Here is a 56,812-nt window from a genome sequence, read left to right on the forward strand (position 1 = left end):
ACGAGCATCACGTCGGTCTGGAAGCGCTGATAACCGTAGCGGATCGCCAGGTCGCCGAGCCCGCCGGCGCCGACCACCCCCGCCATCGCGGTGAAGGAGACCAGCGCCACCGCGGTGACGGTCGCGCCCGAGACGAGCCCGGGCAGCGCCTCGGGCAGCAGCGCGCGCGTGACGATCTGCCAGCGCGTCGCGCCCATCGCCTGCGCCGCCTCGATCGTGGCACGCGGGATCTCGCGCAGCGCCTGCTCGACCAGCCGCGCGTAGAAGGGCGCCGCCCCCACCACCAGCGGCGGGATCGCGCCGGCGATGCCGAGCGACGTGCCGACCAGCAGCAAGGTCAACGGGATCATCACGATCAGCAGGATGACGAAAGGGATCGAGCGCAGCACGTTGACCACCACCCCGGCGGCGCGGTTGAGCCAGCGCCGCTCGGCGAGCTGGCCGCGATCGGTGAGGAACAGCAGCACGCCGAGCGGCACGCCCAGCACGATCGTCAGCGCGAGCGAGGCGCCGAGCATCACCAGCGTGTCGCGTGTCGCGACCGCGATGTCGCCCCACACCACGTTGCCGAACCAGCCGCTCACGCCGCCTCACCCAGCAGCGCCAGCGTGGCGGCGTGGCGCGCGTCGCCGAGCACCGCGTCGGTCGCGCCGCTCTCCACCACGCGCCCGCGATCGATCACCGCGACATGGTCGCAGATCGCGCGCACGACCGAGAGTTCGTGCGTGATCAGCACGATCGTCAGGCCCAGCTCGCGGTTGAGCTCGCCCAGCAGCGCCAGCACCGAGCGAGTCGTCTCGGGATCGAGCGCGCTGGTCGCCTCGTCGCACAGCAGGATGTCGGGCCGGGTGGCGAGCGCGCGCGCGATGCCGACGCGCTGGCGCTGCCCGCCCGAGAGCCGCGACGGGTACACGCCGGCCTTGTCCGCCAGCCCGACGCGCGCGAGCAGCGCGGCGACGCGCGCGTCCTGCTCGGCGCGAGGAATGCCGGCGAGCGCGAGCGGCAGCGCGACGTTGCCCGCGACGGTGCGGTTGGCGAGCAGCCCGAACGACTGGAAGATCATGCCCACCCGCCGCCGCAGCGCGCGCAGTCCCGCGGCGTCGAGCGTCGACAAAGCGGCGCCGTCGACGCGCACCTCGCCCGCGCTCGCGCGCTCCAGCCCGTTGAGCAGCCGCAGCAGCGTCGACTTGCCCGCGCCCGAACGCCCGATCACCCCGAAGACCGACCCGCGCGGCACCGCGAGCGTCACCTCGTCGAGCGCGCGCGTGCCGTCGGGGAAGGTCTTGGAAACGCGCTCGAGCGCGATCATGCCGTCCCCATCACCTGCGCGGCGAAGCGCTCCATCTCCTCCGCCTGCGGGCTCATCTGGAGCAGGAGCAGGTCGAGCCCGACCGCCTCATATTCCGCGACCCGCTCCTTCAGCTGCTCGGGCGTACCGATCAGGTTCGGCCGCAGCCCGCGGTTGGAGACGGCATATTCCTGCAACTTCAGCTCGCGCTCGAGCTGCGTGCCCGACAGCCATTGGTCGAAGTTCGCGTAGCCCGCGGGCAGCTCGGCGACGGTGGTGATCCGCTCGAGCTCGCGCCTCGCCTCGGCCTCGCTGTCGCGCACGATCGCATAGGCCGCCATGCCATAGTGCATCGGCGCGCCGCCCGCGGCGTCGCGGCGCGCGCGCATGTCCGCGATCTTGGGCGCGATCGCGACGGCGGGGTCGCCGTGCATCACGTACGCGTCGCACTGCGCCGCGATCATGGCCTTGGCCTTCTCGCTCTCGCCGCCGGCGTACACGGTCGGGCGCTTGACCGGCTTGGGCGCGCAGATCGCCTCCTCGGTGCGGTAGAAGTCGCCCGCGAAGCTGAAGCGCTCCTCGGTCCACAGCCCGTCGACCACGCGCAGCCACTCGCTGGTGCGCGCGTAGCGGTCGTCGTGCTGGTCGAACTGGAGGCCGTACTGGCGCGCCTCGTCGGCCCACCAGCTCGAGACGACGTTGAGCGCGAGGCGCCCGCCCGCGATCCGGTCGATGTTGGCCGCCGCCTTGGCGAACAGCGCCGGGTGGTGGAAATTGGGGCGCACCGCGACCATCAGCTCGATCGTCTCGGTCACGGCGGCGAGCGCGGCGGCAGTCGACCAGGCGTCGAGCGCGGGCTGGTCGATCCCCTTGATGTCGTTGAGGTTGAGCTCGGCGATCAGGGTGAGGTCATAGCCCCAGCGCTCCGCGTTCCGCGTGAGATCGCGCGTGTACTCCCAGGTCGCGGCCATGCCCTCGTCGGGGACGTTGCGCAGCCAGCCGCCGAAGACGGGGGTCCAATAGCCGTATCTCACGCGCGGGCCTCTAGCAGCCGCTCGGCCAGCCAGTCGACCAGCCGCTCGTGCGGGTCCCAGCCCAGCACGGTGAGCGGGTCGGCGACGAAGTTGGAGAGCGCGTTGATATCATAGAAGCGCGGCGTCCCGTCGCGGTCGTCGACCAGCAGCTCGACCCCGCCGACGTCGATGCCCGCGCGCTGCACGATCGCCTCGGCGGCGGCGATCGTGGCGGGGTCGGGTTCGACCCGCGTCATCGTCACGCTCGGCCGGCCCGGGACGGCGCAGGCGTCGGCGGGGCACAGGTCGAAGCTGCCGCCGCCGTCGACCGCGATGGCGTAGAGGTAGCGCCCGCCGAGCGTCTCGACGCGCGTGATCGTGCCGCCGCGCGTCGGTGCATATTCCTGCGCCAGCAGCACGCGGTCGATGCTGTCGGGCACGCTGCCGTCCGCCACCGCCGCGGCGAGGGCGGCGGCGTCGTCGTAGCGCGCGATGCCCGCACCCGAGCCGCCGATGTTCGCCTTGACCACGATCGGGAAGCGCAGCGCCGCCGCGGCGGCGGGCAGGTCGGCGGCGCGGTGGACGACGCGCGTGGCGGGAATGGCGAGCCCGAGCCCGGCGATCAGCGAGAGCTGGCGCGCCTTGGACGAGTCGATCGCCAGCGCGGCGGCGCCGTTGAGCACGCGCGCGCCGCGCGCCTCCCAGTGTGCCAGCGCCGCGGCGGCATGGAAGATCGGGTGCTCGGTCGCGCGCAGGAAGCTCGACATCGCGATGCGGTTGAACACCAAAGGCGAGGGCGCCGCGCCGGCGGGGTCGAAGGCGAGCCCGTCTTCGTGCACCGCGTCATAGCCGATGCCGCGACGGTCGAGCGCGGCGAAGAGCGGGCGGAACCACTGCGGGTGCTCGTAGAGGATGGTGAGATCGGTCATACGGTCCTGGTCACACGGGGCGCGTGGGCTAGCGCGCTGGACGAGCGCTGGCGGCATAGATCGGCTTGCCGCCGAGATAGCTCGACTTGGGCCGGAGCGCCACGCTGCATGAATCGCCCAGACCAGCCGGTATTGTTCCATGCGCGTCACGAAACAGAGCGGCAGAGGTTTACGCTCATTTACCAGTAATATCTACTTAACCGCTTTCGGTGACAAAGATTTCGAAGCCTATGTCGTAACAGCCGCTCCATCAGATCATCTCTGGATTGGGCGACGACAATGCAGAACTCCGTTTATATCGACAACAGCATGAACTCGGTCACGCAGAACGCGACGTGGCTGAACAGCCATCTCGACGCGATCCAGCTGGTCGGCGGATTCGGCAGCTGGTGGGACTTCAACGAGTCGCCGAAGTGGATCGCGCAGCAGGTCGCCGGTGCCGACGTCGACATCAAATGGTCGATCGGCCTGATCCCCTGGGGCGCGACCCTGGAGAATGCCGCCAAAGGCCAGTACAACAACAACTATCTCGCGCTCGCCAAGGACATGGTGGCGAACGCCGGCGGCGACGACAAGATCTACATCCGGCTCGGCTGGGAGATGAACGGCAACGGCTGGTTCCCCTGGTCCGCCAACGGCCATGAGAAGGCCTATGTCGGCGCGTTCCAGCAGTTCGTGGACACCTTCCGCTCGGTGTCGGACAAATTCGTGTTCGAGTGGACGCCCAATATCGGCAGCCAGGGCATGGACGTCGCCTCGGTCTACCCGGGCGACAAGTACGTCGACGTGATCGGGCTCGACTTCTACTACAACACGCAGTGGGATCCCAAGGACCCCGTCGCGGCATTCAACTATTTCGTCAACCAGCCCTACGGCCTCCAGTGGCAGCAGGACTTCGCCGACGCGCACGGCAAGCCCACCGCGATCGGCGAGTGGGGCGTCAACTCGGACACCTCGGGCGCCTTCATCGAGATGGCGGCGCAGTGGTTCGAGGACCACAACATTACGTACCAGAATTACTGGAACTCGAACGCCGACTTCAAGGGTCGCCTCTCCGACGGGCAGTACCCCAACGCGGGCAAGGTGTTCCAGGCGATCTTCGGGCAAGGGATCGATCCGTTTGCCAACGACACGACGGTGGTGAACCGCAGCGGCGGCGGTGGCGTCGACATGCTGATCGGCCATGCCGGCAACGACACGCTCTCGGGCGGCGCGGGCAACGATTTCCTGCACGGCCGCGCCGGCGATGACGTGCTCAACGGCGGCGCGGGCAACGACCTGCTCGACGGCGGCACCGGCGCCGACAAGATGACCGGCGGCACCGGCGACGACACCTACCGCGTCGACAATGTCGGCGACAAGGTGATCGAGAAAGCCGGCGAGGGCTATGACACCGTCGAGGCGTCGATCGACTTCGACATGGCGGGGCTCAACGTCGAGGCGCTGCGCCTCACCGGCAGCGCCGACCTCAAGGCCTTCGGTAGCGCGAGCGCGGACAAGATCACCGGCAATGACGGCAACAACGTGATCGACGGGCGCGGCGGCGTTGACACGATGGCGGGCGGTCTCGGCGACGACACCTATTACGTCGACAACGTCGGCGACAAGGTGATCGAGGCGCAGTATGAGGGCAACGACACGATCTACGCCTCGGTGAGCTATAGCCTCGCCGGCACCTTCGTCGAGGCGCTGCACCTCACCGGCACCGCCGACCTCGCCGCGACCGGCAACAGCCAGGACAATGCGCTGTACGGCAATGCGGGCAACAACGAGCTCGACGGCAAGGCGGGTGCGGACCTGATGGTCGGCGGCCTCGGCAACGACACCTATTACGTCGATCACCTCGGCGACCGCGTCGTCGAGAACGTCGGCGAGGGCAACGACACCGTCTACGCCTCGGTCAATTTCGACCTCGCCGGCACCAACGTCGAAACGCTGCGCCTGACCGGCAAGGCCGATCTCTCGGGCTTCGGCGGCGCCGGCGCCGACTCGCTGCTCGGCAACGCGGGCAAAAACGTGCTCGACGGACGCGGCGGCGCCGACGTGATGACCGGCGGCGCGGGCGACGACACCTACTATGTCGACAATATCGGCGACAAGGTGATCGAGCTGCAGGGCAAGGCGCAGGGCATCGATACCGTCTACGCCACGGTGAGCTACAGCCTGGCGGGCACGTTCGTCGAGACGCTGGCGCTGACCGGCACCGCCAACATCAACGCCACCGGCAACAGCCAGGCCAATACGCTGATCGGCAACAGCGGCAACAACGTGCTCAACGGCATGGGCGGCGACGACATCCTCACCGGCGGCGGCGGGAGCGACACGTTCGTCTTCGCCAAGGCCGGCCACGCCACGATCACCGACTTCGGCGCGGGCGACACGCTCGACCTCGCCGGCCTGCTCAAGGGCGGCAAGGCCGCGACGGTGACGCAGGATCACGACGGCGTGATGGTGACGATCGACTCGGGCAGCTCGGTGCTGCTGGAGGGGCTCGACATGGCGCACCTGCTCAAGACCGACACCGGCTTCCACTACGTGTGAGGCAGAGACCGAGGGATACGGGTCGGCTCCCGCCGGCCCGGCCCTTTCTCAGGAGGCCCGCTCGCCTGGGCAATTGCGATCCGCCCGACTATCGGTGAACGCAACAACGGGTCATGTCGGCGGGAAGAGGAACGATCATGCAGGTTCTGGTCACCGGCGTCGCCGGCTTCATCGGCAGCCATGTCGCGCGGCGGCTGCTCGCGCGCGGCGACACCGTGGTCGGCATCGACAACCTCAACGACTACAACCCGGTCCAGCTCAAGCGCGACCGGCTCGAGGCGATCGTGGCGGAGGGCGGCGCCGAGCGCTTCACCTTCCACCAGCTCGACTTCAGCGACCATGAGGCGATCGACGCCGCGCTCGGCGGCACCGAGATCGAGCGGATCGTCCATCTCGGCGCGCAGGCGGGCGTGCGCTACTCGCTGAGCAACCCGCGCGCCTATGTCGCGTCCAACCTGGCGGGCCACGTCAACATGCTCGAGCTGGCGCGCGCGCGCCGGGTCGACCAGATGGTCTACGCCTCCTCCTCCTCGGTCTACGGCACCAGCCCCGACCTGCCGTTCCGCGTCGAGCAGCGCGTCGACTTCCCGATCTCGCTCTACGCCGCCACCAAGAAGGCCGACGAGCTGATGAGCGAGACCTACGCGCATCTCTACCGCATCCCGCAGACGGGCCTGCGCTTCTTCACCGTCTACGGGCCGTGGGGTCGGCCCGACATGGCGGTGTGGGGCTTCACCGACAGGATCCTCTCCGGCCAGCCGATCGAGGTCTACAACGGCGGCAACATGCGCCGCGACTTCACCTATATCGATGACATCGTCACCGGGATCGTCGCCGCGCTCGACCACCCGCCCGCCGACGACGGTCAGGTGAAGGCCGGCGGCAGCGTCTCGCCCCACCGCATCTACAACATCGGCAACAACAAGGCCGAGGAGCTCGAGACCTTGATCGCGCTGATCGAGGAGTCGTGCGGGCGAACGGCGATCCGCGTCGACAAGGGCATGCAGCCCGGCGACGTGCCAGCGACCTACGCCGACCTCACCGCGATCCAAGACGACCTCGGCTTTCGCCCGACCACGCCGATCGCCGTCGGCATTCCCAAGTGGGTCGAGTGGTACAAGGGCTATCGCGCACGCCGCGGCTGAGCAGGGCGGCTTGCCAGCGCGGTGCCCGCGCGCGATGTTGGCGCGATGGCACGCGAGATGGATTGGCGGACCGCGCCGACGACGATGACCGGGCTGGTGCGGCGCACCACGATCGAGCTGGGTCCGCTGCGCCTCACGCGCGAGGTGGTACTGACGACGCTGCCGGCGACGCTGCCCGCGCTGATCCGCCCGCGGCTACGGCCTTTCCCCGCGCTTCTCGCCGCCGCGGCCGCGACCGGCCTCGGCGGCCTCGCCGTCGCCGCGACCAGGCTCCCGCCGCGCGCGAGCTACTCGGTGAGCGTGCCCGTCCCCGAGCGCGTCACGCTCTCGGCACCGCGCCCCACCTCGACGGCCGCGCCGCGCGCGGCGCGTCATCCGCTTCCGCGACCGGCGCCGAGCGCCTCTCCCGCCGACGATGTGGCGGCGGTGCTGCCCGGCGCGGCGACGCGCGCGGCAGCGGTCGCGGCGGCGCTGCGCAGCGGCGAGATGACCGAGTGGCAGCAACCCGGCGGCGCGCACGGCTTCGTCGTCGCGGGCGCGGCCGAGCCCGACGGCGCGCGCACCTGCCGCGCGCTGTCGGTGCTCACGCGCGGTGACGGCCGCGATCGGGTGGAGCAGCTGCGGGCCTGCCTGCCGGGAGATGGCGACGCGGGGTGAGCGGGCCGGTGTCGAAGCAAGACCGCTGCACCTGCCGTGCCCCGGCGAAGGCCAGGGCCCAGTTGGGCGAGGGCAGTGGATCCCGCGACGACCTCTGCACCTCGGCCGCGGCCTGCGCCGGGGCACAAGCCCGTGAGCACAGCATCCCCCTCACTCGTTGAGATACGACCACACCTGGGAGATCACCACCGACCCCTCGCCGACCGAGGACGCGACGCGCTTGACCGATCCCGCGCGCACGTCCCCGACGGCATACACGCCCGGGCAGGAGGTGGCATAGGAGCTCGCCCCGCCCGCCGCGCGCCCCGTCAGCACGAAGCCCTTGTCGTCGAGCGCGACCAGCCCCTCGAGCCAGCCGGTGTTCGGTGCCGCGCCCACCATCACGAAGGCGGCGCAGGTGTCCACCACGCGCTCGGCACCGTCCTGACGGATCGTCACTGCCTCCAGCACGTCGCCGCCGTGCACCGCCACCATCTCAGCGCCGTAGTCGATCGAGATCGCCGGGTCGGCCTCGAGCCGGCTGGTGAGATAATTGGACATGGAGGTGGCGAGCGAGCGCCCGCGCACCAGCAGCCGCACGTGCCGCGCCACCCGGCTGAGGTACATCGCCGCCTGCCCCGCCGAATTGCCGCCGCCGATGACGATCGCCTCCGCCTCGCGGCAGAAGCGCGCCTCGTTCTCGGTGGCGGCATAATAGATGCCACTGCCCTCGAACTCGCCGAGCCGGTCGATCGGCAGGCGACGATATTGCACCCCGGTCGCCACCACCACGGCGCGCGCGCGGACGCGTTGGCCGTTGTCGAAGCTGGCGCAGAACTGGCCGTCGTCGAGCCGGTCGAGCGCGGCGACGCGCAGCGGCATGGCGAAGCGCGTGCCGAACTTCATCGCCTGCACCTCGCCGCGCCAGACCAGGTCCGCGCCGGAGATGCCAGTGGGAAAGCCCATGTAGTTCTCGATCCGGCTCGACGTGCCCGCCTGCCCGCCGATCGCGGTGTCCTCCACCACCAAGGCGTCCAGCCCCTCGGCGCCGGCATAGACTCCCGCCGCGGTGCCCGCCGGCCCGGCGCCGACCACGAGCACGTCGACCGCCTCGTCGTCGACGAACTCGCGGCTGAGCCCGAGCAGCTTGGCGACCTTCTCCGGCGTGGGATCCGCGACCACCCGGTCGCGCCCGAAGATCACCGCCGGCCGGTCGGCGTCCACCGCGCAGCTCGTCGCCACGGTCGCCGCGTCCGCCGTGCCGAGCGCGTGGCTAGTATAAGGGATGCGGTTGCGCGCGGCGAACTCCGCGACTCGGCGCACGCCGCGGTCCTGCTCCTCGCCGAGCAGCACCAGCGAGCTGTCGTGCGACTCGAGCTGCCGCCGTCGCCGCGCCGCCAGCACGGTGATGATGATGTCCGACATCTCGGGTACCCGGGCCATCAGCTCGAGCATGCGCGCGCGCGGTACCTCGATCACGCGCGTGTCCCGCGCGGCGCGCATCGCCATCGACCAGCTGCCCCCGCTGAGAAAGGCGATCTCGGCCATGAACTGGGTCGGCCCCAGCGTGGAGGGCAGATGGCGCTCGCCGGTATAGCTGTTGACCACCTCGATCTCGCCGTCCTCGACGTAGACGAAGCTCTCCACCGGGTCCCCCGGCCTTACCAGGTAGGTTCCCGCGAGATAGCGGCGCTCGGCGCCCGCGCCACGGATCGCGTCGACATGCTCGGGGCGGAGTGGCACGCGCTGCATCTCGCGCAGGTCGCGCCCGATCGTCTCCATCGCCTCACACTCCGCCGCTGCTGCCCCGTACCGCGCATGATGGCGGCCGCGGCAAGCCGTCGCAACCGGTCGGCTGCGACAATCCCGCGACAAAGCCGCAACAAACCGCCATCCGCGCGCATCATCCGGAGGCCAGACAGGACGCTCCTCGACACGAGAGACCGACGTGCCCGCGCTTGCCCCTGCCCCTGCCCCCGCCCCGACCGACGCGCTCGCCGTGAACGCGCTGCTCGACCGCGAGCTGCGCCGCGTCCGCCGCGTGGCGGCGATGCTGCACGACCGCCGCTCGGTCGCGGAGCTCGCCGCCTATGAGCGCGAGCTGGAGGCGCAGCTGGCGCTCGCGCGGCACGGCGCCGACCTGCTCGATGCGGCGCTGCGCCCGCTGAAGTGAGCGCGCCGGGGGAGTCGCGCCGGTCGAGTGCCGGGCGGGCGATCTCCCAAAGGGCGCAGCAGCCGATCACCGCCGATGCGACCGACTGGTTCATCGACGCGCCCGCCCGCCACGCGTCGCCGTTGGCCGCTCGAGATCACGCCCGAACGGCGGCAAACCAAGCTCTTGCGCGCCGCTTCGCGCGAGCGGGTTAACCGAATCTCGACCATCGGACGCTAGCCCGGTGCATCAGGAGCAGCCCTGTGCCCGCACGCGATCTCGCCACCACCCGACGCTTCGGCCCGCGCTTCATCGCCGCGGTGGTCGCCCCCGTGCTGCTGCTCGCGCTGGGGCTGACCGGCTTCGCCGCGACCGCGCTGCGCTCGGCATCGGCGCAGGCCGATCGCGTCTCCGTCGAGCGACAGGAGCAGGAGGTGCGGCTCGCGGTCGACGCCGCGCTCGACGAACTCGCGCTGAGCCAGGCCGGGGTCGCGATCTGGACGCCGCTCGTGCTCGAGCTCCGCCGCGCGACACCGAGCTGGACGTGGGTCAACGAGAATGTCGGCGTGTGGCTCAACTATGTCTTCGCCCATGATGCCGACGCGATCCTCGGTGCCGACGACAGCCCGCGCTACGTGGTGCGCGACAGTGTCCAGCGCCCTGCCGCGGCCTATGCGCCGTTCGCCGCCGCCGCGGCGCCCTTGATCGGCGCGGTCCGCGGGCATGCCGGCGCCGTCGCCAATCGGCATGAGCGGCTGCCCGGGAAGCCGCTAGCCGTCGGCTCGACCGTGCGCACATCGCCGCGCGCGCAGCATGCCACCGATCTCGTCGTGATCGCCGGGCGCCCGGCGCTGATGAGCGTGATGCGGATCATCCCCGAGGATGGCACCGCCGCCGCGACGCCCGGTCGCGAGCCGCTGCTGGTCAGCGCGCGCTTCCTCGACACCGGCTTCGTGCAGCGACTGGCGCGAGTCCAGCTCGTCGCCGGGGCGAGGCTCGCCGCCACGCCGCGCCGGCGCGCGGAGGAACAGGCGTTGGCGCTGGTGTCGAGCCGCGGCGTTCGCGTCGGCTACCTGCTGTGGCGTCCCGATCGCCCCGGCGCGGCGGTGTGGCACACGATGGCGCCCCGCGCCGCCGCCGCGCTCTTCGCGCTGCTCGCCACGCTGGCCGCGCTGATCGCCAGCGTCGCCAAGCTGACGCGCAGCGACGCGCGCTCGCTTGCCCGGCTGCACGCCGCGCACCTCGCGCTGCAGGCCAAGGAAGCGCAGGCGCATCACCTCGCGTATCACGACACGCTGACCGGCCTGCCCAACCGTGCCGCCTTCCACCAGGCCGGTGACCAGTTGCTCGCGCACGCGCCCGCCCAGGGCGTGCGCGCGGTGCTGCTGATCGATCTCGATCGATTCAAGCAGGTCAACGACACGCTCGGTCACCTCGGCGGCGACCAGTTGATCCAACTCGTCGCGGCGCGGCTCCAGGCGCTGGTGAGCGCGGGCGACGTGGTGGCGCGACTCGGCGGCGACGAGTTCGCGGTGCTGGTCGGCGCGCGCGAGGACGAGGCCGCGGTGGGCGCGCTCGCGGGCGCGATGGTCGCGGCGCTGCGCGAGTCATTCACCGTGCTGGGCACGCAGGTCTTCATCGGCGCGAGCATCGGGATCGCCTGTCACCCGCGCTGCAGCGGCGATCGGTCCGAGCTGATGCGCATGGCCGATATCGCGATGTATCGCGCCAAGGCGGAGGGACGCGACGGCCACCGCTTCTTCACCGAGGACATGGACGAGAGCGTCAAGATGCGGCGCGCGATCGAGCACGACCTGCGCCGCGCCATCGCCACGCGGCGCGAGCTGATGGTCCACTATCAGCCGCGCATGAACGCCAGCGGCGCGCGCGTGATCGGGCTGGAGGCATTGGTGCGCTGGCACCATCCCGAGCGCGGGCTGCTCGCGCCGGACGCCTTCATCCCGATCGCGGAGGAGACCGGTCTGATCCGCGAGCTCGGCGCCTGGGTGCTGCGCGATGCCTGCGCCGTGGCGCGCGCCTGGCCGGCGCTGTCCATCGCGGTCAACCTGTCGCCGGTCCAGTTCCGCGCGCGCGGCATGGCCGCCGAGCTGATCGACATCGTGCGTCGCGCGGGCGCGCGCCCGCAACAGATCGAGCTGGAGGTGACCGAGAGTATCCTGCTCGACGACGACGAGGCCGCGCGCGACTCGCTCGCCGCGCTGCGTGGCGCAGGCTTCCGCATCGCGCTCGACGATTTCGGGACGGGCTATTCCAGCCTCGGCTATCTCAGCAAGTTCGAAGTCGACAAGATCAAGATCGACCAGAGCTTCACTCGCCGGCTGGGCGAGAGCGCCGACGCCGCCGCGATCATCCAGGCGGTGGTGCGGCTCGGCCAGGCGATGGGCCTGGCGGTCAGCGCCGAGGGGGTCGAGACGCGCGAACAGCGCGCCTTCCTCGAACACGCGGGATGCAACGAGCTCCAGGGCTTCCTGTTCTCCGCCGCCGTGCCGGCGGCCGCGCTCGCGGGGCTCCTGGGCGGTCGGGCCGAGGCAGCGGCGTAGGAAGGCTGCCCTCCTGACGACGCGGCTGCGCTGGCGCGCGATCTGTGCGGTGGTGGAACAAACCGAGTCGTCGGCGATTATTTTCCGCGAGTTCGGATCGACCGACAGAGGGGAATGCCATGAAGAAGCTCGTTACCGCCGTCGCCGCCCTCGGGCTGGTCTCGCTCGCCGCCTGCAACTCGAGCCCGCGCGAGCAGGCCGCCGACAATATCGAGGCCAATGCCGACGCGGTTGCGGACAATCTCGAAGAGATGGCGGACAACGCGACGACCGACAACGCCGAGGACGCGCTCGAGAACAAGGCCGACGCGGTGCGCGCCACCGGTGAGAACAAGGCGGACGACATGCGCACGCACGACGCTGACACCAACCTCTCCAACGGGATCTGATCGCGCCGGCGCTGCGCCGGCCGATGTCGCAGGGGCGTCCGGGGTGACCCGGGCGCCCCTCGTCACGTCAGCGACGGCATCGCCTCATCCGGCCAACCGCACCCCGCGCTTGCGCTCGATCACCTCGCGGTAATGCTCGACCAGTGCCACCGCGTGCTCGCGGTCACTGAGCACGGTCCGCGACGCCACCTCGGCGGCGCGACGCACCAGCGGCTGGTCGCGCGAGAACAGCGCCACGATCGCCTTGGCGCAGGCATAAGCGTCGCCGCTGCGATAGGTCTCGGCGAACGTCGGCCGCGCCACCGCGGAGGAGCCGCCGCGGTCGGGCACGATCATCGGCAGGCCCGATGCGAGCGCCTCGGAAGCCACCATGCCGAACGGCTCGCTGTCACCGCCGTGGATGAAGGCGTCCGCGCTGGCCATGATCGCGGCGAGCTGGCCGCGGTGGTAGATCGGCTGGAACATGCGCACGTGCGGGCTCTCGGCGATATGACGCTCGAGCGTGCGCGTGTCGGGTCCGAGCCCCAGCAGCATCAGCCCGACCGGTATCTTCGTCCCGGCGCGCCGTGCCGCATCGATCACCATCGGCCAGCGCTTCTCGGCGTGGTGACGGCCGATCCCGATCAGTAGATGCGCGTCCTCGGGCAGGCCGCATTGCGCCAGCAGCGCCGCGCGCAGTGCCGGGCTGCGCAGCTCGGGCGAGAAGTGCTCGCGCTCGATCCCGAGCGTCATCGTCGCGTCGACGCGCAGCCCGCGCGCGCGCAGCCGCTCGGTCAGCACCGGCCCGTTGGTCACCACCGTGTCGAAGGGTGCGAGGCAGCGCGCCATGTAGCGGTCGTACCAGCCGAACACGCGCTCGATCGCTCCCTCGGACGCGATCTTGGCGAACCAGCGCTTGGGATAGGCCTCCATATTGTCGTTGTGCATGAACCAGGCGCGGATCGCCGGTCCCTGCCACGAGGTGACGATCGACGCCGAGCGCCACGGCGAGCAATTCTCCACCACGTCGGGCTGGAGCTGGTCGAGCAGCGCGTGGACCGGCGCCGCGTCCCAGAACAGGCCGTAGTTGGAGTCGAACGGCATGCCCGGCGACTTGACGTAATAGAGCAGCGCCCCGCCGGGTCGCTCCTCGACACGGTCTTCCTTGCCGGGCGCGATCACGATCTGCTGGTGACCTAGCTCGGACATGATCGCCATCTTGCGATCGAGGTAGGAGCGCACCCCGCCGCCGGTGGGCGAGTAGAATTCGTTGACGTCGACGATCCGCATCGCGCCCCTCCCTCAGTCAGCGAAGCCGAAGCCGCCCAGCCCGCGCAGATATTGCAGGCGGATCGTGGCGCGCGTGACGCCGGGGCCGACGTCGATCAGCGAGTCGACCAGCTTGGGCTTGGCGCGGCCGATCTTGTGGTTGCTCGGGAAACCGGCGCCGTCGCTCCAGAAGTTGAACTTGCGCTTGCCGTCGCGGTCATGGCCGAGGAACAGCGCGTAACGCCCAGGGCGCGGCACGCGGATGCAGATCTCGGCGGTGAGGCTCGCCGGCGGCGCCACGTCGATGCGGCGGAAGGTCTTGCCGGCGGCCAGCAGCTTCTTGTCACCGGCGAGAAAATCCTCCTCGGTGGCAGGATAGAGCTCGAGCTTGAGCGTTCCCTTGCGGTCCTTGATGCCGGTGACGCTGGCGAGGATCGCCGGTCCGGGTGCGCCCGGCACGCAGGCGGCGGCGTCCTGACCCAGCACCTGCGCCGCGCCCGGGGTCGCGGCGAGCGCCGCTCCCGCCACCGCGGCGAGCGTCAGGCTCCGCCGGTATATCGCCATTGCTGCGTCCTTTCCCACACGTACACGACCCCAAATAGGAGCGTCAGCAGCAGATGCATCACCAAGGTTGACGCGCCCGTGAACGCCATGAGGTCCGACAGCGTGCGGTCATGCCCGATCACCAGGATCGCGAAATTGGCGAAAAGCAGGTCTTTGTTGGGCACGAGCGGCAGGCGCGAGACGAGCTGGCGCCCTGCCACCAGAAACAGCCACATGCCGATCGAGACGCTCGGCATCGCGTAGGACCAGGCCAGCGCGATGGTGATGCAGGTGAGCGTGATGCGCAGCCAGTCGATGCCGAAGATGAACCATAGGTCGCCGCGCGACAGCGAGAAGACGCGGCTGGAGAAAGCAACCACCCCGACCGGGACGGCGAGCGCCAGGCCGAGCGACCACAGCATGGTGCGCACCAGTTCGGGATCGATCAGCTCATAGCCGAGCGGCAGCGCCACCGCCCCGAGCAGGATCGCGGTGAGATTGCCGACGATGCCCGACACGATGCTGACGTCCTTCACCGCGCCGAACGGCGCCGCCACCATCTTCAGCCGTGCGCGCGCCCAGGCGTAGAAATAGGCGTCGCCCGAGTAGCCGATCAGGATGTCGTTCGCGATCCGCTTCTTGTTGAGCGCGAGGAAGGCGCCGGGCGGCACGCCCCACAAGCGACGGAAGATGACGAAGTCGCACACCGGCAGCGCGAGATAGGAGAGCAGGAAATAGACGTAGAAGCCGGGCGCCTCGGGCACGGTACGGCGCAGCCCGGCGAGGCCGTGATCGAGCAGCTCGTGCAGCAGGCCGACCATCATGGCCACCGTCACGATGGCACCCAGCAGCGCTGGCCAGCGGCGGCGCAGCGTCTGCACCGGGCGGAGCGCGACCAGCGGGGCGTCCGCGGGCGGGGCGGCGTCGGCGGTGCTGGCGGGGGCTCGCTCGGTCAGTGGCTCGTCGGCGCGCAATCTTCTGGTCCTGTCCCGCGCGCTGGCGGGGAACGACGGCGTCTAGCAGCGCGCCGCGGCACGCGCCAGCGAGCGCCGCGGCGCGGCTGTCCCACGCGCGATCAGCCGCCCGCTGCGCGGCTCAGGCCGAGCCGCCGGCCCCGTCGCGATCATCGTCGAGCCGCTCGGAGCGGCGTTCCATCGCGGTCTTCACCATCGCGGTCATCGGGTCGGCCAGCGCGAGCCCGAGGATGCCGAACAGCGCGCTCGCCAGGATCTGCGTGCCCAGCGTCAGCGCGGGCGGCAGGTCGACGGTGCGCTTCGCCACCATGGGGATCACGACATAGCCGTCGAAGGTCTGCACCACGACATAGACGACGATCGCCAGCACGCCGACATGCGTCCCCGCCGAGAAGCCCACCGCCACCATCAGCGCGCCCGAGATGAACGCACCGATATTGGGGATGAAGGCGAGCAGTCCGGTGAGGATGCCGAGGATCAGCGCCATCGGAACCCCGACGATCCACAGCGCGATCGCGGTGAGCACGCCCTCGAACGCCATGCCGAGCAGGCGCCCCGCCAGCAGCCGCCGCAGCGTCTGCCCCATGCGGTTGACGGTGACCGCGAACTCCGCGCGGTCCGCCTCGGGCACCATCCACTGCAGCCCGCGGTCGTAGACGCGCGGGTCCATCGCCACGAACAGCCCGATCACCATGATCATGAACAGAGTGGTGAGCGCCCCCACCGCGGTGCCGACCCAGCTCGTCACGCGCCCGACCGAGGAGAGCGCCTGGCGCGACAGGCCGCTGAGGTCGGAGGCGCCGGGCATCAGCCCCTGCGCGCTGAGCCAGCCGGTGACCCGCATCGCCTGCGTCTCGACCGTGCTGCGCAGCTGCGTCACCTGCGCGCTGATCTGCACGCCGGCGAGGTAGAAGGTGCCGAGCAGGAAGGCGATCGTCAGCAGGCAGACGATCAGCAGCCGCCAGCCACGCCCGATCGGCAGCACGCGCCCGAGCAGCCGCACGCCGCCGTCGAGCAGCGCGGCGAAGACCAGGCCAGCGAAGATGATCAGCAGCGGCTGGACCAGCAGCACCACCAGCGCGATCGCGCAGGCCATGCCGAGCCACACCGCGGCGCGGCGGATCTCGTCGCGCGTCGCGGGGTCGCGCACCTCGTGCGGGCTCGCGCCCGGTGTCACGTTCACCCGCTCGCCGCGGCGATCGAGCGGCGGGGTGGCGTCGCTCAACGGACGCGCTCGGGATGGAGCGAGGTGCCGGCGCGACCGCCGCGCAACGCGTGCGGCCAGGTCAGCGGGTTCCACGTCGCCTCGCCGTCGACCGAGAAGGTGATGAACTCGGCGCGACCGCCCAGGTTCTCATACGGCACCGGGCCGCCCAGCCCGCGCTCGAACCCGCCCAGCGCGAAGCGGCTGTCGGCCGAGCGGTCGCGGTTGTCACCCATCAGAAAGACGCGGTTGGCCGGGATCTTGATGGGCCCGTAATTGTCGCCGGGGCTGTCGGGCTCGAGGTCGACGGTGTCGTAGCGGCGGCCGTTGGGCAGCGTCTCGGTGACGATCGGCAGGCGGCAGACGATCGTGCCGTCGGCGCGGGCGACGCGCGCGCCGGGATATTGCGCCGGGTCGCAGGTGGCGTTGGCGTCCACCGGCAGCTCGCGATAGTGTTTCTCGCCGCGCTGCACCGCCACGCCGTTGAGGAAGACGACGCCGCCGCGCACCGCCAGCGTGTCGCCGGGCAGGCCGATCACGCGCTTGATATAGTCGCTGCTCTGACCGGGCGGGGTGACGATGACGACGTCGCCGCGCTCGGGTAGCTTCCCCCAGACGCGGCCGTGCAGGAAGGGCAGCTGCACCGACCAGCCGTCGACCGGGCGGTGGAAGACGAGGTCCTCGACGATCGCGACCGGGTTGGGGATCGTCGGCGAGACGAACGACCAGCCATAGGCATATTTGGAGACGACCAGCCGGTCGCCGACCATCAGCCCGGGCAGCATCGACTCGCTCGGGATGTAGAAGGGTTTGGCGATGAAGCTGTGGAAGCCGAGCACGGCGAGCACCAGGCCGACCAGCCCCTTCACCTCGCCCCACCAGTCGAAGCGCGTGCGCGGCGCCTCGGCGCGGCGCTCCAGCGGGGGCTCGCCGCTCAAGCTGATCTCATCGGCCATGGCGTCACGCCGCTCCCTTGCTCTCGACCGGCACCGCCTCGATGATCACGAAGGCCTGCGCCCAGGGGTGATCGTCGGTCAGCGTCAGATGGACGCGGGCGACGTGGCCCTCGGGTATCATCGCGTCAAGCCGTTCCTTGGCGCCGCCGGTCAGCGCCAGCGTCGGCGCGCCCGAGCGCGCGTTGACCACGCCGATGTCCTTCATGAACACGCCCGCCTTGAAGCCGGTGCCGACCGCCTTGGAGAAGGCCTCCTTGGCGGCGAAGCGCTTGGCGTAGGTGCCCGCGCGCGTCAGCGGCCGCCGCGCCGCCTTGGCGCGCTCCACGTCGGTGAAGACGCGCGCCTCGAAGCGCTCGCCGAAGCGGTCGAGCGAGGCCTGGATCCGCTCGATGTTGCACAGGTCCGAGCCGAGGCCGACGATCACGAGATCCTCCCCGGCGCGGGGAGGGGGACCGCTCGCGAAGCGAGTGGTGGAGGGGGGCACGCGGCGTCGCGCAAGCTCGAGGGAAGGGCGCAGGCGGGATCGCCGGTGAGCGAGGTCGACAGATCGATCCGCATCGCTCGCGGCGATCCCCCTCCACCACCGTGCTGCGCACGGCGGTACACCTCCCCTTGCAGGGGAGGATTTAGCGCCCACCTCATCGCGCGCTCTCCATCGCGTCGCGCATGCGGCGGACGCTCGCGTCGAGGCCGACGAAGATCGCCTCCCCGATCAGGAAGTGCCCTATGTTGAGCTCGCGCACCTGCGGGATCACCGCCACTGGCGCGACATTGTCGTAGGTCAGCCCGTGGCCGGCGTGGACCTCGATGCCGTTCTTCGCCGCCAGCGCCGCCGCGTCCGTCAGCCGGCGCAGCTCATCCGCGCGCGCTGCACCCTCCAGCTCGGCGTAGCGGCCGGTATGCAGCTCCACCACCGGCGCGCCGAGCTGGAGCGCGGCCTTGATCTGGCGCGGGTCGGGCTCGATGAAGAGCGACACGCGCACCCCCGCCTCGCGCAGCGCGCCGACGATCGGGGCGAGCGCGGCGCGCTGCCCCGCGGCGTCGAGCCCGCCCTCGGTGGTGCGCTCCTCGCGCTTCTCGGGGACGATGCAGGCGGCGTGCGGGCGATGGCGCAGCGCGATCGCGAGCATCTCGGGCGTCGCCGCCATCTCGAGATTGAGCGGGATCGCGAGACCGGCGGACAGCCGCGCGATATCGTCGTCGGTGATGTGGCGCCGGTCCTCGCGCAGATGCGCGGTGATGCCGTCCGCACCCGCCTCAGCCGCCAGCAGCGCGGCGCGGACCGGATCGGGGAAGCCGCCGCCGCGCGCGTTGCGCACCGTGGCAACATGGTCGATGTTGACCCCGAGACGCAGCGGCGCGGCCATCACGCGGCGGCCCGGCTGCCCGGCTTGATCGCCGGGATCGCGGCCAGCTCGGGCGGCAGCGAGTCGGCCTCGTAGGTCGGCACGTCGAGCCGGATCAGCGGGAAGAAGGGTACGCCGATGTCGGCCTGGCCGTTCGAACGATCGACCAGCGCGGCGCCCGCGACGACTCGCCCGCCCGCGGCCGCGATCGCGGCGATCGCCTCGCGGCTGGACAGGCCGGTGGTGACGACGTCCTCCATCATCAGCACCTCCTGCCCGGGCGCGAGTCGGAAGCCGCGGCGCAGCTCGAACGTGCCGGTCGGCCGCTCGACGAACATCGCCTCGACGCCGAGCGCGCGCGCCATCTCGTGCCCCGCGATCACCCCGCCCATCGCGGGTGCGACCACCGCGCTGATGCGCTGCCGCAGCTCGTCAGGGATGCGCTCGGCCAACGCCTCGGCCAGCCGCGCGCCGCGACGCGGGTCCATCAGCACGCGTGCGCACTGGAGATAACGCGGGCTGCGCAGGCCCGAGGAGAGGATGAAATGTCCCTCGAGCAGCGCGTCGGCGGCGCGGAACTCGGCCAGCACCTCGTCGTCGGTCATCGTCGCGTCACGCTCCTCCACGGCCACCCGCGCGGCATAGGAGCGGGCGCGCCCGCGCGCAACGCGCGGCGCTCGCGAAAACCGCCGTCGCGCGCAGGGCCTTGAGGCGAGGGGTCGGTCTGCTATACGCCTAGGCAGGAGGGGCAGGCTTGCCCGGCCCGCTGACGCGTGCGCCAGAGAGGGGTTTAGAACACAACATGCTGACAACCGGGTTCAAGGCAGGTTTCGGGGCAGGTCGCCGGGGCGCGCTGACAGGATTGATGCTTGCGGCCGGGCTCGCGCTGGCGGGCGTGGCCGGCGGGGCCTCCGCCCAGGCCGCGGCGCCGAGCGCCGGGCCCGCGACGAGCGCCACCGCGGCGCCGAGCGGGCTCCGTCCCGCCGACGCCAACCAGGGCCAGGCCGGCGGCACCGTGCAGAAGGCCGACGCCGCGCCCGCCGCCCCCGCGCTGGCGATGGACGGCGCCCCCGCGATGGACGCGCGGGTCGTCAGCACCGGCCCCAAGATCGGCCAGCCGGTCGACGGCGTGATCCACATCCAACCGCAGGTCACCAAGAATGGCCTGCGCGCGCACTGGTTTCACGATCGCATCCTGTTCCCGCTGATCACGATCATCTCGCTGTTCGTGCTGGCGCTGCTCGTGTTCGTGGTGATCCGCTTCCGCGCCAGCGCCAACCCGACCCCGTCCAAGACGAGCCACAACACCGTGATCGAGGTGGTGTGGACGCTGGCGCCGGTGCTGATCCTGGTCGCCATCGCGGTGCCCTCGATCGGGCTGCTCCAGGCGCAGTTCCGCCCCGCCCCGGCGGGCGCGGTGACGCTGAAGGCGATCGGCAACCAGTGGTTCTGGAGCTACCAGTATCCCGACCACGGCGGGATCGAGATCACCGCCAACATGCTCAAGGAAGGCAGCCAGGTCGCGGCGGGCGAGCGCGCGCGCAGCGACGCGGACGGGCCGCGGCTGCTCGCCACCGACAATCGCGTGGTGCTGCCCGTCGGCGTGCCGATCCGGCTGATCACCACCGCCAACGACGTGATCCACAGCTGGGCGGTCCCCGCCTTCTGGATCAAGCTCGACGCGATCCCGGGCCGCCTCAACGAGACCAGCTTCACCATCGACAAGCCGGGCCTCTATTTCGGCCAGTGCTCGGAGCTGTGCGGCGCGCGCCACGCGTTCATGCCGATCGCGGTGGAGGCGGTGCCGCCGGCGCAGTTCGCCGCCTGGGTGCGCGCCAAGGGCGGCTCGATGCCGGCCGCGGGCAAGCCCTCCGACAAGGTGATCCCGCAGCCCGGCGCCGACGGCTCGGCCGCGGTGATGGACGAGGCCGCGATGAGCAACGCGCTGACCGGTCCGACCGAGAACGGCACCGACACTCCCACCCCTTCCCCGCAGGGCGCGACCGGCAACCCCGGTGGCGTCGGCGAAGCCGGACGCTAAGACGATGACCGACACCGCGCTCCACCCGTCCGCCTTCCAGGCGCACGATCACGGCCACCATGACGCGCACGCCGACCACAAGCCCGGCTTCTTCGCGCGCTGGTTCATGTCCACCAACCACAAGGACATCGGCACGCTCTACCTCATCTTCGCGATCTGCGCGGGGATCATCGGCGGCGCGATCTCGGGGCTGATGCGCGCCGAGCTGATGCACCCGGGCATCCAGTATCTGCCCAAGTGGGTGGCGATGCTCCACGGCGGCACCGAGCAGAGCTTCGACCAGGCGCTCCACCTGTGGAACGTGCTGGTCACCGCGCACGGCCTCATCATGGTGTTCTTCATGGTGATGCCGGCGATGATCGGCGGTTTCGGCAATTGGTTCGTGCCGATCATGATCGGCGCGCCCGACATGGCCTTCCCGCGGATGAACAACATCAGCTTCTGGCTGCTGGTGCCCGCCTTCACCCTGCTGCTGGCCTCGCCCTTCTTCGGCGGCGCGGGCACCGGTTGGACGGTCTACGCGCCGCTCTCCACCTATGGCGAGCCGGGGCCGTCGGTCGACATGGCGATCCTGTCGCTCCATCTCGCGGGCGTCAGCTCGATCCTCGGCGCGATCAACTTCATCACCACGATCTTCAACATGCGCGCGCCGGGCATGACGCTGCACAAGATGCCGCTGTTCGCCTGGTCGGTGCTGGTCACCGCCTTCCTGCTGCTGCTGGCGTTGCCGGTGCTCGCCGCGGCGATCACGATGCTGCTGACCGACCGCAACTTCGGCACCACCTTCTACGACCCGGCGGGCGGCGGCGACCCGGTGCTGTATCAGCATCTGTTCTGGTTCTTCGGTCACCCCGAAGTGTACATCATGATCCTGCCGGGCTTCGGCATCATCAGCCACATCGTCGCCACTTTCAGCCGCAAGCCCGTGTTCGGCTATCTCGGCATGGCCTATGCCATGGTCGCGATCGGGGTGGTCGGCTTCGTGGTGTGGGCGCACCACATGTTCACCACCGGCATGAGCGTCAACGTGAAGATGTACTTCACCGCGGCGACGATGGTGATCGCGGTGCCGACGGGCATCAAGATCTTCTCCTGGATCGCGACCATGTGGGGCGGCTCGCTGCGCTTCCCCACGCCGATGGTCTGGGCGATCGGCTTCATCTTCATGTTCACCGTCGGCGGCGTGACCGGCGTGGTGCTCGCCAACGGCGGGGTCGACGACTACATGCAGGACACCTACTACGTGGTGGCGCACTTCCACTACGTGCTGAGCCTCGGCGCGGTGTTCTCGCTCTTCGCCGGCTTCTATTACTGGTTCCCGAAGATGACCGGGCGGATGTACTCGGAATTGCTCGGCCAGCTGCACTTCTGGGTGTTCTTCGTCGGCGTGAACGTGATGTTCTTCCCGATGCACTTCCTCGGCCTGCAGGGCATGCCGCGGCGCTACCCGGACTATCCCGACGCCTTCGCACACTGGAACCATGTCGCGACGGTCGGCTACATGATCATGGCGTCGGGAATGGTGATCTTTTTCGTCAACGTCGTCTGGTCGATGCTGGCGGGCAAGAAGGCGCCCGACAATCCGTGGGGCGCGGGTGCGACCACGCTGGAGTGGACCCTGTCGAGCCCGCCCCCGTTCCACCAGTTCGAGACGTTGCCCAAGATCGACTGATCGGGCGCTCGCTCGTGATCCGGCCGGCGCCGCGTCCACGGACGCGGCGCCGGTCGGCCTTTGGGGGTGAGGAGCGGGCGTGAAGACCTCCCTTCCCCCCCTTCCTTCGTCATCCCCGCGGAGGCGGGGATCCAGACGCGCGAACCTTCCACGGAGCCGAGGCGGCAGCGTATATGGATCCCCGCCTTCGCGGGGATGACGCCTAAGGGAGTGGGGCGGCCCAATCGCCCCACCTCCTAGCGATTCCGTAACCCCTCGCCGCTACACCGCCGCGCGATGGAACTCGCGCGCGCCTACAAGCAGCTGATCGACCAGATCGTCGCGACCGCCGGACCGGCGCCGCTGCTCCACGTCCACGCCGGGTTGGCCATCTACCTGCTGGCCCGCCTCGTCCTGCGCGAGCAGCGCGGCTCGCTCGTCGCGCTCCACGTCGTGTTCGCCGCCGAGATGCTCAACGAGGCGCTCGACTGGCTCGCCGGTTCGCCGAGCTGGTCCGTCCGCGACACGCTCGGCGACATCACGCTGACGATGCTGTGGCCCGTCGCCATCGCCGCGGTGGCGCAGCACCGCCGCCGGCGCTGGCGCCGCGCGACCGCCCGCCGACCCCGCCCCGCTGTACCAGCCGCCCCATATCCAAGCAGTTGAATGCTGCACTGCACCGCTTGCGGCTTGCCAGACCGCGAACGTAACGGGTAGCGCTCCGGGCGAGGGGCCGATCGCGTCCCATCGTCAATCAACGAGGAGCGACCACCTTGCGCATCACCATGATCGGCTCGGGCTATGTCGGGCTGGTATCGGGCACCTGCTTCGCCGACTTCGGCCACGACGTCGTCTGCGTCGACAAGGATCAGGGCAAGATCGAGCGACTGCTCGCCGGCAAGATGCCGATCTACGAGCCCGGCCTCGAGGATCTCGTCGCGCGCAACGTCCAGGCCGGGCGCCTTCGCTTCACCACCGACCTCAAGGAGGGCGTGAAGGACGCCGACGCGGTCTTCATCGCGGTCGGCACGCCGTCGCGCCGCGGTGACGGCCACGCCGACCTGTCGTACGTCTACGCCGCCGCCAAGGAGATCGGCGAGGCGATCTCGGGCTATACGGTGATCGTGACCAAATCGACCGTCCCCGTCGGGACCGGCGACGAGGTCGAGCGGATCATCGGCGAGGCCGCGCCCGACGCCGATTTCGGCGTGGTCTCCAACCCGGAGTTCCTGCGCGAGGGCGCCGCGATCGACGACTTCAAGCGGCCCGACCGGATCGTCATCGGCTCGGAGGACGAGCGCGCCACCGACGTGATGCGTCAGGTGTACCGCCCACTGTATCTCAACGCCGCGCCGATCCTCGTGACCCGCCGCCGCACCGCCGAGCTGATCAAGTACGCCGGCAACGCCTTCCTCGCGACCAAGATCACCTTCATCAACGAGATCGCCGACCTGTGCGAGAAGGTCGGTGCGGACGTGAAGGACGTCAGCCGCGGCATCGGGCTGGACAATCGCATCGGGTCCAAGTTCCTCCACGCCGGCCCCGGCTACGGCGGCTCGTGCTTCCCCAAGGACACGCTGGCGCTGCTCAAGACCAGCCAGGACTATGACGCGCCGCAGCGCATCGTCGAGGCGGTGGTCGCGGTGAACGAAAACCGCAAGCGCGCGATGGGGCGCAAGATCGTCCACGCGATGGGCGACGACGTCCGCGGCAAGACCGTCGCGGTGCTGGGCCTCACCTTCAAGCCGAACACCGACGATATGCGCGACTCGCCAGCGATCGCGGTGATCCAGACGCTGCAGGACGCCGGCGCGACGGTGAAGGCCTATGACCCCGAGGGCATGGAGCAGGCCGAGAAGCTGCTCGGCGACGTGGTCTATTGCAAGGGCCCGTACGAGGCGATCGAGGGCGCCGACGCGCTCGCGATCGTGACCGAGTGGGACCAGTTCCGCGCGCTCGACTTCGATCGGGTCAAGTCGCTGCTCAAGACCCCGGTGCTGATCGACCTGCGCAACATCTACACGCCCGACGAGATCGCCGCGGCGGGCTTCCAGTACACCAGCATCGGCCGCTGAGCCGCGACGGCGCCGGCCCTCCCGGGAAGCGGGAGGATCGGCGCCGCCCTACACCCTTGGCAGCGGCGCACGGGTCTGCTGTCTGGCGGCATGGCCCGCCTCCTCTCTCGCGCGCTCGCCGTCGCGCTGCTGCTCGCCGCCGCGCTGCCCCAGGCCGCCGCGGCGCGCACCGTCCTCTTCATCGGCAACAGCTTCACCTTCGGCGCCAACTCGCCGGTGCAGCGCTACCGCCCCGATCGAGTCACCGATCTCAACGGCGAGGGCATCGGCGGCGTGCCCGCGCTGTTCAAGACCTTCGCCGACGAGGCCGGGCTCGACTGGCAGGTCAGCCTCGAGACCTCGCCGGGCAAGGAGCTCGCCTGGCACCTGCAGAACCGGCGCGCGCTGATCGACCGGCCGTGGGACGCGGTGGTGCTACAGGGATACAGCACGCTCGATCCGGCGCGCCCCGGCGACCCGACGCGCCACGTCGCCGCCGCGCGCGATCTCGCCGCGCTGTTCCGCGCGCGCAACCCCGCGGTGATCGTCGACCTCGTCGCCACCTGGTCGCGGGCCGATCTCACCTATCGCCCGGGCGCGCGCTGGTCGGGGCAGCCGATCGTCGCGATGGCGGACGAGCTCGCCGCGGTGACCGACCGCGCCGTCGCCGAGGGCGGTGGCCTCAACGCCGCGATAGCGGTGGGCAGCGCGTGGAACCGCGCGATCCGCGACGGACTCGCCGACCCCGACCCCTATGACGGGGTCGCTTTCGGCCAGGTCAGCCTGTGGAGCTGGGACCAGTACCACGCCAGCGCCGAGGGCTATTATCTCGAGGCGCTGATGACCTTCGGCACGCTCACCGGCGTCGACCCGCACCGGCTCGACGGGCGCGAGCGCGCCGCCGACGACCTTGGGCTGGATCCGCGCGTCGCGACGCGGCTGCGCGCGATCGCCAGCGACGAGCTGCGCGCGCGCGGGCGCCTGGGGTGAGAATGGCGGGGGGGGGGGGATGGCGGCGGGGCTAGGCCGGCGGGAACGGACTGGCTGCCCTGCCGCCTGAGGTCGCATCCTGACGCAAGCCCAGACCCGACATCCCCGCGGAGGCGGGGATCCAGACGAGCAGACCTGCGAAGGAGCCGCAGCGCCAGCGTGTATGGATCCCCGCCTCCGCGGGGATGACGGAAATGCGGGGCGACGTCGCGGCAGCGAGCGCCCATATCGAATGCGTCCGTATCATCGACGCCTCCGCCGTCAGATCGGCGCCTCGACCTCGAACCGCGCCCCCTCGGGCGGATAGGCCACCGCCACCGGCCCGCTGACATGCGGCGCCAGCACCCGCTCGATCATGCGCGAGCCGAAGCCGGCGCGCGTGGGCGGGGTCACCGCGGGGCCGCCCTGCTCGACCCAGGAGAAGCGGAACCGACGCGCGCCCTCGTCCCCCGCCAGCGCCCAGCGGATCGCCACCCGTCCCTCGGGCACCGACAGGGCGCCGTACTTGATCGCGTTGGTGGCGAGCTCGTGCAGCGCCATCGACAGCGCCAGCGTGATCTCCGGGCTGAGCCGGATCGCCGGGCCCGCCGCGTCGAAGCGCCGGCCGTCGCGGTCGGCGAAGGGCGCGAGCACGCGATCGACGATGTCGCCGATCGCCGCGCCCTCGACCTCGTCGTGCACCAGCAGCTCGTGCGCGGCGCCGAGGCTGGCGATCCGCCCCGCCACCGCGCCGCGCGCGGCGGCCAGTGAGGGCGCATCGCGCAGCGTCTGGCTCACCACCGCGCCGACCGTGGCGAGGATGTTCTTCACGCGATGCGTCAGCTCGCGCGCGAGCACCGCGCGATGCTCCTCGGCGAACTTGCGGTCGGAGATGTTGGTGGTGAAGCCCACCATCGCCAGCGGCGTGCCGTCGGCGCGATACTGCATCTCGGCGTGCACCGCGATCCAGCGCTGCTCGCCTCCCGGGGTGAGCACGCGATACTCGATGTCATACACGGCGCCGCGCTCCAGCGTGGAGGTCAGCGCGGCCGCGACGCGATCGCGATCGATCGGGTGGACCGCGGCGATCAGCTCGTCGAGCGTGACCGCCTCGGCGGGCCCGCGACCGAAATTGGCCTTGCAGCTCGCCGAGGATGTGATCGCGCCCGTCGCCGGATCCACCGAGAAGGTACCGAGCCCGCCCGCGCGGAGCGCCAGCGCCAGCCGCTCCTCGCGCTCTGCCAGCGCGGCGTCGCGCTCCGCGACCTCGGCGGCAAGCTGCTCGCGGTCCTGTTGCAGCCGCGCGAGCCGATGGCGCTCGAGCGTGACGTCGAGCTGCGACGAGACGAAGTAGCGCAGCGCCCCGCGCGCGTCATGCACCGGCGCGACGGTCAGGCGGTTCCAGAAGGGCGCTCCGTCGCGGCGATGATTGAGCAGGTCGACCTCGATCCGCTCGCGCCGCGCGATCGCCTCGCGCAGCCGCGTCACGTCGGCAGGGTCGGTCAGCGGTCCCTGCATGAAACGGCAGTTGCGCCCGACCAGCTCGGCCGCGGTGAAGCCGGTCAGCGCCTCGAACGCGCAATTGACGTAGAGCAACGGGTTGTCGGGCAGCGTCGGGTCGCTGATCGCCATCGGCGTGATCGACTCGTCGAAGGCCGCGACCCAGGGGTCGCCATGCGCGAGGCGCGCCGCGAACGCGGCCACCGCCGCGCGGACCGCGGCGTCTGGCTCGCGCGGGAGCAGCGGTGGGGAGGCGCGGGAAGGATCGTCCAAGATGCTGGCTAGCATAGATTAGACCTTCCGGTACGGCAACTCGCCGCGACCGGCCGCGCGGCCGCGCGATGCTGCCTAGGCGAGCGCCCGCGGCGCCACTAAGGTCGCCCCCGACACGCGACGAGAGAGAGGATCTATGCTGCGGAATTTATTGGCCTTCACGACGATTTCCGCGGCCCTGGCGGGGTGCGGCGGCACCACCGCCGCCGCCGGCAACCAGCAGCAGCCGAGCGCAACGGCCTCGCCCACTGCCGCGGCCACGCCAGTCAATTACGGCAACGCCAAGCCCGTCGCGGCCAAGCCGTTCGATGCCGCCACCGTGGCGACCTTCGACCAGCCCTGGGCGCTCGCCTTCCTGCCCGACCGGCGCATGCTGGTGACCGAGAAGCCGGGGCAGATCTGGCTCGTCACCGCGGACGGCACCAAGACCAAGGTGGGCGGCGTGCCCAAGGTTCACGACGAGGGCCAGGGCGGGCTGCTCGACGTCGCGGTGTCGCCGCGTTTCGCCAGCGATCACGCGGTGTACATCAGCTACAGCGAGCCCGGCGAGGGCGGCGATTCCCTCGCGCTGGCGCGCGCGACGATCGATCCCGCCGCAACGGCGCCCGCGCTGACCGGGCTGCAGGTGATCTGGCGCCAGCTGCCGCGGGGCCAGGGCGGCCAGTTCGGCGCCTACATCGCCTTCTCGCCCGATGGCCAGCACCTGTTCCTCGCTGCGGGCGACCGCCAGCGCATGACGCCGGCGCAGGACCCCGACCAGCCCGTCGGCAAGATCCTGCGGCTGACGCTCGACGGCAAGCCCGCTCCGGGTAACCCCGGTGAGGGCAAGACCGGCGCGACCACCGTGTCGCTGATCGACCCGCCCGAGAACACCGTCGCGGCGGCCAAGGCCAAGGGCCGGCAGGTCACCGTGCCGGCGCCGAACCTCACGCCGGCGGAAACGTGGAGCAGCGGTCACCGCAACCCCTACGGGCTCGCCTTCGACTCGCAGGGCCGGCTGTGGTCGGTCGAGATGGGTCCGAAGGGCGGCGACGAGCTCAACCTGATCGAGCCCGGCAAGAACTACGGCTGGCCCTTGGTGTCTTACGGTTCGAACTACGACGACGTGCCGATCCCGAGCCCGACGACGCGTCCCGACCTGGCTGAGCCAGCGCTCTACTGGAACCCGGTGATCGCGCCGGCGGGGCTGACCTTCTACGACGGCACGCTGTTCCCTGACTGGCGCGGCTCGGCCTTCGTCGGCGGACTGGCGGCGACCGCGCTGGTGCGGATCGCCTTCGACGGCACCACCGCGCGCGAGGCGGAGCGCTGGGACATGGGCAACCGCATCCGCGCGGTAGTGAGCGGCCCCGACGGTGCGCTCTGGCTGCTCGAGGACGGTGCCGAAGCCAAGCTGCTGCGGCTCACCCCGAAGAAGGCGGGCTGAGGCGGATCGCCCTCTCCCGCGCGGGGGAGGGCGTCACCGCGCGCGCACGTAGCTCCCCGGCGCGGGCTCGATCGCGGCCAGCGCGCCCGCGCCCGGCACGCGCGCGCCGGTGGCGGGCACCTCGTCGGGCGCGCGCGCGCGCAGCCACGCCGCCCAGTCGGGCCACCAACTGCCCTTCACCTCGCGCGCGCCGGCGACGAACTCCTCCAGCGACGCGGCCCCCGCCTCGTTGACCCAATGCTGGTACTTGCCCGCGGCGGGCGGGTTGACCACGCCCGCGATATGGCCCGAGCCGGCCAGCACGAAGCGCAGCGGGCCGCGGAAATGCTCGGTGAGCTTCCACACGCTCTCGGCCGGCGCGATATGGTCCTCGCGCCCGGCCTGGACGTAGCTCGGCGTGGTCACGCGGGCGAGGTCGATCGGCACGCCCGCCACGATCATCTCGCCCTTGGCGAGCCGGTTGTCGCGGTACAGGTCGGTGAGATAGGCGAGGTGCCATCTCGCCGGCAGGTTGGTGACGTCGCCGTTCCAGTGGAGCAGGTCGAACGGCACGTGATCCTTGCCGAGCAGATAGTTCTGCGTGACGTAGTTCCAGATCAGGTCACGCCCGCGCAGCAGGTTGAAGGTCGCGGCGAGATAGCGGCCGTCGAGGAAGCCCTGCGGGCTGAGCGACGCCATGACGGCCAGTTGCTCGTCGTCGACGAAATGGAGCAGGTCGCCGGCGCGGCTGAAATCCACCTGTGCGGTGAGGAAGGTGGCACTGGCGACGCGCGCCTCTTCCCCCTTGGCGGCGAGCAGCGCCAGCGTCGCCGCGAGCGTGGTCCCCGCGACGCAATAGCCGACGGTGTGGACCGCGGGCACGTCGAGCAGCGCGCGCACCGTGTCGATCGCGTCGAGCTGCGCCGCAACGTAATCGTCCCAGGTCACGTCCGCCATCGCCGCGTCGGCCGAGCGCCACGACACGACGAAGACGGTGATCCCCTGCTCCACCGCCCAGCGGATGAAGCTCTTCTCGCGCGTCAGATCCAAGATGTAGAAGCGGTTGATCCAGGGCGGGAAGATCACCAGCGGCGCGGCCAGCACCCGCTCGGTCGTGGGATTGTACTGGATCAGCTCGTAGAAGGGCGTGCGCTTGACCACTTGCCCGGGCGTGGTGGCGAGATCCTCGCCGAGCGTGAAGGCGCCCTCCTTGCTGTGGGTCACCTGCCCGCGCCGCAGGTCGTCGAGCAGGTGCTGCAGGCCCGCGAGCAGATTCTCGCCGCGCGTCGCGATCGTGCGCTCGATCACCTCGGGGTTGGTCAGCGCGAAATTGGACGGGCTCATCGCGTCGACGAAGCCGCGCGCCGCGAAGCGCAGCTGCGCGCGGGTGCGCTCGTCGATGCCGTCGATCTGGTCGACGCCGCGCAGCAGGTGGTCGGCCACCAGCGCGTAGCTCTGCCGGATCCAGTCGAACAGCGGGTGGTCGCGCCACGCCGCGGCGGCGAAACGGCGGTCCTTCTCGGGCCTCGCCGCGGCATCCTTCTCCGGTGCGGCGAAGCGCTGCCACAGCGCCAGATAGTCGCTCCAGAAGTCCTGCACCTGCGCCGCCGCCTTCTCGGGCGCGGCGAGCGGCACACCCGCCTCCATCAGCATCTGCTGCGCGCGGCCCGCCACCCAGGTCCAGTGCTGGAGCTCGGCGAGATCGGGGATCGGCGGCTTGGTCGTCGCGCTCACGGCTCGTCGCTCCTCGTTGGCGCGACCGGCATAGCGCAAGCTCCTGGCGCGGCGAAGCGGCGGCGCAGGCTTTTTCCGTCGGGCGGGTGCCGCGCGGGGCGAATGGCGATATAGGTGAGCGGAAAGGAGTGCCCGCCCGTGTCCGACGAATTCTACCGCATGAAGCGCCTGCCGCCCTATGTCATCGCCGAGGTCAACGCGATGCGGGCACAGGCGCGCGCGGGCGGGGAGGACATCATCGACCTCGGCATGGGCAACCCCGACCTGCCGCCGCCCGACCACGTCATCGCGAAGCTGGTCGAGGTGGCGCAGAAGCCGAGCGCGCACGGCTACTCGCAGTCGCGCGGCATCCCCGGGCTGCGTCGCGCCCAGGCCAATTACTACGGCCGCCGGTTCGGGGTGGAGGTCGATCCCGAGACCGAGGTCGTCGTCACGATGGGATCGAAGGAGGGGCTCGCCAGCCTCGCCACCGCGATCACCGCGCCGGGCGACGTGGTGCTGGCGCCCAACCCGAGCTACCCGATCCACACCTTCGGCTTCATCATCGCGGGCGCGACGATCCGCGCGGTGCCGACCACGCCCGACGAACATTATTTCGAGAGCCTCGACCGCGCGGTGGCCTTCACCGTGCCGCGGCCGAGCGTGCTGGTGGTCAACTATCCCTCGAACCCGACGGCGGAGACGGTCGACCTGGCCTTCTACGAGCGGCTGGTCGCCTGGGCGCGCGAGAACCAGGTGTGGGTGATCTCCGACCTGGCCTATTCCGAGCTCTATTATGACGGCAAGCCGACCGTCTCGATCCTCCAGGTGCCCGGCGCGCGCGACGTCGCGGTGGAGTTCACCAGCCTCAGCAAGACCTATTCGATGGCGGGCTGGCGGATCGGCTTCGCGGTCGGCAACCGCAAGCTGATCGCGGCGATGACGCGGGTGAAGTCCTATCTCGACTATGGCGCGTTCACGCCGGTGCAGGCCGCCGCCTGCGCCGCGCTCAACGGCCCGCAGGATATCGTCGAGAAGAACCGCCAGCTCTATCACAAGCGCCGCGACGTGCTGGTGGAGAGCTTCGCGCGCGCCGGCTGGAACGTGCCCGCGCCGCGCGCCTCGATGTTCGCCTGGGCGCCGCTGCCGCCCGCGCTCGCGCATCTCGGCAGCCTGGAATTCTCCAAGCAGCTGCTGAGCCACGCCAAGGTCGCGGTGGCGCCGGGCGTCGGCTACGGCGAGAACGGCGAGGGCTTCGTGCGGATCGCGCTGGTCGAGAACGAGCAGCGGCTGCGCCAGGCGGCGCGCAACGTGAAGCGCTACCTGCAGAGCATGGGGGTCAACGTGCCCGGCAAGGCCGCGGGGTGAGTTGAGGGCGGGGAACCTTCCTGAGCTCCTCCCCTTCAGGGGAGGGGTTGGGGTGGGGCGCTTCCGCTGACGCGACGCTCGCGGAGAGTCCCACCCCCCGCCCCTCCGCTAAAGGGGAGGGGAGAGGTCACGCAACGACCCTGCTATCTAGCCCCGCTCAGCTCCGCGCCACCGCCGGCGACAGCTTCAGCTCGCCGAGCACGCGGTCGAGATGCGCCAGCGCCTCGGGGGTCGGCCCCGGATAGGGCCCCTCGGTCGGCTGGTCGCCGATATAGCCCATGTCGGCCTTGCCCTCGGGCAGGCTGTAATAGCCCGTGACGAAGAGGTAGCGCAGCTTGTCCATGAAGGCGACCGGCGCGACCATCGGCGGCGCCGGCGTCGTCACCATCAGCGCGTCCATCAGCGTCGTGCGCTGCGCCGGCGCGAGCGCGACGAAGGAGCGGCCGCCGAGCGCCCGGCTCTGCGCCTCGAGCCAGGCGAGCCCGGGCAGGATCCGCTCGCGGTCGGCGCGCTGCACCGGGTAGGGCGCGCTGACCCACTCGTCGACGAAGGCGGCGACGCCCAGCTTCCCCGCGCCCGGCGCGTCGCCCTCGGGCGGCAGGATCAGGTCCCCCAGCAGGTCGAGCGTGGCGCGCTGCGCGCGGTCGAGCGTCAGCGGCCACGGCACGCTGGGCTCCATCAGCTTGGGGTCGCGGCCATAGCCGGGCGCGGGCTTGGCCGCGGGCAGCGCGGGCCAGTCGACCACCGCGAAGGGCGGCGCGACCGCGGCGGCACCGGCCTGCGCCAGTGCGGGCGGCTCGAACAAGGGCAGCGCGGCCGCAGCGGCGAGCCACTGCAGCGTGGTACGGCGCGATAGCGTCACGCGAGAGCTCCCGTCTTGATGCGTTGCGCCAGCCGCTCCGAGTTGCGCAGCGAGAGCGCGAGGATGGTCAGCGTCGGGTTCTTGTGCGCGCCCGAGGCGAACACCGCGCCGTCCATCAGCACGAGGTTGGGCACGTCCCACGCCTCGCCGTAGCTGTTCACCACCGAGGTGCGCGGGCTGTCCCCCATGCGCGCGGTGCCGAGCTCGTGGATGATCTCGCCCCCCGCGGTCATGATCTGCTCGATCGGCAGGTCGGGGCTGAGGATCGTCCCGCCGAGTCGCTCGAACACCGCGTGCGCGGAGCGGCGGCCATGCGCCACCTGGTTGACCTCGTTCTGCGACCATTTGAACGCGAAGCGCAGCACGGGGATGCCGAACTTGTCCTTCACGCCCGGGTCGATCTCGCAGAACGTGTCCTTGTTGGGGATCATCTCGCCGCGCAGCGTCAGCCGCAGCGTCGCGCCCGAGGCCTGGCGCACCGCCTGGCGCAGCGCGCTGCCATAGGCGCGCGGCAGCGTCGCGGGCGGCGGGATGTCGAAGCGGCCGCCGATCTCGAAATGATAGCCGCGCGCGAAGTCGAGCTCGCCGCGCGCCTGCTCCTTGTACTGCCAGAAGGGGATGTAGATGTGCTGCCCGCCGATCCCGTCCTCGTTGTAGCGCGGCCGTCCGGCGAGCTTGGGAATGTACGCGCTGAACGAGGCGCCGGTCGAGTCGGTGAGGTTGCGCCCCAGCTCGCCCGAGCCGTTGGCGAGTCCGCGCCGGTCGGTGCCCGAGTTGAGCAGCAGCCGCGCGGTCTCGCCCGTCCCTGCCGCCAGCACCACCGCGCGCGCGCTCACCTGGTGGCGCTGCCCGGTCCTGCGGTCGACATATTCGACCCCGGTGGCGCGACCGTTCCGCCCCATCAGCACGCGCGCCACCATCGCGTCGGTGACGACGCGCAGCCGACCGGTCGCATTCGCCTGCGGCAGCAGCGACGTGGTGGTCTGGAACATCGCGCCGATCGTGCAGCCGCGCGTGCACGGCGTGGCGTTGAAGCAGGCGCTGCGCGGCGCGACGTCGTCGGGCATGTCGCGCGTGAGCACCGCGGTGTGCGCGGCGCGCACCGGGATGCCGATACTCTCCGCCGCGGCCTTGATCATCATCTCGGTGACGCGCGGCTTGGGCGGGGGCAGCAGGCAGCCGTCGGGTGAGTCGGGGTGGTTCTCCAGCCCGAGCTTGCCGCCGTTGACCCCGATCATCCGCTCGACCCGATCGTAGTAAGGCGCGACGTCGTCGTAGCCGATCGGCCAGTCGACCCCGAGCTTGTCACGCGAATACGGCTTGAAGTCGTACGGCCCCCAGCGCGGCGCGTGGCGGCCCCAGTGGTTGGTGCGCCCGCCCAGCATGCGCGGGCGATACCAGCGGAAGTCGCTGCCCGGGCGCGAGGTATAGGGCTCACCCTCGACCTCCCAGCCGCCGCCGACGGTGGCGTCAAAATAGCCGAAGGGCTTGTCCGGCGTGGACGCACCGCGCAGCGGCGCGTCGCTCTCTGGCGCGAACATGTTGACCTCGGCCTTGGGATCGTAGTCGCGCCCGGCCTCGAGCATCAGGCAGCGCAGCCCGGCTTTGGTGAGGCTGTGCGCCGCCATGGCGCCGGCGGCGCCCGACCCGACGATGATCACGTCTGCGGGCGCGTCGGCGGCGCCCGCGCGCGCCGGTGCGGCGCCCGCTGCTCGGGCCTGTGTCGACATGCTCTCTCCCACTCCACCCACGCTCGACGCCCTACCTAATGGGCGGGACAGTCAGCGCAATCCCCTGGTCGCCGGGGTGTCAGCGCGCGAAGCCGGCGATGGCAGCCAGATAGGACTCCTCCGGACCGATGTGCCTGGCACAATCGACGAGGTGCGGGTCGATCGCCAGCGCCGCGGCGCGGTCACGCGCGGGCATGCGAGCGTCGCCATGTCGGGTCAGAACGCGATCGTTCCGGCCCTGACGCATCCTTTTCGCCGCCCCCTCGTATCCCCCCTGCGGCCGGCATCGCGCCGCGACGGTGAAGGGGGAGCGTGGGATGGCCGCGGGCGAGAGACTGATCGAGGCGCGGGCGCGCCGCCGCGACGAGCGCCGCGCGTTCTTTCGCGGCGCGGCCACCGCCGCGGTCCTGGGTGCGGGCGGGCTGATGCTGTCGCGCGAGGCGAGCGCGCAGACCGCGCCGAGCGACGTCGACATCCTCAACTTCGCGCTCAACCTCGAATATCTCGAGGCGCAATTCTACAGCTACGCGGTCTCCGGCGTCGGGCTGGCGGCGGACCAGCTCACCGGCACGCAGACGCAAGGGTCGGTGAACGGCGCGCGCCGCGCCGCGCTGAGCGATCCGGCGGTGATCCAGTACGCGCGCGAGATCGCCGCCGACGAGGTCGCGCACGTCGCCGTGCTGCGCCGCGTGCTCGGCAGCGTCGCGGTGGCGCAGCCCGCGATAGACCTGTCGACCACGGTCTTCACCGCGGCCGCCAAGGCCGCCGACATCGACCTCGACGCCAGCGGCGGGATCTTCGACCCTTACGCGAACGACGACAATTTCCTGCTCGCCGCCTTCCTATTCGAGGACGTCGGCGTCACCGCCTACAAGGGGGCCGCGCCGCTGCTGAGCGACGTCGCGATCGTCGACGCGGCGGCCGGGCTGCTCGCCGCCGAGGCGTTCCACGCCGGGCTGATCCGCAGCGCGCTCTACCGCCGCGGCGTCGACGTCGACGAGCTGCGCGAGAAGGCCGACAAGATCTCCGACGCGCGCGACGATCTCGACGGCGACGACGCGTCAGACGGCCCGCCGCGCCGCGTCGGCGACGACGACCAGGGCATCTCCCCGGTCACCTCGATCTATGGCCGCGCCGCCAACGTCGTCCCCACCGACGGGCGCGGGCTGGTGTTCGGCCGCACCGTCGAGCAGGTCCACAACATCGCCTATCTCACCGAGAAGCAGGTCAGCGCTGGCGGATTCTTCCCGGCGGGGACCAACAATGCCAATGCGGCGCTGCGTCGCTCCGGCGCGAACTGAGGAGCACGGCGATGAGCGACGCGATCGAGTTCCTCGACCTCATGGAGCGCGCCGAGCAGCAGCGCCAGGCGCGCCGGCGCTTCATCCGCCTATGCGGCGGTGCCGCGGCGATGACGGGTGGGCTGGCGCTGCTGTCGGGCTGCGGCGATGACAAGGAGGACGGCTCCCCGACGCCCTCCCCCACCCCGACGCCGAGCGGCGCGATCACCGACGTCGCCGTGCTCAACTTCGCGCTCCAGCTCGAATATCTCGAGGGCGCCTATTACGCCTATGCGGTGTCGGGCAGCGGCGTCGACGGCGCGCTGCTCACCGGCATGGGCACGCAGGGGCCGGTGGTGACCGGCAGCGGCGCGGGCGCGGCGCGCGCGGTTGACTTCAGCGATGACGTGGTCGCCGAATATGCGCGCGAGATCGCCGCCGACGAGATCGGCCACATCCGCTTCCTGCGCGAGACGCTGGGCAGCGCGCGGGTGGCGCAGCCCGCGATCAACATCTCGGGAAGCGCGAGCGTGGACGTCGCGGGCACCACCGGCGTCGGCGCCTTCACCGCGGCGGCGCGCGCCGCCGGCGTGATCGGCGCGGGCGACATCTTCGACCCTTATGCCAGCGACGAGAACTTCCTGATCGGCGCCTACCTGCTCACCGACGTCGGCGTCAGCGCCTATCGTGGCGCCGCCAAGCTACTCACCAACAAGACCTATCTCGAGGCGAGCGCGGGCATCCTCGCGGCCGAATGCTACCATGACGCGACGATTCGCGCCGAGCTGTGGCGCCGCGGGCTGACCGTGCCCAGCGTCTACACGCGGGTGAGCCAGATCTCGGCGCTGCGCGACTCGCTCGACGGCGCGGGCGATACCGACCAGGATATCGGCACCGCCGCGAGCGCGAACATCGTGCCGACCGACAGCGACGGGCTGGTGCTCGGGCGCAGCGCGGCGCAGGTGCTCAACGTCGTCTTCCAGAACGGCGCGGCGGTGACGGGCGGCGGCTTCTTCCCGTCTGGGCTCAACGGCACGATCCTGACGAGCGGCGCTGGCTGAGCGCGGCGACGGCGCGGCGTGAGCCGTGCTCCGGTGAACGCCGGGGCCAAGGGTCGCGAGCGCTGTATCGCGGTTCCTGGGCTCCTGCGTGCGCAGGCGCACGCTCGCCTTCCGGTTTGGGTCGTTCAAATGGGACGGATCATGCGCTAGTGGCTACGCGATCGATCGCGACCCGGAGATGAGATGGCCAGCGCCCTCAAGATCGCGCCCGGCGACAGCGTCGCCACCTTGCTCGATGACGCGCGGGCGGGCGAGACGCTCGCGCTCGCGGGGGAAAGGCTGACGCTCGCGCAGGACGTCGCGCGCGGGCACAAGGTCGCGGTCGCCGCGCTCGCGCCGGGCGAGGCGGTGATCAAATACGGCTATCCGATCGGCCACGCCACCGCGCCGATCCGGCCGGGCGAGCACGTCCACTCGCACAATCTCGCGACCGCGCTCGACGCCACGCTCGACTATCACTACGCGCCAGCGCCGCCGGCGACTCTGGAGCGTCCGGCGGGCGCGAGCTTCCTCGGCTATCGTCGCGCCGACGGGCGCGTGGCGACGCGCAACGAGATCTGGGTGCTGCCGACGGTCGGCTGCGTCGCGCGCACCGCCGAGCGGATCGCGGCGCGCGCCGCCGGGCTGGTCGGCGACGCGGTCGACGGCGTCCACGCCTTCACTCACCCGCACGGCTGCTCGCAGCTGGGGCAAGACCTGGGCGGGACGCGCGCGATCCTCGCCGCGCTGGCGGCGCACCCCAACGCGGGCGGCGTGCTGATCGTCGGGCTCGGCTGCGAGGAGAACCAGGTCGCCGCCCTGATCGAGGCGATCCCGCCCGCCGCACGCGGCCGGGTGCGCGCGCTCACCGCGCAGGCGAGCGCGGACGAGGTGGAGGAAGGCGTCGCCATCGTCGCCGCGCTGGCCGAGGCGGCGCGCGCGACGCGCGCGCCCTGCGCGCTCGGCGAGCTGGTGCTCGGGGTGAAGTGCGGCGGCTCGGACGGTCTCTCGGGGCTCACCGCCAACCCGCTGGTCGGCCGTATCAGCGACCGCGTGGTCGCGGCCGACGGCAGCGTGGTGTTCACTGAGATCCCCGAGATCTTCGGCGCCGAGCAGGCGCTGATGGACCGCGCCAGCGACGCGCGCGTGTTCGACGGCATCTCCGGGCTGGTCAACGGCTTCAAACGCTACTTCCTCGACCACGGCGAGACGGTGTCGGAGAACCCATCGCCCGGCAACGTCGTGGGCGGGATCACCACGCTGGAGGAGAAATCGCTCGGCGCGGTACAGAAGGCCGGGCGCGGGCCGATCTGCGACGTGATCGGCTATGGCGCGGTGGTGCGATCGCGCGGGCTGACGCTGCTGGAAGCGCCGGGCAATGACGCGGTATCGTCGACCGCCCTGGCCGCGGCGGGCGCGACCGTGATCCTGTTCACGACGGGGCGCGGCACCCCGCTCGGCTTCCCCGTGCCGACGGTGAAGATCGCCTCGAACAGCGGCCTGGCGACGCGCAAGCCGGGCTGGATCGACTTCGACGCGGGCGCGGTGCTGGAGCGCGGCTTCGACGCCACGGCCGACGCGCTGCTGGCGCGCATCGTCGCGATCGCCTCGGGCGAGCCCACCGCCGCCGAGCGCAACGGCGAGCGCGAGATCGCGATCTGGAAGCGCGGCGTGACATTGTGACGCCTCGATCTTCCCCTCGAAGAGAGAGCCGGCCGCTCGATGCCCGGCACCCTCATTGATCCTCCCCTTGCAAGGGCAGGATCAGCCGAGGCCCTACGAGGCACCATCTCACCCCGCCATCACGGCGCGCCTCTCCCGCCGCGCAGCGCTCACCCGCGCCCGCGTCGCCCAGAAGCCGTAGACCGCGAGGCTGCCGAGCAGCGCCAGCGCCAGTCCCGAGGCGGTGATCGCCAGCTTCCACGCCAGGCCGCCGATCTTGGCGGCGTGGAGCGGGTAGAGCTTCTCTCGCGCGCGCTCGTGCGCGCCGCCGGTGGCCGGATCGGCGACGCCGACGATCGCGAGCGTGGTCGGGTCGGCGTAGACGAAGGTGCGCCCGTTCGGCGTCCACTCGAATGGCTGTCGCAGCCGTAGCGCCAGCGGCGCGCCCGACCCGCGCGGCCATTGCACCCGCCGCATCTCCGCACCGGGGAAGCGTCGCGCCGCCGCCGCGAGCAGCTGGGCGAAGGGTCTCGGCGCCGCGGCCCGCACCTCGGTCGTCGGCAGCTCGGGCGGCCGGACCCGATCGCTCGCGCCGAGCGGCGCCAGCAGCAGCCGCTCCACCGTCGGCAGCGCCATCAGCGCGCCGGTGAGCAGCGACAGCGCGAGCACCGGTGCGGTCAGCACGCCGAGATCGCGGTGATGGTGGACGATCGCGCCCGAGGTCATCCGCGTCGGCCACAGCCGCGGGCGGAAGCGCGCGCGCGTCCGCCACCACAGCACGACGCCGCTCCCCACCAGCATCAGCCCGACCAGCGCCGCGACACCGTTCACCGTCTCCCCCGCCTCGCCGAGCAGCAGGCGGTGGTGGAGGTCGAACAGCAGCAGCTCGGGCCGCTGCCACGCGCTCGACCAGCGCGCCACCACCTCACCGCTCTGGCTGAGATAGGCGCCGCCGCCGTCGCGGAACACGACCTGGTGCACGCCCAGCCCCTCGCCCGCGAGCGTCACGCGATCGAGTGGTCGCGCGCCCGCGGCGAGCGCGTCGAGCACGCGCGCGAGCGCCGCGGGATCGCTCGTCACCGCGTCCCTCGCGTGCGGCACGAATGTCAGCCGGTCGCGCCACACCAGCAGCGCGCCGGTGGCGCCGAGCAGCGCGAGCAGCGCGCCGACGATCGCGCCGACCCAGCGGTGCAGCAGCGCCAGCGCGCGCATCAGAAGCTCGCCTGCCAGCTCAGCGTCGCGTTGCGCCCGCGCCCGGTGTAGAAGCGTGCGTTGTCGGTCGGCCCCTGGGTGTCGCTGTAATAAGTGACGTAGTCGGTGTCGGCGAGGTTCTGCACGCTCAGCATCAGCCGGCCGATCGGCGCGTCATAGGCCAGATAGGCGTCGAACAGGCGGTAGCCGCTGAAGTCGTTCGCGATCGGCTGGCCCTGAAAACGGCGCGACAGGTAATAGCGCCCCTGCACGCGCGCGCTGAAGCGCCCGGCGCGATAGTCGACGCTGAGGTTGAGCCGGTCGGGCGAGATATTGGCGCCGTCGAGGTCGGCGTCGAGCCGGCCGTCGCCGTTGGTGTCGGTGCGGCCGGTGACATGGCTGTAGCCGAGCGCGACGTTGAGCCCGGTAAGGGGCGTGAGCGTGTCGAGGTTGAGCTCCAGCCCCGATATGTCGATCGGCTGGCGCACCACGTTGAAGATGCCGTCGTCGCCGCGCACCAGCACCGAGCCCGCCTCGCTCGACGACCAATAATAGGTGCTGCTCGCAGTGAGCGGGCCGCGCTTGAGCTCGACGCCGACCTCGCGATTGTTCGAGATCACCGGGGTGAGATCGAGGAAGTCGTCGATCCGCACGTTGGGCTGGTTCACGGCGCGCAGCACGCGGCCGATGTCGGCGATCGTGTACCCCTCGGCGTAGCTGCCGTAGGCGCGGATGCCCGCGGCGGGCTCGAGCACGACGCCGCCGTTCCAGAGCGCGCGCTCGAACGCGGGCGAGCCGCCGGTGACCCTGCGCGCGCCAGAGGTCGCCAGCGTGGTGTAATCGGGCACGTCGAGCCGGACGTTCTCGTAGCGCACGCCGCCGGCGAGCCGCACCAGCCCGTCGGCCAGCCTGAGGTTGCCCTGCGCGAACGGCGCGAGGCTGCGGAAATCGGTCCGCGGCACCCACGCGCGCCTCGTCTGGACGAGCGTCTGCGCGGTGCGGTCGACCAGCGCGTCGAAGCCGGCGGTGAGCGTCAGCCCCTCCCAGCCGGGCACAGCGCGCTCGTAGCTCACCTTGCCGCCGAGCTTGCGCGAGACGTTGCGCGACTGGTCGAACAAGGTGCCGACCGGCGCGATCGCGGCGTCCTGGAAGGTCGCGAGCACGCCGCCCGCGAAGGTATCGCTGGTGCGGTTGTAGAAGCCCTGCAGCGTGAAGGCGCCTCCCGCCAGCGCACCGTCGGTGAGCGAGGCCGAGACCATCTGCGCCACGCCGGTCGAGGGCTGCCCCGGGGTGGCGCCGCGCCGCGTCGTCGCGGGCACGCCCGTGGCGCGATCGCCGTCCACCGGGACATAATGGTCGCGCCCTTCGAGGTGGAAGCGGCTCGCCACCACCTCCAGCCGCGCGCTGTCGCTCAGCGCCACGCCGGCGCGCGCGAAGAAGGAGAGCGTGCCGGTGTCCTGGATCTCGCTCTGGTTGCCGTCGTAGCCGACGCGGCGCCCGCGTCCGTCGAGGAAGGCGCCGCGCCGCTCGAACGCGGCCCCGGCGGTCGCGTCGACGCGCCCCGCGCGGTAGCTGACCAGCGCGCCGAGCTTGCCGCCGAGCGACTCGCCCGAGAGATCGTCGCCCGCGTTGCCCTGCACCAGCGTGCGCCCGCTCCAGCCGTCGCGCTCGGGCGCGCGCACCGTCACCTGGTTGACCACGCCGCCGGTGGCGCCGATGCCCTGGAGCGCGTTCGAGCCGTAGATCACCTCGACTCGGTCGATGAAGAACGGGTCGATCGTGTAGCCGTCGCGCGCGCCGTCGCGGATCGGCGTGGTCTGCGGGATGCCGTTGATCGCGTAGAGCGGCGAGCGGCCGCGCAGCGTCTCGCCCACCCCGGTGATCTTCTCGCGCGTCGGCGAGAACGCCGGGAGCAGCGCCGACACCGCGTCGACCACCGAGCCTGACACCGCGACCTGGCGCGACAAGGTCTCGCGATCGATCACGTCGACCGTCAGCGGCAGCGCGCTCGCGGGCAGGACGGTGCGCGCCGCGGTGACGACGACCTCGCCGCGCGCGTCATCGCCGCCGGCAGGCTCGCTCGGCAGCTGCGCGCTCGCGCCCGAGGCACACAGGCCCGCCAACACTCCCCAGGTGATCCGCATCTCGTCCCCTTTCCCCGGATCGGGCGATAGGTCGTCGAGAAGGCTAATGCAAGTCGATCGCATTAAGTGAAGAAGACCAGGTGCGAGGAGACGCGGCGCCGCGGCCGCTAGCACCCCGGGCTCGCTGTGCTACACTCGTCAGAGAGGCCAGCGCTCTGCGAGACGATCCTTGCTGTCGTCCCGACTCAGGGCCGGATCACGAGATACGATCGCGGAGTGCGCGGCCGAGGCGGACACGTCGGAGAGGGGAGCCGATCATGGCAGGTTGTTCGAGGCGCGTCGGCGCGATCGTGGCATGGGCGATCGTGGCGACGCTGGCATCACCGATCGGCGCATCCGCGCAGTCCAGTCCCGCGCAGCAGCCCGCCTCGCCCGCCGACGCGTCGTCCTACACCCCGGCGGCCGCCAATCTCGCGGCGCGCACTTGGTTTCAGGACGCGAAGTTCGGCGTGTTCCTTCACTGGGGGCTCTACAGCGAGCTGGGGGGCAGCGGCTCGCCGGGGCTGGCCGAGTGGATCATGCAGGAGAACAAGATCCCCGCCGCCAAATACGAGCGCCTCGCGCACTTCTTCAACCCGACGCGGTTCGACGCCGACGCCTGGGTGCGCTCCTTCAAGGATGCCGGCGCGCGCTACATCGTCATCACCAGCAAGCACCATGACGGTTTCGCGATGTTCGGCAGCAAGGTGTCGCGCTACAATGTCGTCGACGCGACCCCGTTCAAGCGCGACCCGATCGCCGAGCTCGCCGCGGCCTGCCGCCGCCAGGGCGTGAAGCTGTTCTTCTATTACTCGCAGCTCGACTGGCACAATCCCGACTATTTTCCGCGCGGTCGTACCGGCCACACCACCGGCCGGCCCGAAGCGGGCGACTGGGAGCGGTATGTCGACTATCAGGACGCGCAGCTGCGCGAGCTGCTCACCCAATATGGCCCGATCGGCGGGATCTGGTTCGACGGCTGGTGGGACCAGGAGAAGACCGCGCTGCGCGACCGATGGCGGCTCGACCGCACCTACGCGCTGATCCACTCGCTCCAGCCGGCCGCGCTGATCGTCAACAACCATCACCGCGCGCCCTTCCCGGGGGAAGATTACCAGACCTTCGAGCGTGACCTGCCGGGCGAGAACACGATGGGGTTCAACGGCGACAAGGCGACGATCGGGCGGCTGCCGCTCGAGATGGCCGAGACGATGAACGGCAGCTGGGGCTTCAACCTGGTGGACGACAACTACAAGTCGCCCGAGACCTTGGTGCGCACGATGGTCGGCGCGGCCGGCCGCAACGCCAATTTCTTGCTCAACACCGGGCCGATGCCCAACGGTGAGATCCAGCCGGAGAATCTCGTCACCTTCCACGCCATCGGCGAGTGGATGAAGCGCCACGCTGAGAGCATCTACGGCACCCGCGGCGGCCCGGTAGCGCCCGGCGACTATGGCGTGACGACGCAGCGCGGCGACACCGTCTACGTCCACCTGCTGCGCGCGCACGACGGCCGCGTGCGGCTGCCGCTGGCGGCCAAGGTGCGCTCGGCGCGACTGCTCGACGGCGGCGCGGCGGTGACGGTCACCGCGCGCGGTGGCGCGGTCGAGCTCGCCGGCCTGCCGCCGCTAGCTGACGCCTGGGACCAGGTGGTGGCACTTCAGCTGCGGCGCTGAGCGACCGCGTCGCCGGCACCGCGGTGCCGCGCGGCGTCGGTGCGAGGGTCGGGGTGCGCCTCAGGCGTCGGCGCTGCCCCGCCGCCGCTCCGGCGACGCCATCGCCCGCCCTGCCGCCCGGCGTGCCGGCACACCGGGTAATTGATCACCGAGCTGCGCCCCTCCCCGAACGTGCGATTGGCTCGCCTCCGTATGTTATCTCGGGCCCTCGGGGCAGCTCGACCGCGCCGCGGGACTCCACGTCGTCGGGGGCGCTCCCAGCCTCGACGCGCGCGCACTGACAAGGCTCGGGTCCGGTGCCGCATCGGCGCGGCACGGCTTCAGCGCGACGGCTATTACTTCAGCTACGGAAGCTACCTCGTCGCCGGTCCGACATCGTTCGCGCCGGGGAGAGAGTGAGCTGTCCAAGGCTTGCTTGCTCGAAGCGAGCGTGCCTCGCGGCGGCGCAGCAGGAGCGGAGAATGACGCTCGTCAGAAGTCGATCGCGATCCCGTCGCGCTCCCAGTCGCCGTAGCGCACCGGGTCGCGGCCGAGCGGGTCCTGCGCGGGCCGGTCGAGCGGCTCCGGGGCGGGCACCGGCGGGTTGGGGCTGAGGTGTGCCGGCGGCTTCACGTGGTCGGGGCGATGGCCCATGCGGACGTCCTTCCGATTGATCGCTCGCGTCGACGGGGACATATGCGCGGGCATGACCCGCTTCAACCCGCGCGCGCCGCGCTGATGGCGCGCCCCGCCGCCCGGCCCGCCAAGCCCTCCCGTCCCGCGCGCGGTCCCGACCCGCTCGGCACCGCGGCGCGCCGCGCCGCGCTGCGCCTGCTCGACGCGGTGCTCCGCCGCGGCGAGCCGCTCGAGTCCGCACTCGCGCTCGCCACGCGCGCGCTGCCCGGCGGCCCCGACCGCGGCCTGGCGCACGCCATCGCCGCCGAGACGCTGCGCCGCCTGCCCGACCTCGACGCGCTGATCGATTCGGCGACGCGCCAACGCCTCCCCGACGACGCCAAGGCTCGCTTCGTGCTGCGCGTCGCGCTGGTCCAGGCGCTCGCGCTGGGTACGCCCCCGCACGCCGCGATCGCCACCGTGCTCCCGCTGGTCGACGGCGGGCCGAAGCGGCTGGTCCACGGCGTGTTCGGCACGCTGATGCGCGGCGGCGCGGCGCTGCCCGAGGTGCCAAGCTTGCTCCCCGCGGTGGCGGAGCGCTGGCGCGCGCACTGGGGCGACGACATGGTCGCCGCCGCGGCGCGCGCGATCGCCGCGCCGCCGCCGCTCGACCTCACGCTGCGTGACCCCGGCACGACCGCCGACTGGGTTGAGCGGCTCGGCGGCACCAGCCTCGCGCCCGGCCATGTCCGCCTCCCCGCCGGCGCAAGCGCGGTGAGCGAGCTGCCCGGCTATGCCGAGGGCGCCTGGTGGGTGCAGGACCTCGCCGCCTCGATGCCGGCGCGACTGCTCGCTACCGGCGCGGCGCCGGGAGCGCGCGCGCTCGACCTGTGCGCCGCGCCCGGCGGCAAGACGCTCCAGCTCGCCGCCTCGGGCTATGCCGTCACCGCGGTCGACGTGTCGGAGAGTCGCGCCGCGCGACTTCGCGACAATCGCGATCGCACCGGACTCGCCTTTGACATCGCGCTCGCCGACGTGCTCGACTGGTCACCCGACGCGCCCGCCCAGGCGGTGCTGGTCGACGCGCCGTGCAGCGCCACCGGCATCTTCCGCCGCCACCCCGACGTGCTCCACCGCGCCGGCGACGCCACGATCGCCGAGATGGCCGAGTTGCAGACGCGTATCCTCGACCGCGCCGCCGACTGGGTCGCGCCGGGCGGGACTCTCGTCTACGCCACCTGCTCGCTCGAGCCCGCCGAGGGCGAGGCGCAGCTGACCCGCTTCCTCGCAGCACGGGGCGACTTCTCGCTGGCACCGCCGACCGAAGCCGAGCTGCCGCAAGGTGTTGCTCCGACTCGCGATGGCTGGATCCGGACTCTGCCCGGAACCGCCGAGGCGGTGGGCGGCTGCGACGGCTTCTTCGTCGCACGGCTCACGCGGCTTTAACCCGGCGCCGCATCGCGCTACCTCGGCGCGCATGACCAGACCCGTGCGCATCGCCCCGTCGATCCTCTCCGCCGACTTCGCTCGGCTGGGCGAGGAGGTGCGCGCGATCGACGCCGCCGGCGCCGACTGGATCCACATCGACGTGATGGACGGCCACTTCGTCCCCAACATCTCGATGGGCCCGGCGGTGGTCAAGGCGCTGCGCCCGCACACCGCCAAGCCGTTCGACGTCCACCTGATGATCTCGCCGGTCGACGCCTATCTCGACGCCTTCGCCGAGGCCGGGGCCGACACGATCACGGTCCATCCCGAGGCGGGGCCGCACGTCCACCGCACGATCCAGCACGTCAAGGCGCTGGGCAAGCGCGCCGGCGTCGTGCTCAACCCCGCCACCCCCGCCAAGATGCTCGATTATCTGATCGACATGGTCGACCTGGTGCTGGTGATGAGCGTCAATCCCGGCTTCGGCGGGCAGCACTTCATCGACAGCCAGCTGCGCAAGATCGCCGCGATCCGCAAGATGATCGACTCGACCGGCCGCGCGATCGACCTCGAGGTCGACGGCGGGATCGACGCCGCCACCGCGCGCCGCGCGATCGACGCCGGGGCCGACGCGCTGGTCGCCGGCACCGCCACCTTCCGCGGTGGGCCGGACTGCTACGCCGCCAACATCCGCGCGCTGCGGGGCGACTGACGGGATGGGCACCGACGGACGCGGTCGCGGCCCCGAGGCGCGCGCGGGATTGGCACATCACGACGAGATCGAGCCGGGCAAGCGGCTGGTGCGCGCCGCCCCCGCGGCCGGTGCGCCGCTGGCGCAGCAGGTGGTGCGCTGGTTCGAGCGGCTGACCTGGCGCACCCCGCTGCACGACCGCCGGCTCGACGGGCAGCACCCGCCCAAGCTGCTGGCGGTGCCGGTCGATCCCTTCCCCGGCGACGAGCTGGCGGGCGAGGCGCTGCTCGAGGGCTGGCTCTTCGCCGCGGGCGAGCAGCGCGCCATCGCCGAGCTCGATCCGCTCGCCCCGGCGCGGCCGGGCTTCACCGACTATCTCCACGGCTTCACCTGGCTACGCGACCTCGCCGCGACGGGCGAGCGCGAGCGCGCCGCGACGGTCGCCGAGACGCTGGCGCAGCGCTGGCTGATGGCGCACGGCGAGCGCCCGACCGAGCCGGCGTGGCGCCCCGACCTCGCGGCACGCCGGCTGCTGATGCTGCTGTTCCACGCGCCGCTGCTGCTCTCGTCGAGCAACCTGGTGGCGCGCTCGCGTGTGCTCACCGCGATGGCGCGCGGCGCGCGCCACCTCGATCGCACCGCCGACAAGGCGCCGGCGGGGGCGCCGCGCGTGCTCGCCTGGGGAGGCGTGGTGGCGGCAGGGCTGCTGCTGCCCGGTGGCGAGACGCGGCGCAGCGTCGGCGAGGACGGCTTCGCGCGCGCGCTCGCTGGCGCGCTGAGCGACGACGGCGGCGTGGTCAGCCGCTCGCCGGCGCAGCTGCTCGCGGTGATGGAGACGATCGGGCTGCTGCGCGCGCTCTACGACTCCCGCCGCGAGCCGCTGCCCGAGGCGCCCGCCGCGGCGCTGGCGCGCGCGACACCGGCGCTGCTCGGCAGCGCGATGGGCGACGGCGGCCTCGCCAGCTGGCAGGGCGGCCTGCCGCTCGACGCCACCCGCATCAACGACGCGCTACAGGCGAGCGGCGCGTTCGGGCGACCGCTGCGCCAGTCGCGTGACTGGGGCTACCAGCGGCTGAGCGCGGGCGGCGCCGTGCTGCTGGTCGACGCCGCCCCGCCCCCCGCCGCGACGGTGCCCGACGGCGGCTGCGCCGCGACGCTGGCGATGGAGTTCTCCGACGGCGGCGAGCGGCTGATCGTGAGCTGCGGCGGCGCCGGCCACGCCCGCGCGCGCGGCAACGACGCGATGGCGCAGGCGCTGCGCACCACCGCGGCGCATTCCACGCTCGTGATCGCCGACACCAACTCCACCGCGCTGAACGCCGACGGCACGCTCGGCCGCGGCGTCACCGCGGTGGAGCTGGCGCGGCAGGAGTCCGACGCGGGCAGCCGGATCGAGGCGCGCCACGACGGCTACGCCCGTCGCTTCGGCTTCGTCCACCAGCGCACCCTGCTGCTCACCGCCGACGGCCGCGAGCTGCGCGGCGAGGACGCGGTGCTGCCCGCGCCGCAGCCGGCGCGCTGGGGCCGCCGCGTCGAGGGCGCGATGACCCCGCTGGCGCTGCGCTTCCACCTCGGTCCCGGGGTCGACGCCGTCGCCACCGCGGACGCGCAGGCGGCGATGCTGCGTACGCCCTCGGGCGCCTTCTGGCAGCTGCGCGCGCGCGCCGACCGGCTGACGGTGGAGGACAGCGTGTGGAGCGACCCGCACGGCCGGCTGGTGCCGACCAAGCAGATCGTGATCGACTCGCTCGCCCCCGCCGGCGGCGCGACGATCGCCTGGGTGCTGCGCCGGGCGCGGTGAGAGGCGAGTGCCGCTGTCGACGGGTGGTCGGGCGCGGTTCATCGGAGCGGAGCTTCGCTGCACGGCCCGCACGCCAGATTGTCCCGGAGTAAGGTAGCGCTGCCCTCATGAGGCTCCCTCCCTTTCAGGGGAGGGCCGGGGTGGGGCCTCTCCGCTGGAGCGGCGTTCGCGGATACGCCTCGCCCCACCCCCTCCCCTGAAGGGGAGGGGCTAGCTCAGGAATGCCGGCCGAGCGACCACGCGTCATCGGGGGTGCCCTTCACCCCGTCACGGCGCGACGCGTGAGCCGTCCGCGTTGAGCCCGAGATTGTGCAGCAGCGGCGCCACCTCCGGATCCTTGCCGTAGAAGGCGCGGAACATCGGCGCGTAGTCCTCGGTGTGCCCCTTCGACAGGATCATGTCGCGGAAGCGCTGGCCGTTGGCGCGGGTCATGCCGCCGTTGCGCTCGAACCAGTCGTACGCGTTGGCGTCGAGCATCTTCGTCCACTGATAGGCGTAATAGCCGGCCGAATAGCCGTTGCCCCAGATGTGGAGGAAATAGCTCGAGCGGTAGCGCGGCGGCACGTCGGCGGTGTCGAGCCCGGTCTCGGCCAGTGCCTTGGCCTCGAACGCGTCGGCGTCCTGCGGACCCGCGCCGGCGGGGAGCGAGTGCCAGCTCATGTCCATCTCGGCCGCGGCCACCGCCTCGCCGAACGAATAGCCGGTGTTGAACGTCGCGGCGCGCTTGATCTTGCCCACCAGCTCGGACGGGATCACCGCGCCGGTGCGATAGTTGACGGCGTAGTGCGGCAGCACCTTGGGATCGAGCGCCCAATGCTCGTTGAACTGCGACGGGAACTCGACAAAGTCGCGCGCGGTGTTGGTGCCCGAGACCGACGGGTAGGTCTGGTTCGCGAACAGCCCATGCAGCGCGTGGCCGAACTCGTGGAACATCGTCGTCACGTCGTCGAAGGTGATCAGCGCGGGCTGGCCCGCCGCGGGCTTGGTGAAATTGCCGACATTGTAGATCACCGGCTTGGTGCCGAGCAGCTTCGCCTGGTTGACGAAGTTCGACATCCAGGCGCCGCCGTTCTTGTTGTCGCGCTTCCAATAGTCGAAGTACATCAGCCCGATCGCGCGGCCGTCGCCCTCGAAGACTTCGTAGACAATCACGTCGGGCTGGTAGACGGGAATGTCGGTGCGGCGCTTGAAGGTGATGCCGTAGAGCTGGTTGGCGGCGTAGAACACGCCGTCGGTCAGCACCTTGTTGATCTCGAAATAGGGCTTCAGCTCGTCCTGGTTGAGGTCGTACTTGGCCTTGCGCAGCTTCTCCGAATAGAGATCCCAGTCCCACGGCTTGAGCGCGAAACTGCCGCCCTCGGCCCTGATCTGCGCCTGGAGCTCGCCCGCCTCGCGCTTCTGCTCGGCCGCGACCGGGGCGCCGAGCTGGCGCATGAAGGCCAGCGCGGTCTTGGGGCTTTTCGCCATCTGGTCGGACAGGACATAGTCGCCCCAGGTGGCGAAGTCGAGCAGCTTGGCCTTCTGCGCGCGCAGTGCCGCGATCTGGCTGATCGTCGCGCGCGTGTCGTTGGCGTCGCCCTTGGTCGCGCGGGTCCAGCTCGCGTCGAACAGCGCCTCGCGCGTGGCGCGGTCGGTGAGCGTGGCGAGCGCGGGCTGCTGCGTCGTGTTCTGCAGCGTCAGCACGAACTTGCCCGCGAGGCCGCGCTCCCTGGCGGCGTCCGCCGCGGCGGCGATCTCGGCGTCGGAGAGGCCGGCGAGCTTGGCCCTGTCGTCGACCACCAGGGCGCCCGCCTTGGCGGCGGCGAGCAGCTTCTGCTGGAACGCGGTCTCGAGCGTGGAGAGCTGCGCGTTGAGCGCGCTCAGCGCCTTCTTTTCGGCGTCGTTCAACTGCGCGCCGGCATGAACCATGTTCTCATAGGTCAGCGTCAGCACTTGGCGCTGCTCGGCGTCGAGCTGGAGCGTGTCGCGCTGGTCGTACAACGTCTTGACCCGCCAGAAGAGCCTGGGATCGAGGTTGATCGCGTCCTGGTGCGCGGCGAACTTGGGCGCGAGCACCTCCTGCGTCTTCTGCAGCGTATCGTTGGTGTTGGCGCCGTTGACGCCCGAGAAGGCGAGGCTGGCACGCTCGAGCAGCCGGCCCGATTTCTCCAGCGCGGCGATCGTGTTCTCGAACGTCGGCATCGAGCGGACGTTGACGATCGCGGCGATCTCGCGGCGCTGCTCGGCCATGCCCGCCTCGAGGGCGGGGAGGTAGTCCGAGTCCTTGATCTTGTCGAACGGTGGCGCCTGGTACGGCAAGCGGCTCGGCTCGGCGAAGGGGTTGGTCGGGCTGAGAGTCTGCGCGACCGCGGAAGAGGACATCAGCGCCACGACGGTGGCGGCGGCGAGGGAACGCATCGGTGCTCCTTGAGCTGAAGGATGCGCGCCTGATGCACCCGGGCGCGCATAGGGGCAAGCGTGCTGCCCTAATGTGAATCGGGTGGGTGTTCCCGCGCGACGCTCTCGCTTCCGCCCGGCCCGCTCGGCGTCCGCGCGCCGAGGGCTACCGCTACCCGGGGCTTGACCCGGGATCGATCGTGCCGCGTACACTCGAACCGTCGTTCTTGCGGAAGCATGGGTCCCGGATCAGGTCCGGGATGACGGTCGCCTGGGGCCGGTGGTCTCGCTCGGCACCTCAGCGCTCCAGCCGGCCGTCCTTGAGCGCTGCCGCCTCGAAGGTGAACAGCACGTCGGGGTCGGGCAGCGGCACCTCGCGCGCGATCTCCGGCGGCGCGGCCTGGTGCAGCAGGTGCGCGAGGATCGCGCGGCGCGCCGCCTTCTTGTCGTCGGCGCGGACGCAGTGCCACGGCGCCAGCGGCGTGTGCGTGCGCGTCAGCATCACGTCGCGGGCCGCGGTGTAATCGTCCCACTTCGACTGGGCGACCGCGTCCATGTCGGAGACCTTGAGCGCCTTAAGCGGGTCCTCGCGCCGCGCCTCGAGCCGCTCGCGCTGCTCGTCCTTGCTGATGTCGAGCCACAGCTTCACCAGCTTGATCCCGCTCTCCACCAGCATGCGCTCGAAGTCGGGCGCGTCGCGCAGGAACTCGGCCTGCTCGGCGGCGGTGGAGAAGCCCATCACCACCTCGACCCCGGCGCGATTGTACCACGAGCGATTGAAGATCACGAACTCGCCCGCAGCGGGCAGATGCGCGACGTAGCGCTGGAAGTACCATTGCGTGCGCTCACGGTCCGACGGCTTGGGCAGCGCCACCACGCGCGTGGCGCGCACCGAGCTGTGCTCGACGATGCGCTTGATCGCGCCGTCCTTGCCCGCGCCGTCACGGCCCTCGAGCACCAGCACCACTCGCTCGCCGCTGCGCGCGGCTGCCTGCTGGGTGTGCACGAGCGCGAGCTGGAGATCCTCCAGGCTGGCGTGCCGCTCGCCGTGCTTGTCGCCGTGATCCTTACCCATCCGTGTCGCGCTCCGTCGCCTAACCTGCCGCTATAACGCACCGCGGGCGGGAGGATGCGCGCGCGGCTCAGACGGTCAGCGTCACTCGCAGGAAGTCGGGCACCGGGCCGTTCCAGCCGCCGTCGTCGGGCGCCTCGTCGCGTTCGCGGCGGCGGCCGGGGTAGCGCTCCTGCCTCGGCGCGGCGACGCGCGGCTCGGCCGCAGGTCGTTCGCTGCGGGCCGGGCGCGCGGCCCGGCGCGGACGCTCGCCCGGCTTGGCCATGTCGGCCTCGGCCGCGATCGGCTCGGCCGGCGCCTCACTCCGCGCGCCGCGACGCTGACCGCGCTCGCGCCCGCGGCGGGGACGCTCCTCCTCGCCCGCGTCCGCGCCGGCCTCGGAATCGGTCCCCGGCAGCGCTTCGAGCCGCGCGATCTTCTGCCCGGTGAGCTTCTCGATGTTCTCGATGTTCTCGAGATCGTCGGGCGCCGCCAGCGTGTAGGCCACGCCGGTCGCGCCGGCGCGGCCGGTGCGCCCGATGCGGTGGACGTAATCGTCCGGATGCCACGGCGCGTCGAAGTTGAAGACGTGGCTGACGCCCTTGATGTCGAGCCCGCGCGCCGCGACGTCGCTGGCGACGAGGATGTTGACCTCGCCCTTCTTGAACTTGTCGAGCTCCGCGAGCCGCGCCGGCTGGTCCATGTCGCCGTGGATCTCGCCGCTGGCGAAGCCGTGCTGCTGGAGGCTCTTGTTGAGCTCGCGCACGGTGGTCTTGCGGTTGCAGAAGATGATCGCGTTGCGCACGTCGTCCGGCGCGAGCAGCTGGCGCAGCACGCGTCGCTTCTCGAACGAGGTCCCCTTCACCGGCACCACCCACTGGGTGATGTTGACGTTGGTGCTCGCCGGGCGCGCCACCTCGATCGTCTTGGGATTGCTCAGGAAGCGATCGGCCAGCTTCTTGATCGGCGGCGGCATCGTCGCCGAGAACAGCAGCGTCTGGCGCGTCGCCGGCAGCTTGGTGCAGATCTCCTCGATATCGGGGATGAACCCCATGTCGAGCATGCGATCGGCCTCGTCGATCACCAGCATCGAGCAGCCGGTGAGCAGGATCTTGCCGCGGCCGAACAGGTCCATCAGCCGGCCGGGGGTGGCGATCAGCACGTCGACGCCCTTCTCCAGCGCCTTGACCTGATCGCCCATCTGCACGCCGCCGATCAGCAGCGCCATCGAGAGCTTGTGGTACTTGCCGTACTTCTCAAAGTTCTCGGCGACCTGCGCGGCGAGCTCACGCGTGGGCTCAAGGATCAGGCTGCGCGGCATGCGCGCGCGGCTGCGGCCGTGCGCGAGGATGTCGATCATCGGCAGCACGAAGCTGGCGGTCTTGCCGGTGCCGGTCTGGGCGATGCCGATGATGTCCCGCATCATCAGCACGGGCGGGATCGCGCTCGCCTGGATCGGGGTCGGCTCGGTATAGCCGGTGTCGCCGACGGCGCGGAGGAGTTCGTCGGAGAGGCCGAGATCGGCGAAGCTCATGCAGATGTCCGGGCTGTGGGGCGCGGGCGGGACCGCAGGAATAGCCTGGCCCCGAGCGCTTCCCTATCCGCGATGAGAAGTCAAGGAGAATGCGGCTCGGCGGTGGTGCGGGAGGGGACCCGTCGCTCGCGTTTGCCCGTTTTCTCCCCCGTCGTCACCCTGAACTTGTTTCAGGATCGACGCTGCCGCGAACGCAAGTGCCTCGGCGCGCCCCGTGATTCACCCTCTACTTCCGCTTCTTCGGCACCAAGGTGCGGAACTTGCTGATCGGGCACAGCGCGCCCGAGCGCGAGCGGATCGCGTCGCGGCCGGCGCAGATCTGACCGTCGCTCGTCGGGCGCAGGTAGAAGCCGGCGTAGAAGTCGAGCGTCGGGCAGTCATCGTCGAGCTTGGCGCGGATGCGGCGCGCGCCCTCGATGACGAGGTCGACGTCCCCCTTGGTGTCGATCGCCGCGCCGGTCAGCGCGGTGACGCGAAGGCACTCTGGGCCGCGCTTCTCCTGCCACTCGACGGGCGCGGGAGTGACGAGGCGCGCGCCGCGCGGCGCGGGGGCGACGCGGGGGATGCGGATGATCAGCCGCTCGTGGATCGTCAGCTGGGCATAACGCACCCCGTCCAAGGCCGCCTCGGGCGCACGCGCCGACACGGCCAGGGGAGCGGCCAGCAGCAGCGTCAGGACGGGCAGGAAGCGCTGGGACATGCGGCACGGCCCGTTGCGGGGGAGCGGTTGAATGCCGGCTGAATTGAACGCGGGCGCTTTGTCGGGCAAGAGGCGGAGCGTGACCGACGCGCAACACCGCCTCGCCGAAATGCTTGCCCCGCGGCTCGCGCCGGGCGCGATCGTCACCGATCCGGACTCGATCGCGCCCTGGCTCGTCGACTGGCGGCGGCGCTGGCACGGGTGCGCCGCCCTGCTGCTCCAGCCGCGCGACACCGCCGAGGTCCGGGCGATCGTCGCCGTCGCGCGCGCCCTCGGGGTGCCGCTGGTACCGCAGGGCGGCAACAGCTCGATGGTCGGTGGCGCCACCCCGCCGGCGGACGGCAGCGCCGCGATCCTGTCGCTACGCCGGATGAACAGGATCCGACATCTCGACCGCGAGGCCGGGCTGGTGGTGGCGGAGGCGGGCGTGGTGCTCGCCGATCTTCATGCGGCCGCGCTCGCACAGGGCCGGCGCTTCCCGCTCTCGCTCGGCGCGAAGGGCAACGCGACGGTCGGCGGACTGGTCTCGACGAACGCTGGCGGCACGCAGGTGCTGCGCTTCGGCACGATGCGCGGGCTGGTCGCGGGCGTCGAGGCGGTCCTGCCGGACGGCACGCTGCACGAGGGGCTGGCCGCACTGAAGAAGGACAATCGCGGCTATGATCTCGACCAGCTGCTGATCGGGGCCGAGGGCACGCTGGGCGTCGTCACCGCCGCGACGCTGCGGCTGGTGCCCGCGGTCGCGGCGCGTGCGGTCTCCTGGGCGGGGGTCGCCTCGCCCGACGCCGCCATGGCGCTGCTGCGCCGCTTCCAGCGCGCCACGCCCGCGCTGGAGAGCTTCGAGCTGCTGCCCGACGAGTCGCTCGCCGCGGTGCTGGCCTATCTGCCCGACGCGCGCGCGCCGCTCGCCGGGCGCCACGCCTGGCACGTGCTGCTCGAGGTCACTGCCGACGCGGCGGGCGACGATCCCGCCGCGCTGGTCGAGGCACAGCTCGCCGCCGCGCTCGACGCCGGCGAGATCGGCGATGCCGCGCTGGCGCAGAGCGAGGCGCAGGCCGAGGCCTTCTGGCGGCTGCGCGAGTCGATCTCCGACGCCGAGCGCGCCACCGGCCCCGCCGCGCAGCACGACATATCGGTGCCGGTCGAGGCGATGCCGCGCTTCATGGTCGCGGCCGCGGCGGCGTGCGACGCGCGCTTCCCCGGCACGCGCGCCTCGGGCTTCGGGCATCTCGGCGACGGCAACGTGCACTTCCACGTCCGCGCGGCCCCCGGCACCGATCCGGCGCATTGGTATGCCGAGCAGGTGCCCGTGGTGTCGCGCTTCGTCCACGATCTCGTGACGGCGGCGGGTGGCTCGATCTCGGCCGAGCACGGCATCGGCCAGATGAAGCGGGCCGAACTCGAGCGGCTCGGGCCGCCGGCGCGGCTGCACGCGCTGCGCGCGATCAAGCGCGCGTTCGATCCGGGCCAGCTGTTCAATCCGGGCAAGCTCGTCGCGCTTGCGCCCGACCGCGGCAGTGAATAACCCCGGCGACCATCCGCGCGGCGACCGGGGGCGACGCGCCGCGACCTGACTGCCCACCCTCACCGTCCTTTGGAGAATCCCATGGCCAGCGCGCCGCAACTGCCGCTCTTCTACAACGGCCTCGAGCCGCTCTCGAGCGAGACGCACGCCAACTACAAGGTGCAGCCCTCGACGGTCGCGCCGTTCCTCGCCAATCAGCACGCCATCCCGCTGACGGTGGAGGAATTCCCGCTGGTGCAGCGCCACATGCCGATCGTCTTCTCCTCGGGCGACGACGCCATCCCGCTGGCGCTGATGGGGCTCAACGAGGGCGTCAACGTCTTCCTCGACGACAGCGGCAAGCTGCTGGAGGAGACGATCTATGTCCCCGCCTATGTCCGCCGCTACCCGTACATGCTCGCGCGCCTGACCCCGGACGCGCAGGAGCTGTCGCTGTGCTTCGACCCGACCTCGCCAACGATCGGCGCGTTCGACCAGGGCGACGCGCTGTTCGAGAATGGCCAGCCCACGGAGCTGACGCGGAACATCCTGCAGTTCAACGAGAACTTCGAGCAGGCCGCGGCGCGCACGGCGCAGTTCATGAACGAGGTGCGCGAGCTCGGCCTGCTGATGGAGGGCGAGGTGTCGATCCAGCAGGACGGCGTCGAGCAGCCCTTCGTCTACCGCGGCTTCCAGATGGTCGACGAGCAGAAGCTGGTCGACCTGCGCGGCGACCAGCTGCGTAAGATGTCGCAGTCGGGCCTGCTGCCGCTGCTCTACGCGCACCTGTTCTCGCTGTCGCTGATGCGCGATATCTTCGCGCGGCAGGTGCGGCTGGGCAAGATGCCGCAGCCGCAGCTGACGATGTAACCTCCAGCGGGAGAGACGGCGATGGCGACGCGGGCATATCAGGCAGAGCGCTACTCGCGCGTCGCCATCGCCTTCCACTGGACCATCGCCGCGCTGGTGATCGTCAACATCGCGGTGGGGCTCGGGCATGACCCGATCCCGGCGCTGCGCGCGCTGATGCCGGCGCACAAGGCGATCGGCCTCACCGTGCTCGCGCTCACCGCGCTGCGCGTCGCCTGGCGATTGGCGCATCGCCCGCCCCGACTGCCCGCCGGGACGCCCGGTTGGGAGCGTGGCGCGGCGCACGCGACGCACTGGACGCTCTACCTGCTGCTCGTCGCCTTGCCGCTGAGCGGCTGGGTGCTGGTCTCGGGGCCGCAGGGGCGGCGGCCGCTCAACTGGTTCGGCGTCTTTGACCTGCCCTATCTGCCGGTCACCTCTCCCGCGGCGGAGGGCGCCGCCAAGGCGCACGGGCTGCTCGGCTGGGTGATGCTGGCGCTGGTGCTGCTCCATCTCGCCGCGGCGCTGCGTCACCACCTCGTGCTGCGCGACCGCGTGCTGGCGCGGATGCTGCCGGGCGCGTGAGCCCGGGACCGCATCGGCTCGACTCATCGCAGCATCACGACATTTCGCGTCGCGGGGGTTGCAACCGAATGCGGTCTTCCTAAGTTAAGGACGTACGGCGCTCGTGTCCCCCCTTTCGCGAGCCCGTATGACACGCCTCTGGCGTGTCTCCTCCCTGAACCTTGGCCACCGCGTGCTCGCACGCGGTGGTTTTTTTATTCGGCCGCGAGCGGGGTGCTCCCCGTCGCCGCCAGTGC

Annotated in this window: 48 protein-coding genes (2 of these 48 only partly in view); 23 read left to right on the plus strand and 25 right to left on the minus strand. The window is 71.3% G+C overall.

Features of this window, described 5'->3' with window-relative positions; translation table 11 throughout:
* The 4 genes in view from FHY05_RS15830 to FHY05_RS15845 are tightly spaced (each overlapping or abutting the next) and all read right to left on the minus strand, a layout consistent with a single transcriptional unit that may run on beyond the window.
* A protein-coding gene (locus FHY05_RS15830; protein ID WP_183945409.1) for a methionine ABC transporter permease crosses the window boundary here: on the minus strand, positions 1-584 show its 5' portion. 82 nt of this gene lie to the left of the window's left edge; only the first 584 of its 666 coding nucleotides appear in the window; the start codon lies at positions 582-584; its stop codon lies off the left edge, out of view.
* Positions 581-1,309, minus strand: a complete 729-nt coding sequence (locus FHY05_RS15835) for an ATP-binding cassette domain-containing protein (RefSeq protein ID WP_183945410.1) — start codon at positions 1,307-1,309, stop codon at positions 581-583. Before FHY05_RS15835 ends, FHY05_RS15830 begins: the two co-directional genes overlap by 4 nt.
* Positions 1,306-2,322, minus strand: coding sequence for an LLM class flavin-dependent oxidoreductase (locus FHY05_RS15840; protein ID WP_183945411.1), 1,017 nt, complete (start codon positions 2,320-2,322; stop codon positions 1,306-1,308). Before FHY05_RS15840 ends, FHY05_RS15835 begins: the two co-directional genes overlap by 4 nt.
* Positions 2,319-3,230 carry a RimK family alpha-L-glutamate ligase gene (locus tag FHY05_RS15845; protein ID WP_183945412.1) on the minus strand — a complete coding sequence of 304 codons (912 nt, stop codon included), beginning with the start codon at positions 3,228-3,230 and terminating at the stop codon, positions 2,319-2,321. The genes FHY05_RS15840 and FHY05_RS15845 overlap by 4 nt, the downstream gene beginning before the upstream one ends.
* Before the next feature lie 309 nt (positions 3,231-3,539).
* Between FHY05_RS15845 and FHY05_RS22820 the strand changes: the two genes are divergently transcribed.
* From FHY05_RS22820 to FHY05_RS22610, 3 genes are all read left to right on the plus strand, one after another.
* Complete coding sequence (locus tag FHY05_RS22820; protein ID WP_183945413.1) at positions 3,540-5,771, plus strand: glycosyl hydrolase; 2,232 nt, start codon at positions 3,540-3,542, stop codon at positions 5,769-5,771.
* Positions 5,772-5,908: 137 nt separating this feature from the next.
* Positions 5,909-6,916: an NAD-dependent epimerase/dehydratase family protein gene (locus tag FHY05_RS15855; RefSeq protein WP_183945414.1), complete on the plus strand. Its 1,008-nt coding sequence runs from the start codon at positions 5,909-5,911 to the stop codon at positions 6,914-6,916.
* 45 nt (positions 6,917-6,961) lie between these two features.
* Positions 6,962-7,573, plus strand: a complete 612-nt coding sequence (locus FHY05_RS22610; RefSeq protein ID WP_260181620.1) for a hypothetical protein — start codon at positions 6,962-6,964, stop codon at positions 7,571-7,573.
* 150 nt (positions 7,574-7,723) lie between these two features.
* On the opposite strand, the gene FHY05_RS15865 is transcribed toward FHY05_RS22610, so the two are convergent.
* Positions 7,724-9,334, minus strand: coding sequence for a cyclic nucleotide-binding domain-containing thioredoxin-disulfide reductase (locus tag FHY05_RS15865; protein ID WP_183945415.1), 1,611 nt, complete (start codon positions 9,332-9,334; stop codon positions 7,724-7,726).
* 166 nt (positions 9,335-9,500) lie between these two features.
* Here FHY05_RS15865 and FHY05_RS15870 point away from each other — a divergent pair, with 166 nt between their 5' ends.
* From FHY05_RS15870 to FHY05_RS15880, 3 genes are all read left to right on the plus strand, one after another.
* On the plus strand, positions 9,501-9,725 hold the full coding sequence (locus FHY05_RS15870) for a hypothetical protein (protein ID WP_183945416.1): 225 nt from the start codon (positions 9,501-9,503) through the stop codon (positions 9,723-9,725).
* Between the two features lie 242 nt (positions 9,726-9,967).
* Positions 9,968-12,265 carry an EAL domain-containing protein gene (locus FHY05_RS15875; RefSeq protein ID WP_183945417.1) on the plus strand — a complete coding sequence of 766 codons (2,298 nt, stop codon included), beginning with the start codon at positions 9,968-9,970 and terminating at the stop codon, positions 12,263-12,265.
* 119 nt (positions 12,266-12,384) lie between these two features.
* On the plus strand, positions 12,385-12,654 hold the full coding sequence (locus FHY05_RS15880) for a hypothetical protein (RefSeq protein WP_183945418.1): 270 nt from the start codon (positions 12,385-12,387) through the stop codon (positions 12,652-12,654).
* 84 nt (positions 12,655-12,738) lie between these two features.
* Here the strand turns inward: FHY05_RS15880 and FHY05_RS15885 are convergent, their stop codons facing one another.
* From FHY05_RS15885 to pyrE, 8 genes are all read right to left on the minus strand, one after another.
* Complete coding sequence (locus FHY05_RS15885) at positions 12,739-13,923, minus strand: glycosyltransferase (RefSeq protein ID WP_183945419.1); 1,185 nt, start codon at positions 13,921-13,923, stop codon at positions 12,739-12,741.
* 12 nt (positions 13,924-13,935) lie between these two features.
* Positions 13,936-14,466: a DUF2141 domain-containing protein gene (locus FHY05_RS15890; RefSeq protein WP_183945420.1), complete on the minus strand. Its 531-nt coding sequence runs from the start codon at positions 14,464-14,466 to the stop codon at positions 13,936-13,938.
* On the minus strand, positions 14,442-15,419 hold the full coding sequence (locus FHY05_RS15895; RefSeq protein ID WP_260181621.1) for a hypothetical protein: 978 nt from the start codon (positions 15,417-15,419) through the stop codon (positions 14,442-14,444). Before FHY05_RS15895 ends, FHY05_RS15890 begins: the two co-directional genes overlap by 25 nt.
* A 121-nt stretch (positions 15,420-15,540) precedes the next feature.
* Positions 15,541-16,602 (minus strand): AI-2E family transporter, encoded by a 1,062-nt coding sequence (locus FHY05_RS15900; protein ID WP_311732505.1) that lies wholly within the window; start codon positions 16,600-16,602, stop codon positions 15,541-15,543.
* 38 nt (positions 16,603-16,640) lie between these two features.
* Complete coding sequence (lepB, locus tag FHY05_RS15905) at positions 16,641-17,579, minus strand: signal peptidase I (RefSeq protein WP_183945421.1); 939 nt, start codon at positions 17,577-17,579, stop codon at positions 16,641-16,643.
* A 4-nt stretch (positions 17,580-17,583) separates the two neighbouring features.
* Entirely contained in the window at positions 17,584-18,003 is a 420-nt protein-coding gene (gene acpS, locus FHY05_RS15910; RefSeq protein ID WP_183945422.1) for a holo-ACP synthase, read from the minus strand.
* Positions 18,004-18,217: 214 nt separating this feature from the next.
* Positions 18,218-18,946, minus strand: coding sequence for a pyridoxine 5'-phosphate synthase (locus tag FHY05_RS15915; protein WP_183945423.1), 729 nt, complete (start codon positions 18,944-18,946; stop codon positions 18,218-18,220).
* Positions 18,946-19,530: an orotate phosphoribosyltransferase gene (pyrE, locus tag FHY05_RS15920; protein ID WP_183945424.1), complete on the minus strand. Its 585-nt coding sequence runs from the start codon at positions 19,528-19,530 to the stop codon at positions 18,946-18,948. The genes FHY05_RS15915 and pyrE overlap by 1 nt, the downstream gene beginning before the upstream one ends.
* A 197-nt stretch (positions 19,531-19,727) precedes the next feature.
* Between pyrE and coxB the strand changes: the two genes are divergently transcribed.
* The 5 genes from coxB (at position 19,728) to FHY05_RS15945 (ending at position 25,661) form a co-directional block, all read left to right on the plus strand.
* A complete protein-coding gene (gene coxB, locus FHY05_RS15925) occupies positions 19,728-20,966 on the plus strand; it encodes a cytochrome c oxidase subunit II (protein ID WP_260181624.1) in 1,239 nt (412 codons plus the stop codon).
* 4 nt (positions 20,967-20,970) lie between these two features.
* A complete protein-coding gene (gene ctaD, locus FHY05_RS15930; RefSeq protein WP_183945425.1) occupies positions 20,971-22,638 on the plus strand; it encodes a cytochrome c oxidase subunit I in 1,668 nt (555 codons plus the stop codon).
* 276 nt (positions 22,639-22,914) lie between these two features.
* A complete protein-coding gene (locus tag FHY05_RS15935) occupies positions 22,915-23,283 on the plus strand; it encodes a hypothetical protein (protein ID WP_183945426.1) in 369 nt (122 codons plus the stop codon).
* 107 nt (positions 23,284-23,390) lie between these two features.
* Positions 23,391-24,692: a UDP-glucose/GDP-mannose dehydrogenase family protein gene (locus tag FHY05_RS15940; RefSeq protein ID WP_183945427.1), complete on the plus strand. Its 1,302-nt coding sequence runs from the start codon at positions 23,391-23,393 to the stop codon at positions 24,690-24,692.
* Positions 24,693-24,782: 90 nt separating this feature from the next.
* A complete protein-coding gene (locus FHY05_RS15945) occupies positions 24,783-25,661 on the plus strand; it encodes a PEP-CTERM sorting domain-containing protein (RefSeq protein WP_183945428.1) in 879 nt (292 codons plus the stop codon).
* Between the two features lie 261 nt (positions 25,662-25,922).
* On the opposite strand, the gene FHY05_RS15950 is transcribed toward FHY05_RS15945, so the two are convergent.
* Positions 25,923-27,413, minus strand: coding sequence for an HWE histidine kinase domain-containing protein (locus FHY05_RS15950; protein ID WP_260181625.1), 1,491 nt, complete (start codon positions 27,411-27,413; stop codon positions 25,923-25,925).
* 136 nt (positions 27,414-27,549) lie between these two features.
* Here FHY05_RS15950 and FHY05_RS15955 point away from each other — a divergent pair, with 136 nt between their 5' ends.
* Entirely contained in the window at positions 27,550-28,839 is a 1,290-nt protein-coding gene (locus FHY05_RS15955) for a PQQ-dependent sugar dehydrogenase (protein WP_183945430.1), read from the plus strand.
* 33 nt (positions 28,840-28,872) lie between these two features.
* Here the strand turns inward: FHY05_RS15955 and FHY05_RS15960 are convergent, their stop codons facing one another.
* Positions 28,873-30,552 carry a class I poly(R)-hydroxyalkanoic acid synthase gene (locus FHY05_RS15960; protein WP_311732504.1) on the minus strand — a complete coding sequence of 560 codons (1,680 nt, stop codon included), beginning with the start codon at positions 30,550-30,552 and terminating at the stop codon, positions 28,873-28,875.
* Between the two features lie 138 nt (positions 30,553-30,690).
* Between FHY05_RS15960 and FHY05_RS15965 the strand changes: the two genes are divergently transcribed.
* Positions 30,691-31,899 (plus strand): LL-diaminopimelate aminotransferase, encoded by a 1,209-nt coding sequence (locus FHY05_RS15965; RefSeq protein WP_183945431.1) that lies wholly within the window; start codon positions 30,691-30,693, stop codon positions 31,897-31,899.
* 157 nt (positions 31,900-32,056) lie between these two features.
* Here FHY05_RS15965 and FHY05_RS15970 read toward each other — a convergent pair whose 3' ends face one another.
* Positions 32,057-32,761 carry a gluconate 2-dehydrogenase subunit 3 family protein gene (locus FHY05_RS15970; RefSeq protein WP_183945432.1) on the minus strand — a complete coding sequence of 235 codons (705 nt, stop codon included), beginning with the start codon at positions 32,759-32,761 and terminating at the stop codon, positions 32,057-32,059.
* Positions 32,758-34,491: a GMC family oxidoreductase gene (locus FHY05_RS15975; RefSeq protein ID WP_183945433.1), complete on the minus strand. Its 1,734-nt coding sequence runs from the start codon at positions 34,489-34,491 to the stop codon at positions 32,758-32,760. The genes FHY05_RS15970 and FHY05_RS15975 overlap by 4 nt, the downstream gene beginning before the upstream one ends.
* Positions 34,492-34,808: 317 nt before the next feature.
* On the opposite strand from FHY05_RS15975, the gene FHY05_RS15980 reads away from it, so the two are divergent.
* The 3 genes from FHY05_RS15980 (at position 34,809) to FHY05_RS15990 (ending at position 38,494) form a co-directional block, all read left to right on the plus strand.
* Positions 34,809-35,792, plus strand: a complete 984-nt coding sequence (locus FHY05_RS15980; RefSeq protein ID WP_183945434.1) for a ferritin-like domain-containing protein — start codon at positions 34,809-34,811, stop codon at positions 35,790-35,792.
* 11 nt (positions 35,793-35,803) lie between these two features.
* The gene (locus FHY05_RS15985; protein WP_183945435.1) at positions 35,804-36,832 is read left to right on the plus strand and encodes a ferritin-like domain-containing protein; all 1,029 of its coding nucleotides are present in this window, start codon (positions 35,804-35,806) and stop codon (positions 36,830-36,832) included.
* Positions 36,833-37,015: 183 nt separating this feature from the next.
* Positions 37,016-38,494: a UxaA family hydrolase gene (locus FHY05_RS15990; protein ID WP_183945436.1), complete on the plus strand. Its 1,479-nt coding sequence runs from the start codon at positions 37,016-37,018 to the stop codon at positions 38,492-38,494.
* A gap of 108 nt (positions 38,495-38,602) precedes the next feature.
* Here FHY05_RS15990 and FHY05_RS15995 read toward each other — a convergent pair whose 3' ends face one another.
* Together FHY05_RS15995 and FHY05_RS16000 are read right to left on the minus strand one after the other, a co-directional pair.
* Positions 38,603-39,685 (minus strand): PepSY domain-containing protein, encoded by a 1,083-nt coding sequence (locus FHY05_RS15995; protein WP_183945437.1) that lies wholly within the window; start codon positions 39,683-39,685, stop codon positions 38,603-38,605.
* Positions 39,685-41,808: a TonB-dependent receptor gene (locus FHY05_RS16000; protein ID WP_183945438.1), complete on the minus strand. Its 2,124-nt coding sequence runs from the start codon at positions 41,806-41,808 to the stop codon at positions 39,685-39,687. Before FHY05_RS16000 ends, FHY05_RS15995 begins: the two co-directional genes overlap by 1 nt.
* A gap of 257 nt (positions 41,809-42,065) precedes the next feature.
* Between FHY05_RS16000 and FHY05_RS16005 the strand changes: the two genes are divergently transcribed.
* The gene (locus tag FHY05_RS16005) at positions 42,066-43,463 is read left to right on the plus strand and encodes an alpha-L-fucosidase (protein ID WP_183945439.1); all 1,398 of its coding nucleotides are present in this window, start codon (positions 42,066-42,068) and stop codon (positions 43,461-43,463) included.
* 471 nt (positions 43,464-43,934) lie between these two features.
* Here FHY05_RS16005 and FHY05_RS16010 read toward each other — a convergent pair whose 3' ends face one another.
* Complete coding sequence (locus FHY05_RS16010; protein WP_183945440.1) at positions 43,935-44,096, minus strand: DUF1674 domain-containing protein; 162 nt, start codon at positions 44,094-44,096, stop codon at positions 43,935-43,937.
* A gap of 84 nt (positions 44,097-44,180) precedes the next feature.
* Here FHY05_RS16010 and FHY05_RS16015 point away from each other — a divergent pair, with 84 nt between their 5' ends.
* From FHY05_RS16015 to FHY05_RS16025, 3 genes are read left to right on the plus strand one after another with little or no spacing between them, the layout of a single operon-like run.
* The gene (locus tag FHY05_RS16015) at positions 44,181-45,503 is read left to right on the plus strand and encodes an RsmB/NOP family class I SAM-dependent RNA methyltransferase (RefSeq protein ID WP_183945487.1); all 1,323 of its coding nucleotides are present in this window, start codon (positions 44,181-44,183) and stop codon (positions 45,501-45,503) included.
* A 31-nt stretch (positions 45,504-45,534) separates the two neighbouring features.
* Complete coding sequence (gene rpe, locus FHY05_RS16020) at positions 45,535-46,197, plus strand: ribulose-phosphate 3-epimerase (protein WP_183945441.1); 663 nt, start codon at positions 45,535-45,537, stop codon at positions 46,195-46,197.
* Between the two features lie 4 nt (positions 46,198-46,201).
* Positions 46,202-47,977, plus strand: a complete 1,776-nt coding sequence (locus tag FHY05_RS16025; RefSeq protein ID WP_183945442.1) for a heparinase II/III family protein — start codon at positions 46,202-46,204, stop codon at positions 47,975-47,977.
* 267 nt (positions 47,978-48,244) lie between these two features.
* Here FHY05_RS16025 and FHY05_RS16030 read toward each other — a convergent pair whose 3' ends face one another.
* The 4 genes from FHY05_RS16030 to FHY05_RS16045 form a co-directional block, all read right to left on the minus strand.
* The gene (locus FHY05_RS16030; protein ID WP_183945443.1) at positions 48,245-50,374 is read right to left on the minus strand and encodes a M3 family metallopeptidase; all 2,130 of its coding nucleotides are present in this window, start codon (positions 50,372-50,374) and stop codon (positions 48,245-48,247) included.
* A 277-nt stretch (positions 50,375-50,651) separates the two neighbouring features.
* Positions 50,652-51,428: a polyphosphate kinase 2 gene (ppk2, locus tag FHY05_RS16035; RefSeq protein ID WP_183945444.1), complete on the minus strand. Its 777-nt coding sequence runs from the start codon at positions 51,426-51,428 to the stop codon at positions 50,652-50,654.
* Positions 51,429-51,495: 67 nt separating this feature from the next.
* Complete coding sequence (locus FHY05_RS16040) at positions 51,496-52,938, minus strand: DEAD/DEAH box helicase (protein ID WP_183945445.1); 1,443 nt, start codon at positions 52,936-52,938, stop codon at positions 51,496-51,498.
* 226 nt (positions 52,939-53,164) lie between these two features.
* Complete coding sequence (locus FHY05_RS16045; RefSeq protein WP_183945446.1) at positions 53,165-53,638, minus strand: hypothetical protein; 474 nt, start codon at positions 53,636-53,638, stop codon at positions 53,165-53,167.
* A 109-nt stretch (positions 53,639-53,747) separates the two neighbouring features.
* On the opposite strand from FHY05_RS16045, the gene FHY05_RS16050 reads away from it, so the two are divergent.
* From FHY05_RS16050 to FHY05_RS16060, 3 genes are all read left to right on the plus strand, one after another.
* Entirely contained in the window at positions 53,748-55,163 is a 1,416-nt protein-coding gene (locus FHY05_RS16050; protein ID WP_260181638.1) for an FAD-binding oxidoreductase, read from the plus strand.
* An 81-nt stretch (positions 55,164-55,244) separates the two neighbouring features.
* Positions 55,245-56,012 carry a SapC family protein gene (locus FHY05_RS16055; RefSeq protein WP_183945448.1) on the plus strand — a complete coding sequence of 256 codons (768 nt, stop codon included), beginning with the start codon at positions 55,245-55,247 and terminating at the stop codon, positions 56,010-56,012.
* A gap of 21 nt (positions 56,013-56,033) precedes the next feature.
* Entirely contained in the window at positions 56,034-56,576 is a 543-nt protein-coding gene (locus FHY05_RS16060) for a cytochrome b (RefSeq protein ID WP_183945449.1), read from the plus strand.
* Between the two features lie 194 nt (positions 56,577-56,770).
* Here the strand turns inward: FHY05_RS16060 and FHY05_RS16065 are convergent, their stop codons facing one another.
* Positions 56,771-56,812, minus strand: the end of a protein-coding gene (locus FHY05_RS16065) for an N-formylglutamate amidohydrolase (RefSeq protein WP_183945450.1). 801 nt of this gene lie beyond the right edge of the window; the window shows 42 of its 843 coding nt (coding positions 802-843); its start codon lies beyond the right edge, outside the window; the stop codon is at positions 56,771-56,773.

It is taken from the genome of Sphingomonas sp. BK580 (assembly GCF_014194975.1).
Classification (GTDB): Bacteria; Pseudomonadota; Alphaproteobacteria; order Sphingomonadales; family Sphingomonadaceae; genus Sphingomonas.

What these genes read in the sequence shown, in the direction of transcription:
- FHY05_RS15835 (WP_183945410.1), bottom strand. Translation starts at nt 1,309, where the DNA reads ATGATCGCGCTCGAGCGCGTTTCCAAGACCTTCCCCGACGGCACGCGC.
- FHY05_RS15845 (WP_183945412.1), bottom strand. Translation starts at nt 3,230, where the DNA reads ATGACCGATCTCACCATCCTCTACGAGCACCCGCAGTGGTTCCGCCCG.
- FHY05_RS22820 (WP_183945413.1), top strand. Translation starts at nt 3,540, where the DNA reads ATGAACTCGGTCACGCAGAACGCGACGTGGCTGAACAGCCATCTCGAC.
- FHY05_RS15855 (WP_183945414.1), top strand. Translation starts at nt 5,909, where the DNA reads ATGCAGGTTCTGGTCACCGGCGTCGCCGGCTTCATCGGCAGCCATGTC.
- FHY05_RS22610 (WP_260181620.1), top strand. Translation starts at nt 6,962, where the DNA reads ATGGCACGCGAGATGGATTGGCGGACCGCGCCGACGACGATGACCGGG.
- FHY05_RS15865 (WP_183945415.1), bottom strand. Translation starts at nt 9,334, where the DNA reads ATGGAGACGATCGGGCGCGACCTGCGCGAGATGCAGCGCGTGCCACTC.
- FHY05_RS15880 (WP_183945418.1), top strand. Translation starts at nt 12,385, where the DNA reads ATGAAGAAGCTCGTTACCGCCGTCGCCGCCCTCGGGCTGGTCTCGCTC.
- FHY05_RS15885 (WP_183945419.1), bottom strand. Translation starts at nt 13,923, where the DNA reads ATGCGGATCGTCGACGTCAACGAATTCTACTCGCCCACCGGCGGCGGG.
- FHY05_RS15890 (WP_183945420.1), bottom strand. Translation starts at nt 14,466, where the DNA reads ATGGCGATATACCGGCGGAGCCTGACGCTCGCCGCGGTGGCGGGAGCG.
- lepB (WP_183945421.1), bottom strand. Translation starts at nt 17,579, where the DNA reads ATGGCCGATGAGATCAGCTTGAGCGGCGAGCCCCCGCTGGAGCGCCGC.
- FHY05_RS15915 (WP_183945423.1), bottom strand. Translation starts at nt 18,946, where the DNA reads ATGGCCGCGCCGCTGCGTCTCGGGGTCAACATCGACCATGTTGCCACG.
- pyrE (WP_183945424.1), bottom strand. Translation starts at nt 19,530, where the DNA reads ATGACCGACGACGAGGTGCTGGCCGAGTTCCGCGCCGCCGACGCGCTG.
- coxB (WP_260181624.1), top strand. Translation starts at nt 19,728, where the DNA reads ATGCTGACAACCGGGTTCAAGGCAGGTTTCGGGGCAGGTCGCCGGGGC.
- ctaD (WP_183945425.1), top strand. Translation starts at nt 20,971, where the DNA reads ATGACCGACACCGCGCTCCACCCGTCCGCCTTCCAGGCGCACGATCAC.
- FHY05_RS15935 (WP_183945426.1), top strand. Translation starts at nt 22,915, where the DNA reads ATGGAACTCGCGCGCGCCTACAAGCAGCTGATCGACCAGATCGTCGCG.
- FHY05_RS15945 (WP_183945428.1), top strand. Translation starts at nt 24,783, where the DNA reads ATGGCCCGCCTCCTCTCTCGCGCGCTCGCCGTCGCGCTGCTGCTCGCC.
- FHY05_RS15955 (WP_183945430.1), top strand. Translation starts at nt 27,550, where the DNA reads ATGCTGCGGAATTTATTGGCCTTCACGACGATTTCCGCGGCCCTGGCG.
- FHY05_RS15975 (WP_183945433.1), bottom strand. Translation starts at nt 34,491, where the DNA reads ATGTCGACACAGGCCCGAGCAGCGGGCGCCGCACCGGCGCGCGCGGGC.
- FHY05_RS15980 (WP_183945434.1), top strand. Translation starts at nt 34,809, where the DNA reads ATGGCCGCGGGCGAGAGACTGATCGAGGCGCGGGCGCGCCGCCGCGAC.
- FHY05_RS15985 (WP_183945435.1), top strand. Translation starts at nt 35,804, where the DNA reads ATGAGCGACGCGATCGAGTTCCTCGACCTCATGGAGCGCGCCGAGCAG.
- FHY05_RS15990 (WP_183945436.1), top strand. Translation starts at nt 37,016, where the DNA reads ATGGCCAGCGCCCTCAAGATCGCGCCCGGCGACAGCGTCGCCACCTTG.
- FHY05_RS15995 (WP_183945437.1), bottom strand. Translation starts at nt 39,685, where the DNA reads ATGCGCGCGCTGGCGCTGCTGCACCGCTGGGTCGGCGCGATCGTCGGC.
- FHY05_RS16000 (WP_183945438.1), bottom strand. Translation starts at nt 41,808, where the DNA reads ATGCGGATCACCTGGGGAGTGTTGGCGGGCCTGTGTGCCTCGGGCGCG.
- FHY05_RS16005 (WP_183945439.1), top strand. Translation starts at nt 42,066, where the DNA reads ATGGCAGGTTGTTCGAGGCGCGTCGGCGCGATCGTGGCATGGGCGATC.
- FHY05_RS16010 (WP_183945440.1), bottom strand. Translation starts at nt 44,096, where the DNA reads ATGGGCCATCGCCCCGACCACGTGAAGCCGCCGGCACACCTCAGCCCC.
- FHY05_RS16015 (WP_183945487.1), top strand. Translation starts at nt 44,181, where the DNA reads ATGGCGCGCCCCGCCGCCCGGCCCGCCAAGCCCTCCCGTCCCGCGCGC.
- rpe (WP_183945441.1), top strand. Translation starts at nt 45,535, where the DNA reads ATGACCAGACCCGTGCGCATCGCCCCGTCGATCCTCTCCGCCGACTTC.
- FHY05_RS16025 (WP_183945442.1), top strand. Translation starts at nt 46,202, where the DNA reads ATGGGCACCGACGGACGCGGTCGCGGCCCCGAGGCGCGCGCGGGATTG.
- FHY05_RS16030 (WP_183945443.1), bottom strand. Translation starts at nt 50,374, where the DNA reads ATGCGTTCCCTCGCCGCCGCCACCGTCGTGGCGCTGATGTCCTCTTCC.
- ppk2 (WP_183945444.1), bottom strand. Translation starts at nt 51,428, where the DNA reads ATGGGTAAGGATCACGGCGACAAGCACGGCGAGCGGCACGCCAGCCTG.
- FHY05_RS16040 (WP_183945445.1), bottom strand. Translation starts at nt 52,938, where the DNA reads ATGAGCTTCGCCGATCTCGGCCTCTCCGACGAACTCCTCCGCGCCGTC.
- FHY05_RS16045 (WP_183945446.1), bottom strand. Translation starts at nt 53,638, where the DNA reads ATGTCCCAGCGCTTCCTGCCCGTCCTGACGCTGCTGCTGGCCGCTCCC.
- FHY05_RS16050 (WP_260181638.1), top strand. Translation starts at nt 53,748, where the DNA reads ATGCTTGCCCCGCGGCTCGCGCCGGGCGCGATCGTCACCGATCCGGAC.
- FHY05_RS16055 (WP_183945448.1), top strand. Translation starts at nt 55,245, where the DNA reads ATGGCCAGCGCGCCGCAACTGCCGCTCTTCTACAACGGCCTCGAGCCG.
- FHY05_RS16060 (WP_183945449.1), top strand. Translation starts at nt 56,034, where the DNA reads ATGGCGACGCGGGCATATCAGGCAGAGCGCTACTCGCGCGTCGCCATC.